This window comes from Burkholderia sp. AU38729 (genome assembly GCF_020419725.1).
GTDB lineage: Bacteria > Pseudomonadota > Gammaproteobacteria > Burkholderiales > Burkholderiaceae > Burkholderia.
The window spans coordinates 345277-401651 of record NZ_JAIZQO010000001.1 but is presented as its reverse complement, the minus strand read 5'-3'; the positions used below and the strand labels follow the sequence as shown (position 1 = coordinate 401651).

The window sequence follows — 56375 nt, the reverse complement described above, 5'->3', positions numbered from 1 at the left end:
GTGCTCGTCGCGTCGTCGATCCGCATCTTCCGCGAGTACGAGCGCGGCGTGGTGTTCATGCTCGGCCGCTTCTGGAAGGTGAAGGGGCCGGGGCTCGTGCTGATCATCCCGATCGTCCAGCAGGTCGTGCGGATCGACCTGCGCACCGTCGTGTTCGACGTGCCCGCACAGGACGTGATCACGCGCGACAACGTGTCGGTGAAGGTCAATGCGGTCGTGTATTTCCGCGTGGTCGATCCGGAGAAGGCCGTGATCCAGGTGGCGCGCTTCTTCGAGGCGACGAGCCAGCTCGCGCAGACGACGCTGCGCGCGGTGCTCGGCAAGCACGAACTCGACGCGCTGCTCGCCGAGCGCGAGCAATTGAACGCCGACATCCAGAAGACGCTCGACGCGCAGACCGATGCGTGGGGGATCAAGGTGTCGACGGTCGAGATCAAGCACGTCGACCTGAACGAGACGATGATCCGCGCGATCGCGCGGCAGGCCGAGGCCGAGCGCGAGCGGCGCGCGAAGGTGATTCATGCGGAAGGCGAACTGCAGGCGTCGGAGAAACTGCTGCAGGCCGCGCAACGGCTCGCGCTGCAGCCGCAGGCGATGCAGCTGCGCTACCTGCAGACGCTGACGACGATCGCGGCGGACAAGAACTCGACGATCGTGTTTCCGCTGCCGGTCGATCTGCTGGGGGCGTTGCTGGAGCGGTTGGGGGGGAAGCGGGAGGGGTGAGGCAGACATTCGGATACCCCAGGACCCGCCGAGCGAGGGACGACAGGCTCGATAGCGACCGGCGCAACCTCATCGGCCAAATGGTATGGAAGATGGCAGCTCACGCTCCGTTGGCGTATACAACGAGATCCGCATGCATGGCAGTACGGATCGACGATGGGCAAGACTCGGACAAGGAAGACAGTATCGGCAACGCCAACCAGGGCCTATGCCAAGGTGGCCCTCAGTGCCGAGGAGACACTGCATCGACTGTGGCAGCGCGGCCTGCGCATCGACGATCGTCCCGCGAATTTGCGAATGCTTCGGTCGATCGGCCATTTCCGGCTGCTGGTCTACATGCGCCGGTTTCAGAACCCCGCCACCAAGCGGTTCTGGCCTCGAACCCGTTTCTCCGACGTCGTTGAACTCTACGCCTTCGATCGACGTCTGCGCTCGGTCACGATGGACGCGATCGAGCGCATCGAGGTTGCGTTGCGCGCTGCACTGAGCAATCCCCTCGCAATCGACTACGGCAGCCACTGGTATGTCGAGCGGGACCGTTTCGCCGACCTGCGCCACTACGCGCGCATTCTGGATCAGATCGCCCGGGAATGCGAAACGCGGAAAGGCTCGGCACTGACTCACTACTATCGAACCTACGCCAGCCCCGACCTGCCGCCGATCTGGCTGGTCTGTGAGCGGTTGAGCCTGGGCGCGTTGTCCCGGATCTTCAGCGCGCTCTCGACTCACGACCGGAAGGTCGCCGGGCGCCACGTGTGGCCGGACATCCCGGATACGGTGCTCACCAGCTGGCTGCAATCGCTCACCGACTTGCGCAATGCGTGCGCTCACCACGCTCGGCTTTGGGGAATGAAGCTGACGGTATCGCCCCCCGCCAAGCCAGCCGGGCGAAGTCTTGTCCGATATGCCCCGGAAATGCCCCGCCCCGAGACGTTCTACGCCCGCGCGACGATGATGAAGGCCCTGCTCGACCCGCTCGGTCATGGCGGCGAATGGCGCGAAACCTTGCGAGCAACGTTGACGGGGTGTGAGCACGTGGACCCGGCGACACATCTCGGCTTCACGACCGATTGGCATGCGACGCCGGCGTGGCAGTGAGTTCAGGGCGGATGCAACGCGCTGCACCGTTTTCGGCGCGAGGCCTTTTGACATCCCGTCGATACTTCGCTAGCATCCTCGATGAAAACGCTGGGGACGCCTCTCGACGATGCGCAACACTTCAGACGGCAAAAGGACGCGCAAGCGTCCTTTTTTATTTCCAGGCCTACTTCCTGTTCCGACCCATTTCCGGATTCCACGACGCGCCCACTCGCGGTCGACCGTGCACGCGCGCCGCGCCGATCCCCGCCTCTCGTACGGAAGGCGAACTGCTGTTTCCGCTCCCGGTCGATCTGCTGGGGGCGTTGCTGGAGCGGTTGGGCGCGCCACGCGAGCGCTGAGACGCTCGTTTCCGGCCCGCGCGGCGCGGCAGTCGATTCCGCTGGACGCTGGGCCGCAACCGCCCAGCGTCCAGCGCCCGGCGCGCGTCAAGCCAGCAGCTTGCGCTCGGTCTTGCCGTACTTGATCGACTTCTCGTCCGGGATCATCAGGCCCGTGTGCTCGTCGCGGCCCTGCAGCAGGAAGCGCGCGTCCGACTTGCCGATCTGTTCGGCCGCGAGTTTGCTGTCCGCGCCGATCTCGCCCTTCTTCATCCGGTTGACGATCACGCCGGCCGCGGTGTCCTTGAAGTCGCGCAGCATCCACGCGTCGCCGTCGCTGTCGCCGAACACCAGCAGCGGGCCATAACCCTTCTTCGACGCAAGGACGTTGCGGATGCCCACCGTCTTGCCGGGCCCCCAGTTGAAATGCCAGCCGGCCGGATACGTGCTCGTGTACTTGCCGTCCCGCATGTCGAGACGCAAGCCGATCACGTTCCCGGGCGGCACGCCGTAGCCATAGTTCGGATTGCCGGCGAACACACGCACGACATCATCGAGCGATGCCGTGCTGACGTACACGTCGATGCCGTTGGCGCGCAGCGTATGCATCACCGCGCGGATTTCCTCGTGAATGCGAATGCCGTGGAAATGCGTGTCGGCCACCACGCCGGCCTTGCCCGGCAGCGTCTTCGGGCTTTCGTAACGGACCTTGCGCAACGCATCGCCGATGCCGTAGTTGTTCGACGCTTCCGCCATCGCCTGCAGCTCGGCGGTCGTCATATTCTTGTAGAAATAGATGATCCACTTGTAGCCGATCTCAAGCGGATGCGTGTCGCAGATCGCGTCGTACATGAAGTACAGCTTCGCGCGGAAATCCTTGAACTGATCGGTCTCGCGAATCTCGTCGAGGCTCTTGTCGCCCCCGAATCCCTGGTAGTTCGCGTAAAGCCAGCGATAGTCGGATTCGACGTCGGCCGCGAGGTCTTCCATCGTCACCGGCTTGCCGTCCACCGTCGCGTAGTCCTTCATGAAGGCGCCCTTCGGCACGTCCTTCCACATCACGTCGACGAATTCGGCTGGCGTCAGTTTGTACTGCAGATGGTTGATCTGGTACATCAGCAGCGCCTCTTCGCAGTCGTTCATGATGCACGTGTTGTCCCAGTCGAACACCGCGTACGGGCGGCGCTTGTCGTCGTAGTGCGCGCTCGCGACGCCATGCTGGTCGAGCACCGCCTGCAGGCGCGCGGCGTTGAACGGCGACCAGCGGCCCGGGTCCAGCGCATCCGGCACGGCTGCGCTCTTCGCGCCGGCCGTGCCGGCCTTGAGCATCAGCGATGTCGCGGCGGTCGCCGCGGCAAGGGTATTCATGAACTGGCGGCGTTGCATGGTCTCTCTCCCTGGAAATGTCGAATCGGTTTCAGTCGCTATCCCGCGCGGCTCACCGCGCACCGGCCGCTGATCGGCGCGGCGAAGCCGGGACGGCTCCGAACCGGGGGCGAATGATGTGACGAAATTATTTCGGCAATTTGACAGCGTCACGTCGCGACACGACGGGGAGTTGATCCGGCGCGACATGTCGCGCCGTCGCAAGGCGGCCGCGCACGCGGCCATCCGGGCCGGCGCCGGAAGACGGCGCGTGACAATCCCGGTCAGTGTCCCGACCCGGACGGCTGCGCAGGGGGCCGTCCGGCCCAACTTCCGGAAATCTAGAGTTTCCACTCCACTTCGGCCCTTCATTAGGACAAATCCTCACCCTCGGGGGCTGGCGCGCGTCCCGGAACCGTCTATGATCTTTACATCGCTCAATGACACATTAAATGCTGACTGAATAACCCGCGCCGGTGATGCCGGCGGGCGCATTCCGGATCAGCACCCCCAACGGAGACGCATCATGGCCGACCATCCCCCGCTGCCGGAAGTCCACCTCGACGAGCTGCCGCAATTCCGCGCGGTCCAGCAGCTGGCGTACCGCTGCGTCGAAACCGTCGGCGCGATGCTCTACCCCGGCATCACCGAAAAGGAAGCCGCGCGCCTGCTGACCGAATGGCTGCAGGACAACGGCGTGCACGACTGGCTGCACAAGCCGTTCGCGTGGTTCGGCGACCGCACCGCGTTCGAGGGCTTCTCGGGCCTCAAGCACCTGGGCGGCTTCAATCTCGCGTTCTTCCCGAGCAACCGGCAGCTCGAAACCGACATGCCGGTGATCCTCGACGTCGCGCCGGTGCTCGACGGCATCGTGGCCGACGTTGGCTACGCGCACTGCCTCGGCCACAACCCGATCCTCGAACAGCTGCAGGACGATTTGATCGATCACCGCGACATGATCGTGCGGCTCGTGAAGGCGCGCCGGCCGATGGCCGAGGTCGCGCAGGAAGTCGACGCGCTGTGCCGCCGCCAGGGTGTCGAGCCGCGCCACAAGGCCTATCCGTTCAAGGTGCTCGCGCACCGCGTCGCGAAGATCCACAAGCTGTCGAAGCCGCGCTTCGTCGCGCGCTTCGGGCTGAACGCGACGCGCAACCTGCTGCTTGACCAGGGCCGCGCGGCGAAGCAGCAAGGCTGGTCGCCGCTGTGGTCGATCGACCGCCGCTCCGAGCATGCGCCGGTGCCGGGCCTGTGGGCCGTCGAGCCGCATCTCGGCTTCGCCGGCGTCGGCGCGAAATTCGAAGAGCTGCTCGTCATCACCGAAGACGACGCGTACTGGCTCGACGAAGACCTGCCGCACGTGCGCCGCTGGCAGCGCCGCCAGGCCGAGCGGATGCAGGCCGTCGCGACCGTGCCGGCCGCCGCCTGACCCGAACGCGCCCATCCTCCCGACTCCCTGAACGACGGACTCACGATGCAGCCTCTTTCCGACGAAGCACCGCTGGCCCTGTTCGAATCGGTTCACAGCGAAACGGCGGTCGCCTCCGGCGACCTGACGCTCGCGGTCAAGACCTGGGGCGACCCGGCCCGCTCGCCGGTCGTGCTCGTGCACGGCTACCCCGACGACAGCAGCGTCTGGCAGCACGTCGCGCCGCTGCTCGCGCGCACGTCGTACGTGATCGCGTACGACGTGCGCGGCGCGGGCCTGTCCGGCGTGCCGAAGCGCACGGCCGACTACCACCTCGCGAAGCTGACCGACGACTTCGTCGCGGTGATCGACGCGCTCTGCCCCGGCCGCGCCGTGCACCTGGTCGCGCACGACTGGGGCTCGATCCAGGGCTGGGAATTCGTCACCGATCCGCGCCTCGCCGGCCGCATCGCGTCGTACACGTCGTGCTCGGGGCCGTGCCTCGACCACGTCGGCTTCTGGCTGCGCGAACGCGTGCTGCACCCGACACCCGCGTCGCTCGGCAAGCTCGGCGGCCAGCTCGCGCGGTCGTGGTACGTGTACCTGTTCCACCTGCCGTTCATCCCCGAACTCGGCTGGCGGCTGTGGCTCGGCCGCGCATGGCCGCGCCTGCTGCGCCGGCTCGAGAAGACGCCCGTCATGCCGCGCCCGACGCAAGCCGACGACGGCGCGCGCGGTGTGCGCCTGTATCGCGCGAACTTCATCCGCTGCCTGTTCGCGCCGCGCGAACGCCACGCGCATGCGCCGGTGCAGACGATCGTGCCGCTCGGCGACAAATACGTAAGCCCGGCGCTGTCCGAGAACCTGTCGCGCTGGGTGCCGCAGTACTACCGCCGTGAAGTCGCGGCCGGCCACTGGCTGCCGCTCGCCGATCCGGCGCGCTTCGCGGCGCTCGCCGGGCAACTGATCGACGCGGTCGAATCGGGCAATGAACCGCCCGCGCTCGCGAACGCGCGCCGCCGCGCCACGAGCGGCCGCTTCAGCGGCAAGGTCGCGGTGGTGACCGGCGCGGGCAGCGGCATCGGCCGCTGTGCGGCGCTCGCGTTCGCCCGCGAAGGCGCGACGATCGTCGCGTGCGACATCGATCTCGCGAGCGCCGAACGCACCGCGCTGCTGATCGGGCTCATCGGTGCGCAAGCGCACGCGAAGCGGGTCGACGTCGGGTCCGCCGATGAAATGGAAGCGCTGGCGACGTGGGTCGGCAGCGAACTCGGCGGCGCGGACGTCGTGATCAACAACGCGGGCATCGGCATGGCCGGCGGCATCCTCGACACGAGCACGCGGCACTGGGAACGCATCCTGCACGTGAACCTGTGGGGCGTGATCCACGGCTCGCGGCTGTTCGCGCAGCAGATGGCCGCGCGCGGCACCGGCGGGCACATCGTCAACACCGCGTCGGCCGCCGCGTTCGGGCCGTCGCGCGACCTGCCCGCGTATGCGACGACGAAGGCTGCCGTGCTGATGCTCAGCGAATGCATGCGCGCGGAACTCGCGGAACAAGGCATCGGCGTGACGGCCGTGTGCCCCGGCTTCGCGGAGACCGGAATCATGGCGTCGACGCAATACGCGGGCGCCAACGCACAGGACGAAGCGCGGCTGCGCAAGCGCGCGACGAAGCTGTACCAGATGCGCGGCCTGAAGCCCGAAACCGTCGCGCAGGCGATGGTCGACGGCGTGCTGCGCAACCGCCCCGTCGTCGCGGTCGGCGGCGAGGCGCACGCGATGCGCTTCGTCGGCCGCTTCATGCCGTGGCTCGGCCGGATGATCGCCCGCGTCAGCATGGCATCGCATTGACGGCGCATCGCGCCGCACAGGGAGACACAGATGACCGATACCGCCGACTATCACAAGATCAAGGCCCGGCACGTGAAGTTCGACTTCAGCGACACGCCGGTTACCTGGGTGCCGAACGACCCGGGCAGCACGCACATCATCAACACGCTGAACCTGCTGTTCCCGGAAGGCGAACTGTGGTTCTGCCGCGTGTACAACAAGGCGTTGCCGCTGATCACCGATGCGCGCCTGCGCGACGAGGCCGAAGGTTTCCTGCGGCAGGAAGCCGTCCATTCGCGTTCGCACGGCGGCGTGCTCAAGCACTACTACGACCGGCACGGGATCGACACGAAGCCGTTCACGCAGAAGCTCAATCGCCTCTTCACGCGCGTGCTCGGCGAACAGCCGCTCGGGCTGAAGATCGGCCACACGCGTTTCTGGCTGCGCCAGCAGCTCGCGGTGATCGCGTCGCTCGAGCATTTCTTCGGCTATCTCGGCAACTGGGTGCTCAACGCGCACGGGCTCGACGAAGGCCGTGCCGACCCGACGATGGTCGACCTGCTGCGCTGGCACGGCGCCGAGGAAGTCGAGCACCGCACGGTCGCGTTCGACATCTACCGGCACCTGGGCGGCACCTATCCGGAGCGCTGCGTGCACATGGCGTTCGTGATCCTGCTGCTGCTCTACTACATCACGACGGGCGCGAAGTTCATGTACCGGCGCGACCCGGCCGCCGGCCGCTACCCGGGTTTCGTGCTCGCGTGGTGGCAAGGCTCGCGGCGCGGGCACCTGCCGTCGTTCTGGAAGGTGATCGGCGCGGCGCTGCGCTATTTCAAGCCGGGCTATACGCCGCACCACGAAGGCTCGACCGAACAGGCGCTCGCCTATCTCGCCCGCTCGCCGGCCGCGCAGGCGGCCGCGCACGGCGGCAACTGGGGCACGACGAAGGGTGCCTGAACGGGTTTCCTGCCGGCTCGGCGGGCGGCGCCCGCCGAAATGCGTACAATCGCGGCTTCATTTCCCGGAGGTGCCGCGATGGCCATGAAGAAAACCGATCTCGAAAAGAACAAGGCGCTCAAGCTGACGCACGCGCTGAAGCAATCCAGCTCCGCGCGTTTCGGCAAGGGCGCCGAAGAAGCCACCAAGCTCGACCGCCGCGCGCAGCGCAAGCTCGACCAGGAACAGGGCCTCGTGCCGTTCGCCTGCAAGCTCAATGCCGACCTCGTCGAACAGCTCAAGGCCCGCGCGGCCACGCACCCGGAAGGGATGACGGGCCTGCTGTCCGAGCTGCTCGTGAACGGGCTCGCGCAACGCGACGCGTGACCCGCGCCCGCGTCGAATATTGTCATTGACGCCGCCGCGCGGCGACGCACGCGCTCGCGTGCCTGTGTTCGCGCTCATTGCCATCGCGATCCATCGCCGGGCACAGGCACGAAACGGTGCGTCATCGATGGCGCCGGCGCGTCAGCGCGCCGATGGGTACCGCCGCCCGTCACACCAGGCCTCGCCGGAAACGGCCGAGGCCTTTTTTCGAGGTTGCGCGCCGTCCGTCCGGTCCAGTGAATCGAACGAAGAACACGACGCGCCGCGCAAGCACGTTGCCCGTCAGCCGCACGCGACGCTCGCGCCAGCGGGAACAAGGGACCGAAAGCACCCGCGTATTGAGATTCTCTTCAGGAAGTTGGTCGCATCGATGCGGCGTGGACACACTACGTATCCCGAACGCCTTGTGTCACCCGAGAAGGCGTTCCCACCATCGAAACCGGAGATTATCTGATGAACGCATCCCGAGTGATACTTGCTCTCGCCGCAGCATTCGCCGTCAGCGGCAACGCCGTCGCCTGCGACGATCCTGACCACGACGCGCCCGCTGCCCAGCAACAGACCAGCGACCAGGCGAGCGACCAGGCAAGCGCGGAAGCAGCCGGCCACTGAGCGCCGTGCGCGTGCCCGGGCAAGCCGGCGTGATGCCCGCTCGGCCGGGCATCGCCGACGCGTTCACGGCATGCACTGAACCGGACTCGCACTCGTTTCTCACGTACGTACGCGGTGTGCGGATCTCCCCAATTATTCGCATACCGAATCAACATGACACAACGAATGCTGCTCCGGTTGACCGTGCTTTCGAGCCTGCTCGCGAGCCTCCCCTCCATCGTGAACGCGGCGCCCGCACCGGCAAGTCACGGCGCGCCAGCGGCGTCTTCCGGCGCGATCACGCTGGCCCCCGGCACCCGCATTGCGGCGCGCGACACCGGCGCGGTTCTGGCGTCGATGGCGCGCGCCCACGCGATCCAGACGGTCCGCGGCAACGGCAAGCGGACGCTCTACGTCTTCTCCGACCCGGATTGTTCCTATTGCAAAAGACTGGAGCGCACGCTTGAACGGATCGACAACGTGACCATTCACACTTTCCTCTATCCGCTCGAGGGACTCCATCCGCAGGCCGCCGCGCATGCGCGCGGCATCTGGTGCGCGGATGACAGGAATGCGGCGTGGAAAGCGTGGATGATCGACAACGTGCAACCTGCCGCCGGCACGTGCGCCGCACCGCTCGCGCAGATCCGCGCGCTCGGCCTTGCGTTGGGCCTGCGCGGCACGCCGACGCTGTTCAACGCGAACGGCCGCATGACGTCCGGTGCGGTTTCCGCACCCGCCATAGAAACGTTGCTGAACGACTGAATCGAGGAAATGCACGCACCCGCGACGCGCTATCGCATCGCGGGTGCGCTTTCAATGACGCGGCACGCCAGTGCGTGCCGCGACCGATCGCGCGCCGTGCGCAGCGACGGGATGCAGCAGGTGCATCAGGTGCTGGCGGCGAGACGCGGGCCCGTGCTCCGGGGAGTGGACTCGAGGTCGGGACGTTGCGCTGCCTGCGAGGTCACCCAGGGATCGATGCCCTGCTTCTGCACCTCTTCCAGGAATGACACACGTGTACGCCAGTAATCCGCTTGTAATTTCGCGTCGATGACGCGCTGTTCGGCTGCGAACAGTTCCATGCGCGCCGTCACGAGCATCGACGCAGCGGTTTTTTCCGGCGTGGGGGCGTGTCGCATCGCCCAACGGCTGATCCAGTTCAACATGCTGACCTCCGTGATTACGGACGAACCCGCATCGGGCAATCGCAAGCGGCCGTGCCTGCCCGAACACGCAACGGCCTTGACCGCACTTCACCGCCTGGCCTGCACGGACTGCGACTCCCCCGCGTCGGCAATTACTGGCCGGCGTGTGCATGCGCGGTGTATCTATCCTAGAAAGACTTGCCGGTTTACGCGATGGGGTCTTGCAATCTTTTACACAGAAACCACAGTCGCCCCCGCATCACGAAATGACAGTTGCGGGCGGGACGGCTTCGGCGCACGATAGCCCGATATCTGCACCCGTCTGGACTGACGAATGGCCGCTGCACGCCGCTGCCGGGCATCCGGACCGGCCTCGCACGTGCGTTCGCGCGCACGCGCCGCCTGCCCCGCGTTCGTGCAGCATGCGGGCGCGCCGTTTCAGTCGGATGTCATCGTCCCGCACCCACGCCGCGTGATCGACCGCGCGTGCCGCCTTGCACGCCGTTGCGCACGCATCGGCCGGCGTCGGCGTCGTTCGCGCATCCCGCTCCCGTTTCAGCCATTTCTGCCGGCCCGTTCCGCGCGAACCGGTAAAATGCGCGCCTTCGTCGCGCGGCCGGGCTGCCAGACCGTTCGCGCGCAGGCAGCCGATCGATCTTTCGATCGTGCCCTCCAACTATATCGTCCGAGCTATCCGCGCTATTACAATCCGCCGATAGCCGGGCAATAGTGGCTGGTTACAGTAGGCCGGCCGCGCTGCCTTTACAACAATTCGGCACAACAAGCAACACGACAACCGACCGGAGAAACGCCTTCATGGAATCCATCAAGCGGTATTTCGGCTTCGCTGAAGCCGGCACCGACTTCCGCACCGAAATACTCGCGGGCGTCACCACGTTCCTGACGATGGCCTACATCATCTTCGTCAACCCCGCGATCCTCGGCGACGCCGGCATGCCGAAGGAATCCGTGTTCGTCGCGACCTGCCTCGTCGCGGCGCTGGCGTCGCTCATCATGGGGCTGTACGCGAACTATCCGATCGCATGCGCGCCCGGCATGGGCCTGAACGCGTATTTCGCGTACACGGTGGTCAAGGGGATGGGCTTCACGTGGCAGGCCGCGCTCGGCGCGGTGTTCATCTCCGGCTGCCTGTTCCTGCTCGTCACGCTGTTCCGCGTACGAGAGGCGATCGTCAACGGCATTCCGAAATCGCTGCGGATCTCGATCACCGCGGGTATCGGCCTGTTCCTCGGCATCATCTCGCTGAAGACGTCGGGCGTGATCGTCGGCAACCCGGCCACGCTCGTCACGCTGGGCGACCTGCACAAGCACGACACGATCCTCGCGATCGTCGGCTTCTTCACGATCGTCACGCTCGACCACCTGCGCGTGCGCGGTGCGATCCTGATCGGCATCATCGGCGTCACGGTCCTGTCGTTCTTCTTCGGCGACAACCAGTTCCACGGCGTGTTCTCCGCGCCGCCGTCGATCGACGCGACGCTGTTCAAGCTCGACATCGGCGCCGCGCTGTCGACCGGCATCATCAACGTGATCCTCGTGTTCTTCCTCGTCGAGCTGTTCGACGCGACGGGCACGCTGATGGGCGTCGCGAACCGCGCGGGCCTGCTCGTCGAAGGCAAGATGAACCGCCTGAACAAGGCGCTGCTCGCCGACAGCACGGCGATCGTCGCGGGCTCGGTGCTCGGCACGTCGTCGACCACCGCGTATATCGAAAGCGCGTCGGGCGTGCAGGCCGGCGGCCGCACGGGCGTGACGGCCATCACCGTCGCGGTGCTGTTCCTCGCGTGCCTGTTCATCGCGCCGCTCGCCGGCGTCGTGCCGGCCTACGCGACGGCACCGGCGCTGCTGTACGTGTCGTGCCTGATGCTGCGCGAGATGGTCGAGGTGCCGTGGGACGATGCCACGGAAGCCGTGCCGGCCGCGCTGACCGCACTCCTGATGCCGTTCACGTACTCGATCGCGAACGGCGTGGCATTCGGCTTCATCGCGTACGGCGGCCTCAAGCTGCTGACCGGCCAGGCCCGCTCGGTCAAGCCGATCGTGTGGCTCATCGCAGCCGTGTTCCTGTTCCGCTTCTTCTATCTCGGCAGCGAATGACGGCGGCGCTTCGGCGCGCGGCATGATGCCCGATGAAAAAACGCCACCTTCGGGTGGCGTTTCTGTTTTTGCACGATTCCTATGCGATCCTGACGAACTGGCACGCACGAACGTACCGACTACGAAAATGCCGCCCGGCCCCACCGAACGGCATTGCGTGAAAGGCAACGTCTTCGCATGCGCAGCGTTCAGCGACGCGCGCCGCAAGACGAACGTCGTGTCATCCGCGCCAGTTGGCCTCATAGAAGCGGACGTAGCCGCTGCGCAGCGTCACGCACTGCGCGCGCGTCTCGGACAGCAGGCGTCGCGCAGCCGCCTCGATACGATCGCGGTGCTGGTCGAATGCACCGACCATGTCCTCGAAGCGCGGCGACGCCGCGCCGAAGTGATCTTCCAGCGCCTCGGCGGTGATCTGACATTGGACCCGCTCGCCATTGACCAACGCCGTGAACGCCAGCATCAGGTCGCGCCCCGAATACTCGGGCTTCTCGTTCGTGAAATGGATCTGCATGGGAGCCGCCTCGACCGGTAGAAAACGAATGACCGCGTCCGTCGTCCGCTACCGGCCGGACGAAGTGTACGCGGGCTCGCCGGCGGAGGCGCCGCCCGCGGGGATAGGCGCGGGCAATGCATGCCGGTTGATTTCCACTTTAGACGGTTTCGCGCAGGAGACAAATATTCCGCGTGCGTCGTTACGACGCGCATTTCCTCAGATCAGCGCGGCATCCGGCACCGTTTCGGAAACCGGCGTCAGTGAGGATCGTTCGGCCAGACGTTGAGCGCGATGGCAGCCGTCGTGGCACCCACCGCAATCGCGGCCGCCCCGTATCGCACCGCATCGGTCAGATCGAACAGCAGCCCGTGGATCGCCACGGCGATGCCCCCCAGCATGATGAAGGTGGCAATGGCCGCCAGCACGACTCTCAGTTCCGTCCGAACCATGATGCGTCTCCCGAACGGATGCATGTCGCGTCGCATGCATGTTGCAATGCGGAACACGGCGCGTGCGTGTTCCATTTCCATCATTGCAGGCGGGCATTTAAAAGCAAGGGGATTTTGTTCGCGGTCGCGCTTCGTACGCGGCGCTTGTATGATGATGCGTACCCGGATGGTTGCCGTTCGCACACCGATGGTGCGCCGCACGCGAAGGCGGGAATCCGTAGAGGATTTCGGTGCGGAGGCGTGCGCCGGATCGGCCGATTTCGAGGAGCATGGGCCCGGAGTGAGTGTTGAAATGCTCACCGGGCTCGACCGCGGAGCATGGGACCAGAGCAGGCGCTAAAGCGCCAACTCGGGTCGACCGCGAAGCATGGGGTCCCAGTAAGCGCTGAAGCGCTAACTGGGACCGACAGGAGACAAGTCATGCCGCAACCCTTCGTGCTGCCCGCCACCGCGGGTCGCACCGACCTGCTCGCGCAGGCGCATGCGCGTTCGACCGCGGTCGGCCTGCGCGCGCACGAACGCCCGGATTTCTCGCCGCTGTCGCGCCTCGCACTGCGCGAACTGCTCGACACGAATCACGCACTGTTCTCGCACGCGCGCCCGGTGATGGAGAACCTCCACGCGCAGATCGCCGACACGCAAAGCCTCGTGCTGCTGACCGACGCCGACGGCGTGATCCTGCACAGCATCGGCGACGCGGACTTCATCGAGAAAGCCAACCGCGTCGCACTGTGCACCGGCGTGTCGTGGGCGGAAGGCGCGCGCGGCACCAACGCGATCGGCACCGCGCTCGCATCGGGCCAGGCCGTCGCAGTGCATGGCTCCGAGCACTTCCTGCGCGCCAACCACATCCTCACCTGCTCGTGCGCGCCGATCTTCGACCCGTTCGGCCGCACGCTCGGCACGCTCGACGTCAGCGGCGACCCGCGCGGCTCGAGCCCGCATACGCTGGCACTCGTAAGGATGTCCGCGCAACTGATCGAGAACCACCTGTTCGCGAACCAGTGCGCGGAAGCGTTGCGGCTGCGCTTTCATGCGCACGAGGAATGCGTCGATTCGCTGTTCGCCGGGCTCGTCGCCTTCGGCCCCGACGGCGGGCTGATCGCCGCGAACCGCAGCGCGCAATTCCAGCTCGGCGCGTCGTTCGACGCACTGCAGCATCAGGCCAGCGACGCGCTGTTCGGCATGCGCTTCGGCCAGCTCGCGCAGCAGGCGGCACGCGCACCCGGTGCGATGTTCCGCCTCACGCTGTCGACCGGCGTACGCGTGCTGGCGCGCTGCGAATTCGCGGAAGCACACAAGACCACCGTCGCCGTCACGCCGCCCGCGCCTGCCGCACGGGTGCGCACGCCGGACCCCGACACGATCACGTTCGCAACGCTCGACACCGGCGACGCGCGCATGGCCGCCGTGCTCGAACGCGTCGCGAAGATCCGCGGCCGCGACCTGCCGCTACTGATCCTCGGCCAGACCGGCACCGGCAAGGAATGGCTCGCCCGTGCGCTGCACCAGGCATCGCCGCGCGCGGACGGCCCGTTCGTCGCGGTCAACTGCGCGGCGCTGCCCGATTCGCTGATCGAGGCCGAGCTGTTCGGTTACGAGGACGGCGCATTCACCGGCGCACGCAAGCGCGGCAGCCCCGGCAAGATCGTGCAGGCCGACGGCGGCACGCTGTTTCTCGACGAAATCGGCGACATGCCGCTCGCGCAGCAAGTCAGGCTGATGCGCGTGCTGCAGGAACGCGCGGTGATGCCGCTCGGCGGTGCGCGCGCGGTGCCGGTCGACGTGCGGGTGGTCTGCGCGACGCACCGCGACCTGCGCGCGATGATCGCGGAAGGCACGTTCCGCGAAGACCTGTTCTACCGGATCAACGGGCTCGCGGTCACGCTGCCGGCGCTCGCCGCACGCACCGATCTGCCCGCGCTCGTCGAGCGGATTCTCGCGCGGCTCGCGCGCAGCGAACCGATGCCGCGCCGCATCGCGGCCGACGTGCTCGACGCGTTCACGCGCCACCTCTGGCCCGGCAACCTGCGCCAGATGACCAACGTGCTGCGTACGGCCGGCATGCTCGCCGAAGACGAAGCGGAAATCACGCTCGCCCATTTGCCCGACGATTTCTGGCTCGATTGCGACGACGCACCGGCAGCGCCCGCCACCGCAGCGCCGGCCGCATCGGCCGCCACGCGCGAAGGCACGACGCTGCAAAGCCACCAGGCCGCGGTGATCGACGCCGTGCTCGCGCGACATGGCGGCAACGTATCGGCGGCCGCGCGCGAGCTCGGTCTCGCCCGCAATACCGTGTACCGGCACCTGCGCCGGCATTGACGCCAGCGGCCGGCCGACGCCGGCCGCCGGCACGTTCGGGTATGCTTGGCGCGTTGCCGCCGAACCGCCGCCCGCCCTGCCTTCGCCATGACCGACCCGGAACACCTGCCCCTCGTGCGCATCGAGCCGCTCGGCGCGACCTTCGATGCGCCCGATTCACTGACGCTGCTCGAAGCCGCCGCGTTCGCGCACGTATCGCTGCCGCGTTCGTGCCGCAACGGCACGTGCCGAAGCTGCCTTTGCCGGATCGTCAGCGGCAGCGTACGCTACACGATCGAATGGCCAGGGCTGAGCCGCGAGGAAAAGGCCGAAGGCTATACGCTGCCGTGCGTGGCCGTCGCGACGTCGGACCTCGTGCTCGACGTGCCCGACGCGGTCATGCTCGACTAGCCGCGGCGCGCTCGCGCGGGCCGTCCTGCAAAGGTTGATCCTGAGTGGAGAACGTCATGACCCAGCAAACCGATCGCATCGAAAAACAGGCCCAGCTCGACGCATCGCCCGACCGCGTGTGGGAAGCCGTCAGCAATTCCGGCGAATTCGGCCAGTGGTTCGGCGTCACGTTCGACGGCCCGTTCGCGGCCGGCCAGCCGCTGTTCGGCCGCATCACGCCGACCCGCGTCGACGACGACGTCGCCAAGGCGCAAGAGCCCTACGCGGGCACTGTGTTCGAAATCGTCGTCGACCGCGTCGAGCCGAAACAACTGTTCTCGTTTCGCTGGCATCCGTTCGCGATCGACCCGACCTTCGATTACTCGACCGAGCCGATGACGCTCGTCACGTTCACGCTCGCCGCACAGGCCGGCGGCACGCTGCTCACGGTCACCGAAACGGGCTTCGACCAGTTGATCGAAGCGCGCCGCGCGAAGGCGCGCGAGATGAACGACCAGGGCTGGGCGGCGCAGATGACACTGATCACGAAATACCTGGCGAAGCACGCGTAGCGCGCCGCCACGCCGCAGGTCCGTGCCGACATGCGCATCGACGTGCGTGGCATAATCCGCTCCATCGTCGCCTGTACGTCACCGCGCATCGCATGCTGAGTCGTCGCCTCCGGAAGATCGGCAGTCTGATCGGGATGCTCGCCATCCTGATGACGGCGCTCGCGCCGACGATCTCGCAGGCACTGGCGACGCAGCAGCGCGTCGATACGCTGCTGGCCGGTTACTGCACGGCCGCGCCGGCCACCGGCAAGCGCGCCGCCGATGCGGCGCAGAAGAGCCTGACGGCCCACCTCCAGGCATGCGGCTATTGCAGCCTGCTTGCTCACACACCCGCACTGCCCGCGCCCGAACTGACGTTCGCGGCCAACGTGCACGTCATTCAGCATCGCGAAGCGACCCGCTTCGACAGCCTGCGCCGCGCGCTGCCGCTCACGGCCGCGCAACCGCGCGCCCCTCCGTTCGCGTCCTGATTCGTCGTCAATGCCCGTGATGCCGTCAAGCATCGCGTGGCCCGCGCACGCCGCCGGCGTGTGCGACCTGTCACGTTTCGAAGGACGATCATGTGTCACCGTATTGCGCTCGGCGTCGTGCCGTGCGTGCGGCTGGCGACTTCCGGTTCGTACTGTCGCGCCGACATTCGCTCGCGGGCGAACGTCCGGCCGCGCACGTTCGCGCTGACGCCAGCCGCCCTCGGTGCTGCTGCGAGGGTACGCGTGCATCCGTCCGTCGAATCCGTGTTACGCCATCCGATTCGCCACTCGCACATTCGACCATGAATACCCCCTCTTTCGTTCGCGGCGCGCTTGCCGCCCTTGGCTTCGTCGCCATCCAGGCTGCCCACGCCCACGCGCTCCCGAAAACTCAGGAACCGGCTGCCAACGCCACGCTTTCGACCGCGCCGCACGCGGTCACGATCGGCTTCAGCGAAGCGCTCGAACCCGCATTCAGCTCGATCGCCGTCACCGACAGCCATGGGCAATCGGTCGTCGACGGGAAATCGTCCGTCGATGCAGGCAACCGAAAGCGCATGCAGGTCGCGCTGACCCATCTGACGGCCGGCACGTACACGGTCGCGTGGATCGCGGTGGCCAGCGACGGCCATCGCACGCACGGCCACTACGCGTTCGCGCTGAAATGATGCCCGCGATGCGCATCGGCGTTCCGTGCCAGCCGCGTCGCCCCATTTTTCACTGCATCTACCCATCAGGAGAACCAATCATGAAGCGCTCGATTCCGACCGGCCTGCTGTTCGCACTGCTGGCGCTGCAAACCCCCGCCACGTTCGCCGCGCCGGCCGTGCAGGCAGAACACTGCTGGATCCGCGCGATGCCGGCAACCGTGCCGTCGTCCGGCTACTTCACGCTGAAGAACGACGGCGACGCGCCCATCACGCTGACCGGCCTCGACTCGCCGGCGTACGGGATGGCGATGCTGCATGAAACACAAACGAGCGGCAGCACCGCGAAGATGGTCCACGTCGACGCCGTCGAAGTGCCGGCGCACGGCACGCTGACCTTCAAGCCGAAGAGCTATCACGTGATGCTGGAGGAACCGCGCCAGGCCGTCGCGCCCGGCGCGAAGGTGCCGTTCCGGCTGCATTTCGCGGACGGCTCGACGGTGTCCGTGACCTGCGACGCCAAGGCGCCGACCTACGCCGGCCAGTAACGTCCACCGCCCCCGATCGAAGGAGACGCACATGAAACATCGCCTGCCGCTGGCCGACCTGATCGTCCGCTACCGGACGCCGCTGAACGTCGCCGTGATGATCGTCTGCGGGATATGGGCCGGGTGGATCGCGTGGATGACGCGCCCCGCCGCGATCGATACACCGCCGTCGATCCCGGCGTACTGCATGCGCGACGCAAGCTGACGCACCGCGACGGCATGGTTCCGGCGCGAGCCTGCGCCCATTATTGGCGTGGCATCATCGGTTCATCCCGATCGCCGGAACCGCCTCTCGGAGCGCCGCATGTCCATTCAGACCTGGATGCTGTTTGCAGCAGCCTATCTCGCCACGACGCTGTCGCCGGGGCCCAACGTGCTGCTCGTCATCCGCAACACGGTGCGCTACGGCACGCACGGCACGGCCGAGACGATCGCGGGCAACCTCGTCGCGCAAGGGGTGGTCGTGGTACTCGTCGCGCTCGGCGTCGGCGCGGTGCTGGCCGCGATACCGCCGCTGTTCGTCGCGATGAAGGTGGTCGGCGCCGCGTACCTGATGTTCCTGGGTGTCCGGCAACTGTGCGGCGACCGCAAGGCCGCCGCTTCGACCGGGGCGGAGGAGATAGCCGCGCCCGACCGCGGGAAACTGTTCCGCGAAGCGCTGTTCGTGTCGGGCAGCAATCCGAAGACGATGATCTTCCTGTCGGCGTTCATGCCGCAGTTCATCGTGCACGACCGCCCGCTCGCGCTGCAGTTCGTCGTGATGTACGCGACGATCGCGTGCACGGTGGTGATCGTTCACAGCGTCTATTCGGCCGGCGTGCGCCGCTTCCATCGCGGCTTCGGCATGAGCCGCGCGGTGCGTGCGCTCAAGCGCGCCAGCGGGCTGCTGTTCGTCGGGCTGGGGATCAGGCTGCTGACCGCGCGTCAGGCGTAAGCCGACGCGCGCCCGTCAGCGCGTGTGTGCGGCCAGCTCGGCCGCGATCTCGCCGAACGACGGCCGCGCATCGACGTCTTCATTCAGGCAGGCCACCGCGAGCGCATCGAGCGCGCTCCTGCCGGCCCACGTGCGCGGTTCGCATCGCTCGAGCAACTCGCCAAGCAGATAGCCGAACGCCCGTACCTCGATCCGTTCGAACGCCGTAGCACGGGTGCGATCGTTCACATCGTAGAGCGATGCCGCGCCGAAATCCCCGAGCAGCGCGCCGCCTTCGCCATCGTGCAGGATGTTGTGCGCGTACAGGTCGCCATGCATGATGCCGCGGGCATGCAGATGGCCCGCCACCGACGCGATGCCATGCGCGATCCGCACCGCCTCCACCGGCGTGAATTTCGCGTCGGCCGCATACACGTCGCGCGTGCAGGTCGCGAAGCTCGGCGGCCCGGCGAGGTTCGTGAGCGCGGGATCGACCAGTTCCATCACGAGGCCGTGCGTGCCGTCCGGATGCCCGCTCACCTTGCCGATCACCGGGATCATGCTCGGATGGCGGCCGGCGTGCAGGCACGCGGCCATTTCGCAATCGGGCAGGCCGTCGCTCGTCACCGCGCCCTTGAACAGCTTGACCGCGACCGCCCGTGGCGGATGCCCGTCCGCGCGCCACTGCGCGCGGTAAATGACGCCCGATGCACCCTCGCCCAGCTTCTGCTCGCAGGCCAGCGATGCCCAGTCGACGTTCGCGACCTCGGGCCCAGCCGACACCGCGGCTTCCGGCGCGGCGCCGAACGGGTTGCCTGCGGTGGCGAGCCATGCGAGGCGCGGCAGGCGCAGCAGCCAGTCGGGCAGTGCGTCCAGCCGGTTCGCGGACAGACGAACCAGTTCGAGCGCGCGGCATCCGGCCATTTCCGCCGGCAGCGTGCGCAGCCGGTTGCCCGCGAGCATCAGCTTCTGCAGCCGCGAGCAATCGCCGATATCGGCCGGCAGTTCGTCGATTGCGTTGTCGGTGAGGATCAACCAGCGCAGCGCGCGCGGCAGCGACCCGCTCGGCACCGTTTGAATCCGGTTCGCCTTGAAGCCGATCATGTCGAGCTGCCCGCACGCGCCAAGCACGTCGGGGAACGCGGTAAAGCGGTTGCCGGACGCGAACAGGATACGCAGGCGATGCAGCCGCGGCAGGTCGTCCGGCAGTGCGGACAGCGCATTGCCGGTCAGGTCGAGCACTTCGAGCGTGTCGGCCAGATCGAAGATCTCGCGCGGGAACTCCGTCAACCCGCATGCGAGCTTGAGTTGCCGTGCGCCGGCGAGCTGGCCGGCCTGCAGTTGTTCGAGGGTGTGTGTCACGCGGGGAAAACGGGTGGCGGTTGCGATGATCGTCGGGTCGATCGCCCGAATTCTACCGGGATCGCCTGCGTGCATTCACCGATCTTGTCACACCCCCTTCACAAACGCGCAACGTCGCGCTAGAATTGCGCCCCTTGCAGTGCCGACGTGGTGAAATTGGTAGACACGCTATCTTGAGGGGGTAGTGGCGAAAGCTGTGCGAGTTCGAGTCTCGCCGTCGGCACCAAATGCGGTTTCTCCGCATGCACCGCCATTCCGGAAACCCGCGACAGCACGACGCTTCGCGGGTTTTTTGTTTTTTGATGGTCGGCCGCGGCAGGTCGTCGCCGGCAAAAGTGCCTGGACAATGTCGGGCCGTCGCAGCCATCCCTGTCGATCAGACGGCGCCCGGCCTCAGTCGAAGACTGTTCAGGAACGCCTCCCACACTTGCAGCGCGCCAGCTTCATCCACGGGCGACGTTGCTTCATCCCGCGACAAATCGGGCGTCCTTGCGCCGAGTATCAACTGAATGGCGGTATGGGGTTTCGCCAGCGTAGCCGGATCGCCTGGTGCGAGCAGGTAGAAGCGATACGAAGTGATGTCGCCTTCGTTCAGTTCGAACAGCACTTCTTCGGCGTCCATTCCCGCGACGGTGCGCTTGCCTTTCCGCACGATGCGGTAGCTGCCGTTTGACAGCCGGTTAAGTTGTGACCGCAGTTCGGGCAGTGTCTTCGTCAGCGGTGATTTCTGATCGACGTCCACCGCGTCACGCATCTGGATCACCAGCAGCGCCGGACGACCCGGCATCAGCGCAAACGACTGAGACACTTCCTCTGTAGAAGTCGACGAGCCCGTGGCAATCCCGCCGTCAAAGCAGAATCCTGATTCGGTCGGGACCGACCAGTTATCACGTGCCTTGATCCGGCGATAGATGCCGTTGTAGATCTCTTCTGCCCGATCAATTGCCGCCGACCCGATACTGCCGGTTGTATGAAATAGCGTTTTATTTTCGTAGATATACCCTTCAGTATCGAAAGGTAGTTTGGCAGCCTTTGCAATCCCTTCTTGATAGACAAAAACTGTTGAAGTGCTTGTCGGAGAAAGCGTCTTCTCAAGCCAAGCAGGCCCTGCGCTATCGTTCGGGTTTGCAGGATCAAAGCGGCGCTTGGTGCGATACTCCCTTTCCAACCCGTCAACCTTGGCTTGATAGATAGCACGCGTTACGTTGTATTGCGTCTCCAGTTTCTCGCCTTGAAACTCGTACCGCTCATTCGTGATGACGCTTGCCGCTGGCCGGTCGAACACGAAGCGGCCGACGCACCACGGACGCAGGTTGGACAACACCGGATTGGTGACCGTCAACTCCTCGGCGAACGCGATCGAGCAGGCATAGATGCTCGCCGCCAAAAACAGAAATCGTCCCACTCGTGTCAGCATGTTGGTTCCGGTGCGTCGATTGTGATTTGCACGATACTGTAGAGCAACGCACAGACACGGGCATCGACAACCGTCGATTAATGCGTCATCGCGGTGGCCGCGCGCATCACAACAACGGCAGCGTGAGACGGATGTGCTCGGCGAACGCCGCCGTCAGATGCGATGGCCGCTTGCGATCGAACTTCAGCGCAATGCCCACGGCCGGCAACGGCGGCAGGCGCGGATCGCCGGTGACGATCGCCAGATCCGCCGGCACCGCCGTCTGCGTCATCACCGCGAACGCCTGCCCCGAACGCACGAGCGCGATCAGCCCCGCGAGACTGCTGCTCGCATACGCGACGCGGTAATCGCGGCCCACACGATCCAGCACCTCGCAGGCCGCGACGTGGTCGAGCGTGTCGCGATCGGACAGCGCCAGCGGCAACGGATCGAAATGTGCAGGTTCGAGCCCCGGATAGCCGATCCAGACCAGTTGCTCGCGGCGAATGATGTCGTCGTTCGCGCCGTCGTCCGGCAATGAAATCATCGCCAGATCGACTGCGCGTTTGTCCAGCTGCTCGATGAGCCGCGGCGTCGGCCCGCACACGACCTCGACGATCGCCTGCGGATGCTGGCTCGAAAACTGCCGCAGCAACGGCGGCAGCCAGACCTCCGCGTAATCGTCCGGGCAGCCGAAGCGGATCGTCCCCGACAACCCCGTGCCGCACAGGTCGGCCATCGCCTCGTCGTGCAGCCGCAGGATGCGCTGCGCGTGCACCAGCAGCCGCTCGCCCGGATGGGTCAGCACCACGCCGCGCCCGGTACGCTGGAACAGCGGCTGGTCGACGGCCTCCTCGAGCCGCTTCATCTGCTGGCTGAGCGCGGACTGGGTCCGGCCGACGCGCGCGGCCGCGCGGCTCAGCGCGCGCATCTCGGCGATCACGACGAACGAGCGCAGCAGGTCGATTTCGAGCGAAAGTCCCAAGGTATTAGCTCCTTTTCTACCTTGCATTAGAACTATTCGTTTCCATCAAACCAGACGCGCGCCTAGACTGCAAGCACCCCCCGCCCCTTCCTGGAGACGCCCGATGTCCCTCAACGACGACCCGACCTTCTGGCGCAACGCCAGGCAGCACCTGGTCCGCTACGGCGGCACGTTCGAGCCGATGATCATCGAGCGCGCGACAGGCAGCTTCGTGTACGACGCGGACGGCCGCGCGATCCTCGATTTCACGTCGGGCCAGATGAGCGCGGTGCTCGGCCACAGCCATCCGGAGATCGTGTCCGTGATCGGCGAATACGCGGGCAAGCTCGACCACCTGTTCAGCGGGATGCTGTCGCGGCCGGTCGTCGACCTCGCGACGCGCCTCGCCGACGTCACGCCCGCCGGGCTCGATCGCGCGCTGTTGCTCAGCACCGGCGCGGAATCGAACGAAGCGGCGATCAGGATGGCGAAGCTCGTCACCGGCAAGTACGAGATCGTCGGCTTCGCGCAATCGTGGCACGGGATGACCGGCGCGGCCGCGTCGGCCACGTACAGCGCCGGCCGCAAGGGCGTCGGCCCGGCCGCCGTCGGCTCGTTCGCGATTCCGGCACCGTTCACGTACCGGCCGCGCTTCGAGCGCAATGGCGGCTACGACTATCTGGCCGAACTCGACTACGCGTTCGACCTGATCGATCGCCAGTCGAGCGGCAACCTCGCGGCGTTCATTGCGGAGCCGATCCTCAGCTCGGGCGGGATCATCGAACTGCCGGAAGGCTACATGGCGGCGCTCAAGCGCAAGTGCGAGGAGCGCGGGATGCTGCTGATCCTCGACGAGGCGCAAACGGGCGTCGGCCGCACCGGCACGATGTTCGCGTGCCAGCGCGACGGCGTGACGCCCGACATCCTGACGCTGTCGAAGACGCTCGGCGCCGGGCTGCCGCTCGCGGCGATGGTGACGTCCGCGGCAATCGAGGAACGCGCGCACGAACTCGGTTACCTGTTCTACACGACGCACGTGTCGGACCCGCTGCCGGCGGCCGTCGGCCTGCGCGTGCTGGACGTCGTGCAGCGCGACGGGCTCGTCGAGCGGGCAAACGTGATGGGCGACCGGCTCCGGCGCGGCCTGCTCGACCTGATGGAACGCTTCGACTGCATCGGCGACGTGCGCGGGCGCGGGCTGCTGCTCGGCGTCGAGATCGTCAAGGATCGCCGGACGAAGGAACCGGCGGACGGGCTCGGCGCTAAGATCACGCGCGAATGCATGAAGCTCGGGCTCAGCATGAACATCGTGCAGTTGCCGGACATGGGCGGCGTGTTCCGGATCGCGCCGCCGCTGACCGTCAGCGAAGCGGAAATCGATCTCGGGTTGTCGTTGCTCGAGCAGGCGATCCGGCGCACGCTGTAACGAAACGCCGCGCGCGTGGCATCGCGCCGCCGGCCCGTTGCAGGCCGGTGTCATCCAGCATCACCCAGGCGCCGGTCGCCGGCAATCAACGGCTCGCGCGCGCCGACGAGCCTCGGGCCGCCTCAGCCCGCTTCCGCCGCCCACGCGACGGCATCGGCGCCGGCCGGAATGCGCATTGGGCTCGACGGATCGGTCGCCGCGCGCCACACCGCTTCGGCGACGTCCTGCGCGTGGGTGACCGGCGCGGATTCGTCGACGATGCGCGCAAAGACCGCCGCGGCAAATTCCGCATAAGCCTCGTGCTCGAAGCCGTGCATGTGCGCGCGCGCGTTGTCGGCGAAACGCGTGTCGGGCGCACGCCCCGGCAGCACGAGATGCGCACGCACGCCGAACGGCGCGAGTTCGAGCGCCATCGATTCGGTGTACGCATTGACCGCCGCCTTGCTGGCGCGATAGGCGGCGAGCAGCGGCAACACCTTTAGCGTGACGCTCGACGTGACGTTCACGACCACGCCGGCCCCACGCCGGCGCAACTGCGGCAGCACGGCTTCCGTCACCGCGATCGTGCCGATCGCGTTGGTCTCGAACAGCGCGCGTACGGTGTCGATCGGCATCAGTTCGGCCGGTGCGGCCGCGCCGAAACCTGCATTGTTGACGAGCACGTCGATCGGGCCGGCGGCGTCGATCGCCGCGCGGATGCTGTCGGGATTCGTGACATCGAGCGCCAGCACGCGCAGGTTCGGCGACGGCGGCAGCACGTCCTCGCGCGGCGTACGCATCGTCGCGACGACCTGCCAGTCGCGGGCCAGGAAATAACGGGCGATCTCGAGGCCGAAGCCGGAGGAACAGCCGGTGATCAATACGGTCTTCATGCGAACTCACTCCTGTGACGTGTTGAGCATGTGTTCGTACGATAGATGGCCGGATCCGTATTCGCTACAATCTAAAATCCGATTTTCATTTGCGAGAGTCCGGCGATGATCGATCCGTTGGCCGAGGTCGTGACGCTGCTGCAGCCGAGCACCCGGTATTCCAAGCTGGTTCACGGCGCGAGCCCCTGGCGCATCAGCCGGACGGTCGCCGGCGAGCCGTTCTATTGCGTGGTCCTGGATGGCGGGTGCCGGGTCGCGATCGACGGACATCCGCCGATCGCGCTGCTGCCCGGCGATTTCGTGTTGATTCCGGCTGCCTACGGCGTCTCGATATCCAGCTTCGAACTGCCGCCGCCGGGTGTCGAAACGGCCACCCCGGTCGTGCTCGACAACGGCGAATACCGGATCGGCGACGCGGACCGCCCGGTCGACACGCGCATGATGGCCGGCCATTGCAGCTTCAGTTCGCCCGACGCTGCGCTGCTGGTGTCGCTGCTGCCGCAATACGTGCACGTGCGCGGCGAGCCGCGCCTGACCACGCTCGTGCAACTGGTGCGGGACGAATCGCGTGCGCAGCGGCCCGCGCGCGAACTCGTGCTGTCGCGTCTCGTGGAAGTGCTGCTGATCGAGGCATTGCGATTCTCGGCCGGCACGGATGCGTCGCCCGGCCTCGTGCGCGGGCTCGCCGACAGCCGGCTGGCCGCCGCGCTCCGTCGGATGCACGAACGCCCCGCGCATCCGTGGACGATCGTCGAGCTGGCGAAGGAAGCGGCGCTGTCGCGCTCGACCTTCTTCGAACGCTTCAGCCGCGCGGTCGGCGTCGCGCCGATGGAATACCTGCTCACATGGCGCATGGCGCTCGCGAAAAACCTGCTCCGTCGCGACGAGGGCCGCATCGCGGAGATCGCCGGGCGCGTCGGCTACAGTTCCGCGAGCACCTTCAGCGTCGCGTTCACGCGCCACGTCGGCCGGCCGCCCGCGCAATATGCGCGCGACGAACGCGCAGCGAGCGACGAATGACCCGCGTCCGCCACCGCCCTCCCGCGACCTGCGGTCACGCTCCGTCACGCGACGGCAACGCACGAGGCACTCGATGACGACAACGGCAAAGGACGCCGGCGCACTCGACCACTGGCTCGTCGCGCGGCGCGATGCGGAAACCGGCATCGAAAGCCTGCATGCGCATTTCAACGGCCATGCCTACGATGCGCACGATCACGACGACGTGCTGGTCGGTTTCACCGAACAGGGCGTCCAGCAATTCCAGTGCCACCGGTCGGTGCATACGAGCGTGCCGGGCCGCGCGATCCTGATCGAACCGGGCGCGCTGCACGACGGCCACGCGCCCGAAGCCGGCGGCTTCACCTACGGGATGCTGTACCTGCCGCAAGCGTGGGTCGAGCGCGCCGCGCGCCGGCTCGACCTGCCGGGCCTCGGCGGCGTCGAGGCGTCGTTCGGCCATACGCTCGTCGACGATCGCGGCCTCGTCGACGCGATCCGCCAGGCGTTTCTCGCGATCCACGGCAACGAAGGCAAGCTCGCGCGCGACCAGACGCTCGACCGCCTGCTGATCCGGCTCGGCGGTGAACTGCGCGGCCCGCTCGTGCTGGAAAGCGCCGTCGTGCCACCCGCGATCGCACGCGTGCGCGATCTGCTGCATGAACACATGGACGGCAACATCGGGCTCGACGAACTCGCGCAGGTCGCCGGGATCGACCGGTTCCGGCTGACGCGGCTGTTCCAGCGTGCGTTCGGCACGTCGCCGCACGCGTACCTGGTGCGCTTGCGGCTGCGTGTCGCGCGCCGGCTGCTGGCGGCCGGCCGCACGCCCGCGCAGGCGGCCGCGGACGTCGGCTTCGCCGACCAGAGCCACCTGGGCCGCTGGTTCCGCCGCGCGTACCGGATCACGCCGGCCGCTTACCGGCAACTCTGCACAAACGTTCCAGACTGATCGCGCGCGGCAGCCGATCATGAGCGCCTCTACAAGGAGCACTCATGTTCGATACCAAGGTAGCGCTGATCGTGCGCGACGATCTCGCGGCGTGGCAAAAACTCAATGTCGTCGCGTTTCTCGCGACGGGCGTCGCGGCCGAAGCACCCGAAGCGCTCGGCGAGCCTTACGAGGATGCGGCAGGACGCCGCTACGGCCGCATGCTGGGCCAGCCGATGCTGGTGTTCTCGGCCGACCTGAACGGCCTGCAGGCTGCGCACCGGCAGGCGCTGTCGCGCGAACTCACGATCGTGCCCTACGTGCACGCGATGTTTTCGACCGGGCACGACGCGGCCAACCGCGACGTGTTTCGGGCCGGCGATGCGGAGAATCTCGACTTCGTCGGGCTGGCGCTGCGCGGGCCGAAGAAGGCGGTCGACAAGGCGGTGAAGGGGTTGGCGTTGCATGCGTGATGCCCCGTCGAGGCGCGTATCGCGAATGGCCTCGCGGTCGGCCTCATCGAACACGATCGCGTGTCCGGCAACCTGACGAGCCACGTCGCCGGGATCGTGCTGCCCGATCTCCCGCCGCACCTGATCACCATCCTGACGGACGACAGCAATCGCGCCGCGCTGCGTCTGCGCGACGTTCTGAAAAGCACCTTCAGGATCGGATGAAGACAAGGCCGGGAACCGGCCTTGCATGAGAAAGCAAAGAGGACGCGCCGCCGGCCCGTTGCAGGCCGGCGGCGTTCGGCATCAACCGCCGAGGTAGGCCTGCTTGATGCGGTCGTTCGCGAGCAGGTTCGCGCCCGTATCGGCGAGCACCACGCGCCCCGTTTCGAGCACGTAGCCGCGATCGGCCACACCCAGCGCCTTGTTCGCGTTCTGCTCGACGAGGAACACCGTGACGCCTTCGTCGCGGATCGTGCGGATGATGTCGAAGATCTGCGCGATCACGAGCGGCGCGAGGCCGAGCGTCGGCTCATCGAGCAGCAGCAGACGCGGCTTGCTCATCAGCGCACGGCCGATCGCCAGCATCTGCTGTTCGCCGCCCGACATCGTGCCGGCCCGCTGCGTCGCCCGTTCCTTCAGGCGCGGAAACAGCTTGAACACGTGCTCGATGCCGTCGTCGATCTCGTGGCGGCTCGCGAAGAAGCCGCCCATCTTCAGGTTCTCGAGCACCGTCAGGCTCGGGAACACGCGCCGCCCTTCCGGCGAGATCGCCATCCCCTGCCGCATGATCTGGTGCGTCGACATCGCGGTGATGTCCTTGCCCTCGAACAGCACGCGGCCCGACGACGCGCGCGGCGTGCCGCACACGGTCATCATCAGCGTCGTCTTGCCGGCACCGTTGCTGCCGATCAGCGTGACGATCTCGCCCTTGTTCACCTCGATCGACACGCCCGCGAGCGCCTCGACCGCGCCGTAGTGCGTATGGACCTGTTCCAGCTTCAGCATCACTCTTCCCCCAGATACGCCTTGATCACGCGCGGGTCGTTGCGGACCGCTTCCGGCGTGCCGATCACGATCGGCCGGCCGTGCTCCATCACGAGGATGCGGTCGGACACGCCCATCACGAGGCTCATGTCGTGTTCGATCAGCAGCACCGATACGCCGAACTCGCGGCGCAGCTTGTCGATCAGGTGCTGCAGCTCGATCTTCTCTTGCGGGTTGAGGCCGGCCGCCGGCTCGTCGAGCATCAGCAGGCGCGGCTCGGTGATCATGCAGCGCGCGATCTCCAGACGCCGCTGGTGCCCGTACGACAGCGTGCCCGCCGGCCGGTTGGCGACCGATGTCAGCCCCATCCGGTCGAGCCAGACGGCCGCGCGTTCGAGCGCTTCCTGCTCGGCACGGCGATACGCGGGCGTCGAGAACAGGCCGGGCAGCAGCCCCGCCTTCACCTTGCGGTGCTGCGCGACGAGCAGGTTCTCGACGACGGTCAGCGACTTGAACAGGCGGATGTTCTGGAACGTCCGCACGAGGCCCTTCAACGCGATCTTGTGGCTCGGCAGCCCGCCAATCGCGTGGCCGTCGAGCACGACGTCGCCGCCGGTCGGCTTGTAGAAGCCGCCGACGCAGTTGAACACCGTGGTCTTGCCCGCGCCGTTCGGCCCGATGATCGCGAACACCTCGTCGCGACGCACGTCGAAATCGATCCCGTCCACCGCGAGCAACCCGCCGAAGCGCATCTGCAGCCCGGCGACCTTCAACAGTTCCGTATTCGCGCTCATTGCGGCAGCTCCACGTGGGGACGGCTCGCGGGCAGCAGGCCCTGCGGACGCCACATCATCATCAACACCATCACGAGACCGAAGATCAGCATCCGGTACTCGGCGAAGCCGCGCGCGACTTCCGGCAGCACGGTCAGCAGGATCGCCGCGAGAATCACGCCGAGCTGCGAGCCCATCCCGCCGAGCACGACGATCGCGAGGATCAGCGCCGATTCGATGAAGGTGAACGATTCAGGATTCACGAGGCCCTGGCGCGCCGCGAAGAACGCGCCGCCGATACCGGCGAACGCCGCACCGAGCGTGAACGCCGACAGCTTGATGCGCGTCGGGTTCAGGCCCAGCGAACGGCATGCGATCTCGTCGTCGCGCAGCGCTTCCCACGCACGACCCATCGGCATGCGGATCAGGCGGCTCGTCACGAACAGCGTGAAGCCGACCAGCACGAGCGCGAGCAGGTACAGGAAGATCACCACGTGGTCGCCGCTGTATTCCAGCCCGATCAGTTCATGGAAAGTCTTCGCGCCTTCGACGCTCGCGCTGCGCGCCATCTCGTAGCCGAACACGGTCGGCTTCGGGATGCCCGAGATGCCGTCCGGGCCGCCCGTCAGGCTCGTCAGGTTGTTCGCGAGCAGGCGGATGATTTCGCCGAAGCCGAGCGTGACGATCGCGAGATAGTCGCCGCGCAGCCGCAGCACCGGGAAGCCGAGCAGGAAGCCGAACGTCGCGGCCGCGATCGCGGCGAGCGGCAGGCATTCCCAGAACGACAGCCCGAAGTACTGGTTCAGCATCGCGTACGTATAGCCGCCGACCGCGTAGAACCCGACATAGCCGAGATCCAGCAGCCCCGCGAAACCGACCACGATGTTCAGCCCGAGCCCGAGGATCACGTAGATCAGCGCGAGCGTCGCGACGTCCACCGCGCCGCGCGAGCCGAAGAACGGCCACACGAGCCCGACCGCGAGCAGCACCCAGACGATCACGCGCTGCTGCTGCGCGCCCATCGCGGGCATGGCCGGCAGCTTCACCGACGATTTCGCGCGCACGAGCCACGGCTTGAACAGCTGGAACAGGAACACGCCCGCGACCGCGATCCACACCGGCCGCCAGTGCGGCGTGAGCACCACCTGGTAGCCTTCGAGCTTCAGTTGCAGCCCGAGCACCGGGATCGTGAGGATCGCCGTCAGGAACGCGGCGGCCACGGCATTTTTCAGCGCCTGGCCGATCGAAGCGTCGGCGGCCGGGCGGCGAACGGAAATGACTTGACTCATCTGCGTCTCCCTCAAACCTTTTCGATGTCCGACTTGCCGAGCAGGCCGGTCGGGCGGAAGAGCAGGATCAGCACGAGCAGGCCGAACGCAACGACGTCCTTGTACTCGGCCGGCATGTAGCCTGCGGCGAAGGTTTCGGCGAGGCCGAGCAGCACGCCGCCGAGCATCGCGCCCGGGATGCTGCCGATCCCGCCGAGCACCGCGGCGGTGAACGCCTTGATGCCCGCGACGAAGCCGATATACGGGTTCAGCTTGCCGATCGTCAGCCCGATCAGCACGCCGCCGACGGCCGCCAGCATCGCGCCGAGCACGAACGTGAACGAGATCACGCGGTTCGTGTCGATGCCGAGCAGGTTCGCCATCTTCATGTCCTCGGCGCATGCGCGGCACGCGCGGCCCATCCGCGAATGCGAGATGAACAACGTGAGCGCGATCATCAGCACGAGCGTCACGCAGACGATCATCAGTCGCGAATACGGAATGGTCACGTCGAAATCGCCGCCGAGATGGATGTCGAACGCGCCGGAGATCAGCACGGGCACGGACACGTCGCGCGCGCCCTGGCCGATCTGCACGTAGTTCTGCAGGAAGATCGACATGCCGATCGCGGAGATCAGCGGCACGAGGCGCGGGCCGCCGCGCAGCGGCCGATACGCGACGCGCTCGACCGCGAAACCGTACAGGCCGGTGACGATCACCGACACGATCAGCGCGGCGCCGAGCACGAGCGGCAGCGGATAGCCGGCGGAAATGCCGATGGCAGTCAGGGTCACGAGGCCCACGTACGCGCCGATCATGTAGATCTCGCCGTGGGCGAAGTTGATCATGCCGATGATGCCGTAGACCATCGAATAGCCGATGGCGATCAGCGCATAGATCGCACCCAGCGTCAGGCCGTTGACCAGCTGCTGGGCGAATTGAGGAAAGAAGTCAGTCATGTGCGGGAAGCTCCCGTTGGCGTCGTGTCGCCTGCCGTCGCCGGATCACGGCGTGGCCGCGCGCAACGCACGGTGTCGTCTCGGGCCGCCCCATGGCCGCGCAATGGGCAGATGCGCGGCCAATACGCACCCGCCCCGTCCGGGTCTCGGACAGGGCGGCGTGCGCGGGCGGGTACTCCGTCTTACTTGGCGGCGGTCTTCGTCGCGTCCTTGTGCCACGTGTACACGACGAACTTGAACGCCTTCAGGTCGCCCTGTGCGTCATACGCGACCTTGCCGATCGGCGTGTCGAACGTCGTCTTGTGCATGTACGCGGCGACCTTGGTCGGATCGGTCGTCTTCGCTCCGGCGATCGAGTCGGCGATGATCTTCACCGCGGCGTACGACGGCATCTGGAACGGGCCGTTCGGGTCGCGCTTCTTGTCCGCGAACGCCTTCACGAGCGCCGCGTTGGCCGGATCGGCCGAGAAGTCGGCCGGCAGCGTGACGAGCATGCCTTCCGAGGCCGGGCCGGCGATCGCCGTCACGTCCTTGTTGCCCACGCCTTCAGGCCCCATGAACGTGGCCTTCACGCCCTGCTCGCGCGCCTGGCGCATCAGCAGGCCCATTTCCGGGTGGTAGCCGCCGAAGTAGACGAAGTCGACGCCTTGCGACTTCAGCTTCGTGATGATCGCCGAGTAGTCCGAATCGCCGGCGTTGATGCCTTCGAACAGGACGACCGGGATCTTCGCGGCTTCGAGGTCCTTCTTCACCGACGATGCGATGCCCTGGCCGTACGACTGCTTGTCGTGCAGGACCGCGACCTTCTTCGGCTTCACGTTGTTGATGATGTAGTGCGCGGCGGCCGGGCCTTGCTGGTCGTCACGGCCGATCGTGCGGAAGATGAAGTGGCGCTTCTTGCCTTCGGTCAGCTGCGGCGCGGTGGCCGACGGCGTGACCATCACGATGCCTTCGTTCTCGTAGATGTCGGAGGCCGGGATCGTTGAACCCGAGCACACGTGGCCGATCACGTACTTGATCTTCTGGCTGACGATCTTGTTGGCGACGGCGACGGCCTGCTTCGGTTCGCATGCGTCGTCCATCATCACGACTTCAAGCTTGTTGCCGCCCGCACCGCCTGCAGCGTTGACCTGCTCGATCGCGGTCAGCGCGCCGGCCTTCACCATGTCGCCGTATTGGGCGACCGAACCGCTCATCGGACCAGCGATGGCGATCTTCACGGTTTCCGCTTGCGCAGCGGCGGCGCCGGCGGCGAACAGCACGGCGGCGGAAATGGACGTAAGACGGGACAGCGTCATCTGGGAGCTCCTCGATGTTGTTTAGTCATACGGGCAAAGGCGGCATGACTTGCGCAATCGAACAGCACCCGGGGCGAGGACATGGGACACGCCCGAGACACATAGAAGACGGAACTCCAGCGGAATGTTGCGTAGCGGGGCCCGGCTCTTGCAGTCCCCGATGGGGACGTCTGGTTCGGAAAGACATCGTGATGCGTCTTGCATTGCGCAAGCGTTTCGCCTGCCCCGCTTGCCAAATCGCTTGTTCGGAGGGATGGTCCGACAGCCATTGGCAAGGCAGTCGAAATTATATGGGCGTTTTTAAATCGTCTGTCAAAAATGCCGGTCGACCGAGGGAAAACACGGAGGGTTTTGGGGGAGGTGGTGGCGATGGGGCGCAACCGCGTGAGGGGTGGGAACGTTTGCCTGGGGTGCAATTGGGTTGCTATTGGGTGGCTCGGATTGGGGTGGTGCCTTGCTGCGCTTGGCTTTCGCCAATCTCGGATTTCTTGCGGGGCGTTTTCGGGCTGCTAAGGGTCTGATCATTGGCAATCAATCGACTGATGATTGATTGGGTTGGCACCAACTTGGGGTGGTCGGTCGAAGCGGTCAATCCTACTGTTTACAAATAAAACTAAACATTTGGAAGCTCGTTGTTATTTTTATGAAATAATGCGAATTCGCTTCTGCAATCCAGCCAGCTTTCCTGTGAGTCGCATACGCCGCGCCTCGCAGCCGCTTCAGGGCCGCTCCGACGCCCGTCCGTCGCCCAGCCGCCAGCCAGTGATCTGCCGTTTTTCTTCTCATCGCATATCACCTGCTTCGGAACGCTGATGAATCACCCTTTCTGCCTCTCTTCCGCCGCCGCGCTTGCTTGTGCGTTTTCTGTTTCTGCTGTCGATGCTTCCGGGCGCGACTCGCTGACCGATCGGTCGGTGGGTGCCAATGTGTTTCGGTCGGAGCGTAGGGCTGCGGCTCGGGATGACGGGCATGCGGCACGGATGGGCCACGATCGCCTGGAATACGCTGCGCCGGCGGAGCGCAGTCCGTTCGATACGCCGGATACGCGGCCGTTGCGGGTGACGGGCGATGCGCTTGTAGCGCCGACGCCTGCGGTTGAGCACGAGCCCGATTTTGTATTGCCGTCGAACCGAGTCGCGCTCGGCGCGGGTGGCAGCGATAGTTTTGGTCGCGCGGTGCCTGGATATGAACAGCGCGCGGAGAACTGGAATGAATACCTGCACGCTAACGGATCGCGGCCTGCAGGTAGTGGCGGTTCGTATGCGCCGCGGCGGCCGTACGACGCGCCGCGCGGTCCGCATGGGGCGCCGAATCCGTTCGACCCTTCGGTGCCGCAACCGGAGACGCGGACGTTTTATGACAACGGCGCGGGGACGAAGTGCACAGCTACCGGCGGTGCGGGGACGTCGCGGTCGTCTTGTAATATCGATTGGTGAGGCGCGGGGGACGTCTGTGGTTACCCTGGACGCCGGTATGGCCACAGACCTATGCCGCGCCTCCATCGCGAAATGGACGTAACAGTCATCGTCGCCGTTACGACGGCATGCGCATTAGACATTCGCGCAAACGCTTGATCAACTCCGGGTTTCCAGTGCAATCTATGGGGCGAATGTTGTCGAGCGCCGGGACATTCGAATTTATCCACTTCTGTGCAGATTTTGGACCGGCAACCCAGTAGATCGTATACGCAAGATCAAGTTGCCCATTTAGATCCTTCGCAAGATCCTGGACCTCCGGCAAACCCTCATATTTCGCGAATAGGTCGGAGAACCCCTTCCAGCTATCGTCGCCCGCGTAGTACTGTTCAAGCCGACTCAATTCAAAACCCTCCTAAATACATTTGATTGACGCCATCCGGATTGAACTCCACCGCCGCTCGCAAGCAGCATCACTCACTTTCGAACTTTAAAAAGCCCTATCCCACGCCCCGTTTTCCGCCTTCTCCGGCTCAACGAATGCCCAAATCGCATGACATCGAGTACAGCGGTAATACATTGCAGATCCTGCCGACCCTGGCCCCTCAGAATCAAAACGAGGCGGAGCAATATCCGCGAGGACTCCGCTGGTAACAGCAGTATCGCGACGTTGCGAATATTGTTGATATTCCAGGCGTGATTCGAACTGTTTGGGCGAGCCAACTGCCAGACAGTACTCGCACGCTGGAAGTAACTGCGCGATCACTCCATTGCTCCGGGCTTCACTTCCTCGTCTGAGCTTGAGTAATTGATCTCGTGGAATTTGCGCCTCAACACGAGCACTTTCGTTGCCCAGCCACACACGCAGTTGCTGCAAATCGATATCTCGATCGCGATAGCGGCGAAACATCTCCTGAATATCCTGATCCACTGACCTTTCCCTCTGAGGTATTCCTGAGGCTAGCCCACAAACTTACGGCTAATATCGTCGACTGGGCAAGGTCAGTAGTACCGGCTCAGGCTGCAGCTCAGCCCCGTCCGGTCCGGTCGCTACCCACTGGCCAGCAATGGTTTTTCACATACAAAAGGCGGCGTTATCCATCGACTCGACAGCCCCTTCAAACGCGCAAATATGAATCAGCCGAATCGCTTACGATTGCAGCCGGTCCGTAAACAAGCTCAAGGCAGCTTTCGAGCCGGCTTATTCGCTTGAGTTTTTTGCCAGGCGAGCAATATTCCCGCCTCTCCACAAGCGTTGTTGATTTCGAGCAAGTCCGACTCCTTGACCGACCAGAGCCACATTTTGTTTGAGATATTTTTCAACGATCCTCGACGTGGATCAGCTCCAATCCACTCTCTCAAGGAAATATCGTTGACACGAATCCCCAGGTGCTGCTCGTTGAGAACATTCAGGGGGTAAACCATCCGGAGCTTTACACCTTCATAGCTCGCCGATCCCGGCACCCTGCCAGGGAGATCCTTCGTGAAAAGAGACGTATTTTCGAAAGGAAATATTCTTGTTAGATTTACACCACTTGAATATTTATAAGCTGCCGTCATATTTACTGCATCGTATGCGATGGCATATTTAAAACTCACACGCGCCACAGCCTCCTCCAGAAAAACCTCCACTTCTTTATTTACTTTATAAACGGAATCACTGATTTGAACATCAACAAACGAAAATCCCTCGAATTCAGGGACATTGTGACCAAATGAAATAGACAAGCCGCCACCGGCTCCTCCATCGTTACTTATCTGAAACGCGGCAGCCTCGCCGGCCAAAACTTTCACCTTCAATTCAGCAAGAGATATCTCATGATCCTCAACAAATCTCTCACCATTTCGAACGACGAATTCCAGAAACATCGCCTTGGCCGCCTCTTCGCCGAATTGACGAAACAGGTTTTCAGCCATTGACAGAGCAGAGGCGGCCTGAGTCGGATCGGTTCCGTAAATTACGATTCCAGTGTTCATCTCTTCTCAGATTCCTGATATCAAATTATCCAAGTCCGCTTTTATCGCTTGCGCATCATACGGATGCTCAAACACCAGAATATCACCTCTCGCATTCGGAGGAAGATTCTGCATCGCATCATAATTTCGCGACGTTAGCGTACGCAACTTTGCCCCCATATCAGTACGGGATGCCATTTCGATAGCGTGCACCTTACCATTGACATCTACCGCCATAATGTCGGGACGCCGTGCCGAAACGGCATTATCTGTTGCAAAATTATACGATCGATTCAGATATATTTCCTTGAATTTCCCACTCATCGCCAGTTTGTTAGCAATTACCTCTGAAAACTGGTCATGTCCCGGCGTTCCGTCCTTTTGCCCTTTACCGTATATCTTCGTTCCATTAACTTCCCGCTCGGGGCATTGCTGCAATCCGAACGGATCGACCCACTCATTCGGTTCATGAACATAACCCTGAGTCCGGAATCCACCTGCAAGTCCCAGCGGATCAACGCTCAGGTACTGTCCTGAGTCGGGGTCGTAATAGCGATGCAGGTTGTAGTGGAGGCCCGATTCCTCGTCCCACCATTGTCCCGGAAACCTCAATGTCGCATCGATCGGTACGACTTCGCCATCGTTGGCAGCGCCTCGCACCGGCAGCATTTTTCCCCAGAGCGAATGAGCGGCTCTAAAGACCGTCTTGCCACGTACGTCGAATACCGCCTTCGCACAGCCGACCTGATCCGTCAGGATAGGGTAGAGACCATCATTTGTCTCCTGTGCTAGCGGCGAGAAGCTTCCTGGCTCAATGTGCCACGTCACCACTTGTCCTGTCGTACCATCCCGCTGCTCGATCCAGCGCTCGGCCAGCATCGAACCGTCCCACAAAAACTTCACCGTTTCGCGCGCGCCGATCTGCTGCTTCTCGATCCGGCGATTGAAGGCATCGTAGCGATAGACCCAGACGCCACATTTGGGCGTCACGACCTTTATAAGACGATTGAGGCCATCCCAGGTGTATTGCCACGTCTGAGGCCGGAACCCGGGCTGATCAACCGTCTTCTCGATCGTACGGCCACGCGCGTCGTACCGATAGCGGGCATAGCCAATTCGTTCGGGCAGACCGCCCTTGCCATAATGGTGGACATCTACAGGATCCTGCCGGCCATGCGCGGCGATGTTCATCGCCGCGTCGTAACGGAAGTGCTCGGCCGGATGTAGCAGACTTTCGGCCGAGACGATCTGGCCGCGAACATCACGTCGGTATGTAAGCGTATCGGCGTCCGTATCAACACGTTCCAGTTGTCCCGCCGCGTCGTAGTGATAGACGTGCCGCGTGAGTTGCTCAAGCGCGAGTGCGGGGTCGGTTTGCAAGGAATTGAACGCTACGACAGGGCCTGCGATCTGCCGACGGATGCGGCTGAGCGAATCGTATTGCTGTTGCGTAACGAACTGCCCCGCTTGCCGGCCAATTTCGCGCCCCTGGCCGTCGCGTTGAATCGTAAGTCCACCCACTTGAGTCAACGCACCCAACGCATCGTACGCGTAAGCTGTTTCCCGTCGCGGCGTCATCCGAAGACGCCGCTGCCCATCCGCGTCGTAGACGTGCCTTAGCAGTTCGCCATGCTGATCCTCGCCGATCAGACGTCCGTTCTTGTCGTAGGCGAAGCGCGTCAGACGAGAGTGCTCACCTGCCGCCTCAGCCGATTCCAACCGTCCGCCCTTGTCGTACCGGTAAGCAAGCTTCACATCCCCGGCATCGACCTCGATGAGCCGGTCGTATGCATCGTATGCGTAATGCCACCGCCCACCATCGGGCAACGTCTTCACAAGCAGACGACCGGTTGCATCGCGCTCGTAATCTGTCGTGCGACCGCCCCAGTCGATCTCGGATACAAGACGTCCGGCCGCATCGTAACGGTACGTGTAGGTCTCACCCAATGCGTTAATGACCTTCGTCAAGCGCGTCGCATGGTCGTACTCAAATTGCGTTGTATGACCAGCCGCGTCAATCGATGCCGTGAGCAGATCAAATGGGCCGTAGGTGCGCTGAGTCGTACGCCCGATCGGATCGACCCATTCGACCGGCAGGCCCTCACTGTTATATCGCACTCGCACTTCCGAGCCATCCGGATGTGTGATCGTACTCAGCATACCTCGCGGATTGGCAGGGCCGTCGGCATACTCATAACGGGTCACATGCCCGTCGGGCGACGTTTCCTCCAGCACTCGACCCAGCACGTCAATCTTGCGCCTGAAACGCGCACCGGTCGGCAATTCGATAACGGTGAGTCGCAAACGGTCGTCGTAGTCGAAGCGGGTCTCGCGATCGCCAGCGATTATGCGGAGCAGTTCGCCATTTTGGCCATAACGATAAGTCGTCTTGATGCCATCTGGTTCAGTGCGCGCGATCAACCGCCGCAGATGATCGTATTCGAGCTGGATCTGGCCGCCGTTTGGCAAACCCGCCGCAATAAGGAGCTGTGCGTCATCGTATTCGAAGCCAATCGTGCGTCCAGAACTTTCGGTTACCGAAATCAGCTGGCCGAAATCGTCATAGTGATAATCCGTCCTGCGCCCCAGCGGATCGATCCGTGCCATCAAACGACCGAGTTCCCATTCCGAGCGCACGCAATGGCCAAGCGGATCGGTTTCGGCCGTTACAAGACCGTCATCGTTATAGTCGTAGATCCATTCGCCATCGACATCACTCACGCGTGTGCGACCGGTTTCGTAAATGAACCGCCCCGTGTGATAGCCCTGCCGTGTACCGGTCTCGACAACACGGCCCGCCGTGTCGTACCGATATCGGACATCGGTCTGATCGGTATCTCGCCATTGGGTCATCCATCCGTGTTCGTCGTACGCGTAATGGAACTGCCCAAACTGGAAGCTCGCCACATGGGTGAGCATGCCGTTCTGGTAGTCGTAGTCCACGAGTGTTCGGGAATCCCCGTCCGCATCGTGAAGAACGATCCTTTGCAGGCGACGGTCGTACCCGTGATAGGTCACCTCGAGCCGATAGCCATCGCTATGAGCCATGCCGCTCAAACGGCCAGTAGAGTCGTAAGAAAGAACGATCGCGTTACCGTCGAGGTCCTCGATCCGCTCGAGGCGAGAAGAACTGCCGTAGACGAGAGGCGAGAAAATACGCAGTTGCCGCGTATCGCGATCGAAGATACGCGGCTCGAGCCGGCTGCCGACCAGCCGATAACGTGGCTCGCGCAGATTGATGCCGTTGAGCGCCATATCCGGCGCGTCAAAGCCGATCACAAGACCTGCACCGTCGTGAAATCGCACGAAGCGACCGTCGGCGAACGTCAATTGCTGCGACCAGTTATCCGACCAGCGGTGACCGAGCAATCCATGGTCGTCCGATCGAGTCCGATAGCGTCGTTTGAACTCAAGGGGCAAGATTCCGGGAATGGCAAGATCGGTACGAATCTCCAGCATTTCTCCGGATACCGGATCAACCGGATCCTTGCACTTCGGTCGATTCTCGTCCTTGACGCCGCTCTGTTCGGCGGATCGGGTGGGCTCGGGCCTGAATCTATCGCGCAACCCCTTGCCGGCGAATTTTCCGACACCGCCGCCGACTATCCCCCCGAGCAAACCCGCCAGGAATTCCTGAGTCGCGGACAACTCCGGGTTCTTCGGGCCGTAGTGTCCGGTCGTCTTGTCGATCCAGATGCTGTTACGCCCCGAATTGACTTTGCCGCTACAGTGCGTTTCGTGGCCGATCCGCACCAGCGGCAGGCCGTTGACGAACACGGTTTTGCTGCCGTCAACGAGTGGCTGCGGCACGCCGGAATGATGCTCGCAACTCACCAGGTCCGTGACGCGCGCCACCTTTTTACCTTCAAAATACACGTTGCCCGAGCCGGTAACGATCTCGCCACAGTTGCTGCCCATGCTTTGGCTGGCCGACGCAAGCGCACCGCCCAGCGTCAGGCCGCCCGCCATGCACGCGCCGACGATCAATGCCCCGGCGAGTCCGCCTGTCGCCACGGTCGCCGCCACCGCCACACCAATCGCGACCCCTACGGCAATGCCGGCGAGGATCCCCATAAATCCTGACGAGTGCGCGATCCGATCGCCGATACACGCGGGATGCGGATCGCCACGGCCGATCGTGAGGCCCAGTGCGTCACCGACCTGCGTGAATTCCTTCGAGAGCCATCCCGTCACACCGACTTTGTCGAGCGCCCACGCTCCACCGACAGCAATCGCCAGCGGCAGCATCACCGTACCGGCCGCGACCGCCCCCGCACCTAAAGCCGCTCCGCCGGTTGCGCCACCCGCCAACGCCGTACCCGCCGCACTCAACCCGGCTGCCGTCCCCTCAAGCGTGGTCAGGCCCGCGTCGGCACCGAGCATCCCGTAGTTGAGGTTCTCGTAAAACGGTTGCTCGGCCGCTTTGGCGGCGTCACCGTCCTCCAGCTTGGCGATCCGGTCGAGACGCTCCTGTGCGCTGCCGCTCGGCTCGTTGAAATTTGGCGTGTCCGACATTGCGGCCTCAGATCGGATCGCGCAGCTGAAGGCTCTGAATCACTGCCCGGATTTGTTCGCGCTGGGTGTCGCTCAACGTACCGGGAGCAGTGAAGGTCAGCATCAGGACGACCGGTCCGTACTCCACCATCGTCAGCCGCTGGTGAATCAGCGCCTGATTGTTCGTCCACGTAAACTCGTGCACGTGCGCGGCGCGCCCGGACACCGTAGCGTCTTCATTTGCGACCTCGGAATAATCCGGCACCTGCTTCGCCACCTTCCGGATTTCGCTTGTCACATACTCGGCAAACTTCATTCCCCATGGCAGCCGCTCGCGCGTGATCACGAAACTCACGCCCTCCGTGCCGGCCGCCGCCGACACGAATACGTTCATCGTCTTGTCCTGCCACTCCACGGGCAGCGCCAACGTGCCTTCCTGCATCTGGTACATGCTTTGTGATCCTGATTATTGTTAGCCGTTCTTCGGATTGATGTCGGTTCGGGACGCCTGGATATTGATGTTGCTGTCATCGAGGTGAATCACCGAATCGCCCTTGTAGATGTCGATCGAGCCAGCCGTCATGTGGATCCGCGTGCCGCCCTCGCCACCGATCTTGATCCAGAGTTCCTTGGCTTCGATTGTATGCACACCCTGCGGAGTCTTATGCAGCGTATTGCCCTGCACGACAACGTCTGACAGGTTGCCAACCGCGACGGCCGTCGTATGGTTGCCCTTCCCCACCTCGACAGTCCGGTCGCCTTTGAGAACCTGTGTCCACTGCGCGTCCTCGACGACGGTATGCATGTCCTTCTGCGCGTGCATGTAGAGCATCTGCGCACCGTTCACGTCGCTCATCAAGAGTTCGTTCGACCCCTGCCCCTTGTGCGTCTGGCTCTTGATCCCCATCGTCTGGCCGGCCGCCCCGTGATACGGGTTGCCCTGCTCGCCATTGAACACGCGACCGACGATCACGGGGTTATCCGGATCGCCCTGGTTGAACGCGACCAGCACTTCCTGCTTGATCCGCGGAATCGCGGCCGCGCCCCAGCCGTCGCCTGCCCACGGCTGCGATACACGCACCCACATCGAATCGGAGCCGTCCTTCTTGCCGCGCCGGTCCCACGGGAAATGCACCTTCACGGCGCTCCCGTTGGTGTAGATTTCCTCGCCCTTCGGCCCGACGACGATCGCCGACTGCGTGCCGTGAATCACCGGCTTCGGCGTGCCGCGCGGCGCGCGGTACGGCACCTTCTTCGGCAGCAGCGCGAAGCTGTTGCGGTACGGCAGCTTCGCGCTGTGCTGCGTGTAGTCGTTCACTGCCTCGTGACGCACGTGCAGGATCACGTATTCCTGGTTGTTCTCGAGCACCGGGTGATTCGCCACGGTGACGGCGCCCGCCGTGGTCATGCGCCACGCGTAGCCACCGCCGGTATAGCGATGAGCCTGCGCCTCCTCGGCCTCCATCGCGAAACGCGCGTAGCGGTTGCCGTCGTCGCCGTGGTCGTACAGCGACTGATGCTCGAACCGCTCGGTCGCGTCGAGCCGCGCGTGCTTGAGGTTCTGCGGCCCGGCTTCCACCAGCATCAGCGGCGACGACGGGTTCTGATGGTTGAAGTCGCGGAACGTGACCTTGCCCACGCCAAAGCGCCGGCCTTCGTGCAGTTGGTCGATGCCGCTGTCCTCGCTCGCCTCGGTGGCCGCGAACGGCACCGTCGCGAGCCCGTCGATCGGGCGGAACAGCAGGTTCGAATCGCCGATCACCAGGATGTGCTTGTCCTTCTCGTAGCGGTGCGTCCAGACCAGCCCCTCCTGCTCCATCAGCCGCGCGCAGAAGTTGTAGTAGCTCTCCTGGTACATCACGACGTACTCGAGCGGCTTCTGGCTCGTCCGGATATCGAACACGAAGTCGGAGAAGCCGTGCTCCTGGAAAATCTCGGTGAGGATGTCCTGCGCGGTCTTGTTCTGGAAGATCCGGCAGTCGGTGGAGCGCGTCAGGAACCAGAACCACGGCACCGCCGTCAGGTGATATTGCGTGACGTTGCCGGGGTTGCCGGCGCGGTCGAACGACGCGACGTAGCCGTCGAAGTAACGATCGTTGTCGGCGGCGCCCGATGCGACGACGCGTTCGAGCGTCGACAGGCGCGCCTGCTGGTCGAACCGGATCTTGACCTGCTGGCCGATCAGATCCTCGGGGCGCAGGTCGTGGCGATGCGACAGCAGGTCGAGGTGGATCTCCGGCAACCGGTTCACGTGCTCGTCGACGACGGCGGCGCTGACCAGCAGCACGTCCGGGCCGAGCGGCGTATCGAGCGTCACGTAGCGGTTGAGCTGGGTCAGGCGCGCGGGGTTGGCGGCGCCGTTGATCGCCTCGGCGACCGCGCCGGGCGTCTTGTCCATCAGCGAGAAGCCGGTCTGCGCGAGCTGCATCGCGCGCTGGACGGTGTCGACGTGCCCGGCCAGGCCCGCGAGCGGCCCAAGGCTGCCGGCGACGCTCGACGCAACCGGGCCGGCGAGACCGCCGAGCGCGCTCAACGAGCCGAGCGCACTACCGCCCATTCCAGTGGGAATACCCCCGTTCGGAGCGAAACTCATGCTTGTTCCTTCTTGTGTTCTCAGGTTCCTGGTGCCGGCTGACCGGCCCGAAGCCCCGATAATGTAGGACAAAATCCGGACGCGTGAAAGACACCTGCAAACGTTTCCGTTCGGGCCCCCGATAGCCCGGAAACAGGCCGGCGGCCGGGCCGCCCGGACGCGGCGCCCATGCCGAATCACCGCGCCAGCACGCGCGGAACGGGACACAATCTGCATGAAACGTGTGACAGATCCGTACGGGGCGAAGCATCGCCCCAGTCACGATGAAATAGTGCGAGCGCTCGGGAAGGAAATGGGCGCTGGCAGGCGCTGCCGTGCCGCTACACGCTGCCGGTCGTCGCATCCGATCGCATGCCTTCCGTAGCCTTCAAATGCCTTTCTCGCCGTGCGCGGAAACCGCCCCGGTCACCGCGGCGACACCACGATCGCCGCCCGCCGGTTCTGCGCCCTTCCTCCCGGCGTCTTGTTGTCCCCGACCGGATCGCTCTTCCCTTTCCCGACGACCGCGATGCGCTTCGCATCGAGCCCCACGTCGATCAGTTCAAGCGCGACGACCTCGGCCCGCCGCCTGGACAACTCGAAGTCATACTCGTCCACGCCTTCCTGGTCCGAATATCCATAGACCCGTACCCCGTTGATCCCGGCCGAGCGGAGCGTGCGACCGATCCGTTCGACGATCCGCCGCACATCGGGCTTGAGGTTGTAGCGATCGAAATCGAACAGGATCGGCCCGGTCGAGCCGAACTCGAAACCCTGCTGGGTTTCCTGGAAGCCGGCCGACTTGAGCGCCGTGACCTGCGTCTGCGTCAATCCACGATGAAGCGGCGGTGGCGTCTTGCAGCCTCCCAGCAGCATGCACCAGAGCAGCGCGCTGCCGACGCACATGCGCCCAAGCCCAACCGGAAACGTGTTGTTCATCATTGACCCCTTCGATTGCACCCGCGTCGCGAGCGCGCTTTCCACCCACTGCCGCGGCCTCGCCCGCAGCGTGAAACGATGAACCTCAAGCCGCCCCCGCGACTCCTTCCGCCAGTTGCCACGAGCCTGGCCGGGCGCGCTTGGCGCGGTACATCGCAGCATCCGCCGCCCGCAGCAAGCCGCTCGCATCCGACGCGTGATCGGGATACAGCGCAACACCGGCACTCATCATGGTGGCCACCACGCGGCCGTCGGACAGCTCGATCGACGGCGCCATGCCGGACAGGATTTCGTCAGCAATACGACATACGCTACCCGCTTCGCGCACGGCCGGCAGCATGACCGCGAATTCGTCGCCGCCCAGGCGCGCGACCAGATCGGCCTCGCGCACCTGCGTGCGCAGGCGTGACGCGATGCCGATCAGCACCGCGTCGCCGGCTTCGTGGCCGAGGCAGTCGTTGATTTCCTTGAAGCGGTCGCAATCGAGATACAGGATCGCGACCCGCTGCCCCGTCACCCCGGCTTCGCCGAGGGCGAGTGCGAGACGCGACTCGAACTGCACGCGGTTGGGCAGCCCCGTGAGCGCATCGTGCGTCGCCTTGTGTTCGAGCGACGCGTTCTCGTCGCGCAGCGTGTTCTGCCAGTCTTCGAATTCGTCGAGCAGCGCATTGAAGTCGTCGCCGAGCTGGTTGAGTTCGGCAATCGATGCGGGCTCGACGCGCTGCGCGAACGCACGTTCGCGCCGCACCGCGTGGGCGACGCCCGCCAGCGCGCGCAACGGCGAAACGATGCTGCGCAGCAGGCGCTGCGAGCTGATATACGCACCGATCACGCTGACGGCCAGGCACCCGAGAATGCCGCCCACGCCGCCGAGCAGGAATCCGAAGAACTGATGGCCACGGCCGCGCACGACGACGTGACCGACGACGATGCCGTCGTGCACCACCGGCGCGGTCACGGGCCCCGGCAACGCGAGGTCGGCGACGACGCGCTCGAGCCGCGCGATCCCGCTGCCGGCAGGCAACTGCCACGTTGCGAACGGTTGGCCCTGGCTATCCGTGACCACCACCTGCGCGACATCCTCGTCGCCGGCGATCATCCCGATCGCCTCGGCCGCCGCGACGCGGTCGCCGAACACGAGCGCGGCCTCCACCGTATAACCGAGCGAGCGCGCCAGCAGGTTCAGGTTGTTGCCGGCATACGCACGCAATGCAATCACGGCCACCACGATCAACGACACGGCCGCCATCGTGACGGCGACGAACGCGAGGCGCAGGTGCGCGCGACGCAGCACGCTTTGCAGCGTCGGGCGCGGCACGCGCGACAGCGAGACCGGTGGGGTGGGTCGTGTCATGGCGCCCCCGGCCGCCGTGCGAGATTGAGCACGTTCGGATGCACGCGCACGCCGCTGCGTGCGACCGCGTCGAGATTGATGTCGAACGACACGCGTTCGCCGTCGACGTTGAGACAGAACATGCCGCCCGCCGTGCAGGACGGATCGTGTTCCGAAATCGTCAGCACCGGATGGCCGGCTACCGCCGCCCTCACGCGCGCCCGCTCATCCGCGCCCAGGTTGCCGAGATAGACGATGTCGCAGGCCATGCCGAGCGCGGGATCGTCGAAACGCACACGCTGCACGTCGAGCAGCGTCGAGCCGGCCTGCAGCGTGTCGGTCAGGCCGCGCGCATAGTCGGGCCGGCCCGTGACGCACAGATGCAGGCGCACGGGTGTCGTCGGCCAGCGGGTGAAACTGACGATGCCCAGCACGACCTGACGCACGGCCGTGTCGTGTGTCGCATCAGCCGGATTGGCGGGATCCGTGGGGCTTGCAGCCGCCACGATGCGCACCGTGTCGGCCGGATCGGGCGCCTCGGCGGAAGCCCCGGCAAGCACGGCCTGTGCGGCCCCCAGAACGCAAACGATTGCGACCAGCGCGTGGCGCAGCGGAGCGGTTCGACCCGAGCAGCCGGGCACCGTTCGCGCGGCGATTGCCGCCGCGTCCGCTGGCGTCGCTGCAGTCGCGAGACTGGCAGCCGACGCGCACACTTTCGCATCCATGATGGCAACATCCGCTGGCGTCGCTCCGGCGCTGCCTCCCGCCTCCCTCCATGCGCGTGCAGGCACCGAATTACGCGCATGATGGCTTCATCTTAGGTAAAAATTCGCATCACCAACCAGTGGGAAACACCCGCGAGAAGCGGGGGAACGTATGCGGAATCGGCGCTTGCGCGCGACGATGCGGGCGAACGCGTTCGCCGACGTCGATCGGGTGCGACGCCGGTGGATTAATCAGCGGATTGGCGGCCGATGCGGGGCAAACTTCATACGTTCGGTCACGCTACGCCACCACCGACAAATCGAAAGGCGTCTCCCGCAACCGCTTCCCCGTCAGCCGGAATACCGCGTTCGCGATCGCCGGCGTCACCGCCGGGCTCGACAGCTCGCCGACCCCGCCCGGCTTCGCCGGATCGCCCTGCACGATGTGAATGTCGGTATCGGGCATGTCGCTCATCCGCATCACGCGATACGTATCGAAGTTCGACTGCTGCACGCGGCCGTGCCGGAAATCGATGCGATCGGACGTCGCATGGCCGAGCCCCCACATCAGGCCGCCGTACAGTTGCTCGTCGACGCCGGCCGGCGACACCGCGATCCCGCAATCGGCGACGCACGTCAGCTTCTCCACGCGCACCGCGCCGTCCTTGCGCACGACCCGCGCGACCACCGCGACATAGCTGTCGTACGCCTGGTTCGTCGCGATGCCGAGTGCGACACCGTCCGGCAGCGGCTGGCCCCACCCCGCTCGTTGCGCCGCTTCACGCAGCACGGCCGCATGACGCGGCCGGTCGCGCATATGCGCGAGCCGGAACTCGACCGGGTCGCGCTGCGCCGCGTGCGCGGCCTCGTCCATCATCGATTCGACCGCGAACACGTTCGGGATGTAGCTCACCGCGCGGAACCAGCCGGTCGGCACGCCCGTCTCCATCCGGATCCAGCCGATGTCGCGATGCGGCACCGCATACGCGAACTCCCATTTCGTGATCGCCTCGGTCGTGCTGAAATCCATCCGGTCGGTGCGCTCGAGATAGCCGGGCTCCCACTGCTGCGGCGATGCGGGCATCACGGCGCGCAGCCACAGCGACGCGAGATTGCCCTGCGCATCGAGCACCGCGCGCGCACGATGGTAGCTTGCCGCGTGATAGAACAGCGCACGCATCTCGTCCTCGCGGCTGTTCATCAGCTTCACGGGCTTGCCGGTCTTCACCGCGAGCCACGTCGCCTCGAACAGCCAGTACTTCGATTCGCGCGCGCCGAAGCTGCCGCCCGACACGAGCTCATGCAGCGTCACCCGATGCGAAGGAATGCCGCCGATCACCTCCGCCGCTTCCATTGCGGTCGACGGCACCTGCAGCCCGCCCCAGTATTCGATGCCGCCATTGCGGGCCCACACGGTGAGGTTGATCGGCTCCAGCGGATTCGCGGCCTTGTGCGGCATCGCATACGACGCCTCGATCGTGCGCGCGCCGGCCGCATGGGCCTTCGCCGGGTCGCCGTCGGCGATCGTCGGCACGACGCGCGCGGCCGGATCGTCGAGCCACGCGGCCTGGCGTGCGGCGAGCGTACTGCTGTCGAAGGTTTCGAAGAAGCTGTCCTCCCATTCGATCGTCAGCGCGGCCTGCCCTTGATGCGCGGACCAGTAGTCGTCCGCGAGCACCGCGACGCCGGCCTGGTTGCCGCCGAGCACGTCGGGGCGCGGCGGAATCTGCAGCACGTCGCGCACGCCGGGAATCGCGAGCGCGGCCTTTGCATCGACGCTGCGCACGCGGCCGTCGATCACCGGCGCACGCGTGACGACCGCGACCAGCATCCCCGGCAGCGACACGTCGATGCCGTACGGAAACGAGCCGTCGGCCTTCTGCGCGGCGCCGCGCTTCTTGCGCAGCTTGCCGATATAGCGGAACTGCGCGGGATCTTTCAGCGCGACCTGCTTCGGCGCCGGCAACTGCGCGGCCGCCTGCGCGAGCGCGCCGTACGTCGCACGGCGGCCGCTCGACGCATGCAGCACCGCGCCGTCTGCCGTCGTACATGCAGAAGTTGGCACGCCCCATTGATGCGCCGCCGCTTCGACGAGCATCGCACGCGCGGTCGCGCCCGCTCGACGCAGCCGGTCGTACTCCATCGCGACACTCGTGCTGCCGCCGGTCGAGAACACTTTCCACAGCGGATGCAGGTAGTCGGCGAAGAACGGATCTTCCGGCGTGATCACGTCGACCCGGAACGGATCGACGTCGAGCTCCTCGGCCACCACCGCCGCGAGCGCGGTGCGCGTGCCGGTGCCCGAATCGTGCTTGTGTACGACGAGCTTGATCGTGTCGTCGGGCAGCACGCGCACCCACGCGTTCGGTTCGAATTCGCCGGCGGCCGGATGCGGATCGCCGCTCGCGTGCTTGCCCGCGGCGGCCGCGTCGGGCATCCGGAAGCCGATCGCGATGCCTGCGGCCAGCAGCGCCGAACTCTGCTTGAGAAAACGCCGGCGCGGCGTGCCGTCGCCATGCGGTGCATCCGGTGCGTGATCGTCGCGCATGTCACGCCTCCTTCGCGGGTTCGGCCGCGGCCGTCAGCGACGGATCGCCGGACGCCGCACGCTTGATCGCGCGGTGAATGCGCGCATACGTGCCGCAGCGGCAGAGGTTGCCCGACATCGCCTGCACGATCGTGTCGTCGTCCACCGGCTGGCCGCCCTTCAACAGCGCGGCCGCCTGCATCAGCTGCCCCGGCTGGCAATAGCCGCATTGCGGCACGTCCTCGGCGACCCACGCGAGTTGCAGCGGATGCCGCCCGTCCGGCGACAACCCCTCGATCGTCGTCACGTGCCGCCCGTGCGCGGCGACGGCCGGAATCAGGCATGCGCGCGCGGCCTGCCCGTCGAGATGCACGGTGCACGCGCCGCACAGGCCCTTGCCGCAGCCGAACTTCGTGCCGGTGAGCTTGAGCCGGTCGCGCAGCACCCACAGCAACGGCATATCCCCCGGTACATTCTCGAGCGAATGGCGTGTATCGTTCACGACGATGTCGATCATGCGCGGTCTCCTGATTCGCATTCCTAGGTCGGCCCGCGCCCATCGCGCGGTTCCGGAGCATTATCGAAACGCGATGCACGGCTACGCCAGCGATCATTTCGTCGAATCCCTGTCAGTCGGACTAACAGATGCTCAAGCGATACCCTTCGATCCAGTCGATGCAGGCGTTTCTGCACGCCGCGCGGGTCGGCAGCTTTTCCAGCGCGGCACGCCAGCTGGCGCTCACGCACAGTGCGATCAGCCAGCAGATTCGCTCGCTCGAGGAATTCATCGGCCAGCCGCTGTTCGCCCGCGCCGGCGGCCGCGTGATGCTGACCGATGCCGGCACGCTGTTCGCGAACCAGTTGTCCGACGGGCTCGAGCAGATCGATCGCGCACTGTCGTCGGTGAAGGGGCGCACGACCGGGCCGTCACTCCGGCTCGACGTCGATCCGGAACTGATGCAGGGCTGGCTGCCCGCGCGGCTGCCGGCACTGATGCGCGCGCTCGACGGCACGTCGCTGACGGTGCTGTCGGCGCCGCGCCATGATCGCGATGCATTCGACCACGTCGATGTCGCGCTGCGCTATGGCTACGGCGAATGGGAAGGCGTGGACAGCGTGCTGGTCTGCCCCGACCGGCTGACCGCGATGGCCGCGCCCGCGCTGCTCGAACGTGACGGGCTGACCGCGCCGCTCACGCCCGAACAGGTGTTGGAACTGCCGCTGCTCGGCTATACGAAGCGGTCGTGGATTCCGTGGCTCGAAGCGGCGGGCCTCGAACCCGTCGAACCGGACACGATCGCCGTGTTCGACAACGCGGCGGGGCTCGTCGCGACGCTCGTGTCCGGGCTCGGCGCCGGGCTGGTGCGCGGGCTGCTCGCCGCCGATGCGCGCCGCGACGGCCGGCTCGTCGAACTCTGCACGATCGCGATTCCGACGCACTACAACCTGCATGCGATCTGGCCGCGCGAACGCCATGCGCGCGTGAAGCCGCTGATCGACGCGATCGGCGCGCTCGTCGCGCAGTCGCTCGCGCGCTGATACGCGCCGCTACGCGCTGAACTCCGCCGCAACCTCGCGCACGGTGTCGAGAAACGCGCCGAGCACCGCGGACGTATCGTCCGCGCGGTAGCGCGCGTGCAGCGACACCTCGAGCGCCGGCGGCAGCAGCGGCACGAACGCGACGCCGCCCGTCGAGATCTGCCGCGACGACGCGGGCAGCAGCGCGACGCCCAGCCCTTCACGCACCAGCGACAGCAGCGTGTGCACCTCGACGACCTCGTGCGCGATCCGCGGCGTGAAGCGCGCGTCGACACAGCTCTGCTGCAGGAAGCGCGCCAGTTGCGAATGCCGCAAGCCGAATGACACGAACTGCTCGCCGGCCAGCTCGCCGAGCGCGATCGCGTCGCGCGACGCGAGCGGATGGCCGGACGGCAGCACGGCCACGGCCGTTTCGCGCACCACGATCTCGCTGCGGATCGACGGGTCGTCCTGGAACAGCCGGAAGAAGCACACGTCGAGCCGCTTCTCCTTCAGCGCGTCGATCTGCGCGGCCGGCGTCATCTCGTGCAGCGACCAGTGCACGTGCGGATGGCGTTCGGCGAACACGCGCAACGCACGCGGAATCGGCACGACCATCGCCGAGCTGATGATGCCGACCGCAAGCCGCCCCACTTCACCGCGCCCCGCGCAACGCGTGAGATCGATCGCGCGATCGAACTGCGCGACGATCAGCGGCACCTGCTCCTTCAGTGTTTTCCCTGCCTCGGTCAATTCGACGCGATGCTGCGAGCGCACGAACAGCGCGGTGCCGAGCTGCTCCTCGAGCAGCCGGATCTGCTGGCTCAACGGCGGCTGCGAGATATGGAGCCGCGCGGCCGCGCGCCCGAAATGCAGTTCGTCGGCCAGCACCGCGAAGTAACGCAACACACGCATGTCCATATCGCAAACGTATCAAGAGCGTCAGTAAAAAATATTGTACAGAGCACATTCGGCTGGTGACACTCGATCCCAAGCAGCAGTGCACGTCGCAGTGTGTCACTCGATGCCGGCGAGGGGAAGGCGCAAAAAAATAATGCGCCTTGCAAAGGGCCGCATGAATCCGACCGACAGGTCGCTTCATCGACGTGCCTGCCCGCGATACGGCAACCGGCCTTTCCGGTTCCTCTCAAGGAGATCGAGTAGATGATCATCGACACCAGCTGTTACCCGACGAATCTCGTCGACCTCGCATGGCGTCACGACGGCCCGCCGTTCACCGGCGAGCGCCTGATCGAGACGATGAACGGCCCGTTCCTCATCAACGGCAAACCGCGCCGCGTCGACAAGGCGTTCATCCAGCCGCCGCAAGGCAACACCATCTATACCTATACCGACGGCGAGAAGTCGGGCACCGAATCGATCGACGCGTACATGGCGTATACGGTCGAGATGGTGCGCAAGCACCCCGACCGCTTCATCGGCTGCTTCGTCTACAACCCGCGCTGCGGCGTGGAGAACGGCGTGAACGCGATCGATCATTACGTGCGCAAGCTCGGCTTCAAGATGGTGCAGTTCCAGGCCAACATGCATGCGTACCGGCCCGATCGCGCACTCGACTGGCTGCGCCCCGCGCTGAAGAAATGCGCGGAACTCGGCGTGCTCGTGAAGCTGCACACCGGCGACGGCCCGTACAGCATCCCGACCGAGTGGGTGCCGATGATCAAGGAATTCCCGACGGTCAATTTCATCATGGCGCACTTCGGGGTGCAGACCGGCGGCGTCTACTGCTTCGAGCCGTTCCAGCTCGCGATGGACCTGCCGAACGTGTATTGCGAATCGGGCTGGTGCCTGCAGTCGCGGATCGTCGAATTCGCGAAGGTGCTGCCGAAGCACAAGATCCTGTTCGGCTCCGACACGCCGCCGAACGAACCGGGCATGTGGCTGCGGCTGCTCGAAGTGCTGTGCTTCGATCCGCCGCAAGGGATGAATCTCGACGAGGACACGCTCGAGGATTACCTCGGCAACAACACCGCGCGAATGATCGGCCTCGAACCGACCCCCGCGCCGCGCACCGTCGACGAAGCGAAAGCCCTGCTCGCCGCCTGACGCCCGCGCCCCTCTCTCCCGATTCCGGAGCATTGCATGATCATCGATACGCACCTGCACCCGACCAACCTCGTCGACGAGGCGTGGCGCCACACCGGCGAACCGTTCACCGGCGAACGCCTGCTGAAGATGATGGACGGCCCGTACATCATCAACGGCAAGCCGCGCCGCATCGACATGGGCTTCATCCAGCCGCCGCCCGGCAACACTGGCTATCGCGACGGCAACCGCCGCGGCCGTGACGGCATTCGCGACTACATGGCGTATATCGCCGAGCTCACGCAGAAGTACCCCGACCGCTTCATCGGCAACTTCACGTACAACCCGCGCTGGGGCCCGGAAAACGGCGCGGCGGAGCTCGAATTCCACATCAAGGAGTACGGCTTCAAGATGGTGAAGCTGCACGCGAACATGCACGGCTACCGGCCCGATCGCGCGCTCGACTGGCTGCGCCCCGCGATGAAGGTCTGCGCGAAGTACAACATCGTCGTGCTGATCCACACCGGCGACGGGCCATACACGATCCCGACGCAGTTCTATCCGATCATCCGCGAGTTTCCGATGGTGAACTTCATCATCGGTCACTTCGGGATCCAGACGGGTGGCAACTACTCGTTCGAAGCGTTCTGGATGGCGATGGATACGCCGAACGTGTACTGCGAATCGGGCTGGTGCTACCAGTCGCGGATCGTCGAGTTCGCCCGCGAGCTGCCGCGCAACAAGATCGTGTTCGGCACCGATTCGCCGCCGAACGAACCCGGCATGTGGCTGCGCGAGCTGGAAATGCTGTGCGGGCCCGCGCCGCAGGGGATGGATCTCGACGAGGACGGCCTCGAGGACTACATGGGCAACAACATCGCCCGCCTCGTCGGCATCGAGCCGACCAAGCCGCCGAAGGATCTCGACGAAGCGCAGAAGCGCCTCACGTCGACCTACCTGTAACGCGCCGGCAGCCGGATCGCGTGTCGCATCGAACACGCGCGCGATCCGGCCTTTCCCCTTCCGCATCCGACGGAGTGCATCATGGCGTCCAGCCTTTTTGCCGAGCAGCAGGATTTTCATCACTTCGCGAACGCCTATCGCGAACGCTTTCCGGACGACGTGCTGACGCTCGCGCAGCCGCTGTCCGCCGACCAGGACGTCACGGCCGTCGTCGCGTCGCTCGCCGCGCGCGGGCGGCACGAGATGCTCGTCTGCGAGCGCGTCGACGGTCTGTCGACACCGCTCGTCACCAACGTATTCGCGTCCCGCACGCGCATCGGCCGGCTGTTCGGCGTCGATGCGAACGGCCTGTTCGATGCGTGGCAGCAGCATGCGAACGCACCCGTCGCGCCGGTCGTCGTGCCGCACGGCCCCGTACTCGATCAGGTAACCGAAGGCGACGCGGTCGATCTCGCGCAGCTGCCGATGATCCGCCACTTCGAAACCGATCGCGGGCCCTACGTGACCAATGCGGTGATCGTCGCCGAAGATCCGGTGACGGGCGTCGCGAACCTCAGCTACCACCGCTCGATGCCGCATGCGCGCAACGCGCTGGCGACGAGCCTGCATTCGCGCGGTCATCTGTGGCGGATGCTGCAGACCGCGAAGGCGCGCGGCGACACGCTCAAGGTCGCGATGGTGATCGGCGCGCATCCGCTGTTCATGCTCGCGGCCGCCGCGCGCGTGCCGTTCGGCGCGGATGAGCGCGCGATTGCCGGCGGACTGTTCGGCGCGCCGCTGCAGCTCGTGCGCACGCCGCGCCACGGCATCGGCGTACCGGCCGCCGCCGAGTTCGTGCTCGAAGGCACGATCGATCCCGACGCGCATGCGGAAGAAGGCCCGTTCGGCGAATTCACCGGCTACTCGTCGGACCGCTCGACCAACAACGTGCTGCGCATCGACGCGATGATGCGGCGCAAGGATGCATGGCTCGTCGACGTGGTCGGCGGCCCGTACGCGGAGCACCTGACGCTCGCGCGGCTGCCGCGCGAAGCCGAGATGAGCGAAAAGCTGAAGGCGCGCTTTCCTTCCGTCACCGCGATCCACTATCCGAATTCCGGTACGCACTTCCACTGCTATGTCGCGCTGAAGCAGTCGCGCGACGGCGACGCACGCCAGGTCATGCTCGCGCTGCTCGGCTGGGACCCGTACCTGAAGAACGTCGTCGCGGTCGACAGCGACGTCGACATCACCGACGACACGCAGGTGCTGTGGGCCATCGCGACGCACTTCCAGCCGCACCGCGACCTGTTCGTCGTCGACGGCCTGCCCGGCAGCCCGCTCGATCCGTCGTCGTCGGCCGACGGCACGACGTCGCGGATGGGGATCGACGCGACGCGCGGCTCGCGTTTCGACGGCGTGCGCGCACGCGTCGGCGACGCCGCGATGCAGCGCGCCGCGCACGTGATCGCGCAACTCGGCGGAGCGTCGCGATGAGCGCGCGGCGGCTCGTGGTCGGCATCAGCGGCGCATCCGGCTTCGTGTACGGAATGCGGCTGCTCGCGCTGCTGCGCGACCTCGACATCGAGACGCACGTGGTCGTGTCGCGCGCCGCCGCGCTGACGATGGCGCACGAGACCGACTTCCGGCTGTCCGACATCACCGCGCTCGCGAGCGTGCTGTACCGCAGCGACGACATCGCGGCGCCGATTTCGAGCGGATCGTTCCGCACGCTCGGGATGATCGTCGCGCCATGCTCGATGAAGACGCTCGCCGAGATCGCGAGCGGCCTTTCCTCCGGCCTGATCTCGCGCGCGGCCGACGTCGTGCTGAAGGAGCGCCGCCGGCTCGTGCTGCTCGCACGCGAGACGCCGTACACGCTCACGCACCTGCGCAACATGGCCACCGTCACGGAGATGGGCGCGATCGTCGCGCCGCCGGTGCCGGCGTTCTACGCGCGCCCCGCTTCGCTCGACCAGATGATCGACCACACGCTCGGCCGCGTGCTCGACCTGTTCGACCTCGATTCCCGCACCGTCCATCGCTGGAAAGACAACGCATCACAGCCGAACCCGCAGCCCAACCGACTCAACGGAGACGCATCATGACCCACATCCACACCACCCACAGCGACGTCGAGAAGATTCCGGTCACCGTGCTCACGGGCTTTCTCGGCGCGGGCAAGACCACGCTGCTGAACTACATCCTGCGCGAGAAGCACGGCCGCAAGATCGCGGTGATCGAGAACGAGTTCGGCGAGATCGGCATCGACGGCGGCCTCGTGCTCGAATCGACCGAGGAAATCTACGAGATGACGAACGGCTGCGTGTGCTGCGTCGGCGCGGTGCGCGAGGATCTCGTGCGGATCGTGCGGATGCTCGTCGCGCGCCCCGACCGGCTCGATCACATCATCGTCGAGACGAGCGGCCTCGCCGATCCGTATCCGGTCGCGCAGACCTTCTTCCTCGACGATCCGATCGCGAAGGAAGTCGCGCTCGACGCGGTCGTCACGATGGTCGACGCGAAGCATATCCGCGCGCATCTCGACGATCTGGTGCTCGACGGCCGCGACAACCAGGCGGTCGACCAGATCGTCTGCGCGGACCGGATCGTGATCAACAAGGTCGACCTCGTCGACGCACCGGACGTCGATGCGCTGACCGCGCGGCTGCGCGAGCTGAACACGACGGCGGAGATCGTCACGTCGAGCTACGCGCAGGTCGATCTCGACCGCATCCTCGGCATCGGCGCGAACGAATTCGCGCAGATCCTCGTCGAGAGCGACGGGCTGCAGGCCGATGCGCCGCATGCGGACGAACACGCGCACGAGCATGAGCACGACGACCACGCGCACGCAGCCCACGCACACGACGACGATCACGACCACCACGAACACGACGCCAGCGTGTCGTCGGTCGGCATCGAAGTCGACGCGGACGTCGATCTCGACGCGCTCGAAACGTGGCTCGGCGAGCTGCGCCGCGCCGATACCGCGAACCTGTTCCGGATGAAGGGCATCCTGGCCGTGCAGGGCCGCGCGCAGCGCTACGTGCTGCAGGGCGTGCACGGCGTGATCGAGCTGCGCGCCGCGCAGGCGTGGGGGTGCGAGCCGCGCTCGTCACGCATCGTTTTCATCGGCCGCGATCTCGATCGCGCCGCGCTGACCGACCGTTTCCATGCCTGCCTCGCCGCGGCGGTCGCGGCCTGACGGGCACGCCAGGCGGGCGCATCGCGCGCCCGCCCGCAAACGAACCTCAGGAGACTCGCCCATGAACGCTGCTTCACATCCCGTCGATCGGGTCCTGCCGCGCCGCCAGATGCTGACGCTCGGCCTGCAACACATGCTCGTCGCGTATATCGGCGCGATCGCGGTGCCGCTGATCGTCGCATCCGCGTTGAAGATGTCGCCCGCCGACACGACCGTGCTGATCAGCACCGCGCTGTTCTGTTCCGGCATCTCGACGATCCTGCAAACGGTCGGCGTCTGGAAACTCGGCGTACGCCTGCCGATCCTGCAGGGCGTCGCATTCAG

General features: G+C 65.5%; 54 protein-coding genes, 1 tRNA gene and 1 pseudogene (2 of these 56 only partly in view). 31 read left to right on the top strand and 25 right to left on the bottom strand.

Annotated elements, in window-relative coordinates; genetic code table 11:
- Together LGM56_RS01735 and LGM56_RS01730 are read left to right on the top strand one after the other, a co-directional pair.
- Positions 1–723: the 3' portion of a slipin family protein gene (locus LGM56_RS01735; protein WP_039366413.1), read on the top strand. Its footprint begins 51 nt before the window's first position; only the last 723 of its 774 coding nucleotides appear in the window; its start codon lies off the left edge, out of view; the stop codon is at positions 721–723.
- Between the two features lie 156 nt (positions 724–879).
- Positions 880–1821, top strand: coding sequence for an Abi family protein (locus LGM56_RS01730; RefSeq protein ID WP_226202392.1), 942 nt, complete (start codon positions 880–882; stop codon positions 1819–1821).
- Positions 1822–2249: 428 nt separating this feature from the next.
- Here LGM56_RS01730 and LGM56_RS01725 read toward each other — a convergent pair whose 3' ends face one another.
- The gene (locus LGM56_RS01725; RefSeq protein ID WP_089441870.1) at positions 2250–3527 is read right to left on the bottom strand and encodes a haloacid dehalogenase-like hydrolase; all 1278 of its coding nucleotides are present in this window, start codon (positions 3525–3527) and stop codon (positions 2250–2252) included.
- A 505-nt stretch (positions 3528–4032) separates the two neighbouring features.
- Here LGM56_RS01725 and LGM56_RS01720 point away from each other — a divergent pair.
- The 6 genes from LGM56_RS01720 (at position 4033) to LGM56_RS01695 (ending at position 9423) form a co-directional block, all read left to right on the top strand.
- On the top strand, positions 4033–4932 hold the full coding sequence (locus LGM56_RS01720; protein WP_226202390.1) for a M24 family metallopeptidase: 900 nt from the start codon (positions 4033–4035) through the stop codon (positions 4930–4932).
- Between the two features lie 45 nt (positions 4933–4977).
- Positions 4978–6765, top strand: coding sequence for an SDR family oxidoreductase (locus LGM56_RS01715; RefSeq protein ID WP_226202388.1), 1788 nt, complete (start codon positions 4978–4980; stop codon positions 6763–6765).
- 30 nt (positions 6766–6795) lie between these two features.
- Positions 6796–7701 (top strand): metal-dependent hydrolase, encoded by a 906-nt coding sequence (locus tag LGM56_RS01710; protein ID WP_175240183.1) that lies wholly within the window; start codon positions 6796–6798, stop codon positions 7699–7701.
- A 78-nt stretch (positions 7702–7779) separates the two neighbouring features.
- Positions 7780–8067 carry a hypothetical protein gene (locus tag LGM56_RS01705; RefSeq protein ID WP_089426937.1) on the top strand — a complete coding sequence of 96 codons (288 nt, stop codon included), beginning with the start codon at positions 7780–7782 and terminating at the stop codon, positions 8065–8067.
- A 453-nt stretch (positions 8068–8520) separates the two neighbouring features.
- The gene (locus tag LGM56_RS01700; protein WP_179250180.1) at positions 8521–8679 is read left to right on the top strand and encodes a hypothetical protein; all 159 of its coding nucleotides are present in this window, start codon (positions 8521–8523) and stop codon (positions 8677–8679) included.
- Between the two features lie 153 nt (positions 8680–8832).
- Entirely contained in the window at positions 8833–9423 is a 591-nt protein-coding gene (locus LGM56_RS01695) for a DsbC family protein (protein WP_226202386.1), read from the top strand.
- Between the two features lie 125 nt (positions 9424–9548).
- On the opposite strand, the gene LGM56_RS01690 is transcribed toward LGM56_RS01695, so the two are convergent.
- Together LGM56_RS01690 and LGM56_RS01685 are read right to left on the bottom strand one after the other, a co-directional pair.
- On the bottom strand, positions 9549–9827 hold the full coding sequence (locus LGM56_RS01690) for a hypothetical protein (RefSeq protein ID WP_011354312.1): 279 nt from the start codon (positions 9825–9827) through the stop codon (positions 9549–9551).
- 238 nt (positions 9828–10065) lie between these two features.
- Complete coding sequence (locus LGM56_RS01685; protein ID WP_226202384.1) at positions 10066–10482, bottom strand: hypothetical protein; 417 nt, start codon at positions 10480–10482, stop codon at positions 10066–10068.
- 140 nt (positions 10483–10622) lie between these two features.
- Here LGM56_RS01685 and LGM56_RS01680 point away from each other — a divergent pair, with 140 nt between their 5' ends.
- Entirely contained in the window at positions 10623–11924 is a 1302-nt protein-coding gene (locus LGM56_RS01680; RefSeq protein WP_089462214.1) for an NCS2 family permease, read from the top strand.
- Positions 11925–12144: 220 nt separating this feature from the next.
- On the opposite strand, the gene LGM56_RS01675 is transcribed toward LGM56_RS01680, so the two are convergent.
- Together LGM56_RS01675 and LGM56_RS01670 are read right to left on the bottom strand one after the other, a co-directional pair.
- Complete coding sequence (locus tag LGM56_RS01675) at positions 12145–12435, bottom strand: DUF1488 domain-containing protein (RefSeq protein WP_039366385.1); 291 nt, start codon at positions 12433–12435, stop codon at positions 12145–12147.
- 239 nt (positions 12436–12674) lie between these two features.
- Entirely contained in the window at positions 12675–12950 is a 276-nt protein-coding gene (locus LGM56_RS01670; RefSeq protein WP_264163869.1) for a DUF2964 domain-containing protein, read from the bottom strand.
- A gap of 336 nt (positions 12951–13286) precedes the next feature.
- Here LGM56_RS01670 and LGM56_RS01665 point away from each other — a divergent pair, with 336 nt between their 5' ends.
- From LGM56_RS01665 to LGM56_RS01630, 8 genes are all read left to right on the top strand, one after another.
- Positions 13287–15191 carry a sigma-54-dependent Fis family transcriptional regulator gene (locus tag LGM56_RS01665; RefSeq protein ID WP_226202380.1) on the top strand — a complete coding sequence of 635 codons (1905 nt, stop codon included), beginning with the start codon at positions 13287–13289 and terminating at the stop codon, positions 15189–15191.
- An 87-nt stretch (positions 15192–15278) separates the two neighbouring features.
- Entirely contained in the window at positions 15279–15581 is a 303-nt protein-coding gene (locus LGM56_RS01660; protein WP_089496417.1) for a 2Fe-2S iron-sulfur cluster-binding protein, read from the top strand.
- A 56-nt stretch (positions 15582–15637) separates the two neighbouring features.
- Positions 15638–16132 carry an SRPBCC family protein gene (locus LGM56_RS01655; protein ID WP_089496416.1) on the top strand — a complete coding sequence of 165 codons (495 nt, stop codon included), beginning with the start codon at positions 15638–15640 and terminating at the stop codon, positions 16130–16132.
- Positions 16133–16224: 92 nt separating this feature from the next.
- Positions 16225–16602, top strand: coding sequence for a DUF2946 domain-containing protein (locus LGM56_RS01650; protein WP_226202378.1), 378 nt, complete (start codon positions 16225–16227; stop codon positions 16600–16602).
- Positions 16603–16904: 302 nt separating this feature from the next.
- Complete coding sequence (copC, locus tag LGM56_RS01645; RefSeq protein ID WP_226202376.1) at positions 16905–17270, top strand: copper homeostasis periplasmic binding protein CopC; 366 nt, start codon at positions 16905–16907, stop codon at positions 17268–17270.
- Positions 17271–17350: 80 nt separating this feature from the next.
- The gene (locus tag LGM56_RS01640; RefSeq protein ID WP_226202374.1) at positions 17351–17797 is read left to right on the top strand and encodes a copper chaperone PCu(A)C; all 447 of its coding nucleotides are present in this window, start codon (positions 17351–17353) and stop codon (positions 17795–17797) included.
- Positions 17798–17828: 31 nt separating this feature from the next.
- Positions 17829–18002, top strand: a complete 174-nt coding sequence (locus tag LGM56_RS01635; protein ID WP_166895179.1) for a hypothetical protein — start codon at positions 17829–17831, stop codon at positions 18000–18002.
- Positions 18003–18101: 99 nt separating this feature from the next.
- Entirely contained in the window at positions 18102–18731 is a 630-nt protein-coding gene (locus LGM56_RS01630; protein WP_226202371.1) for a LysE family translocator, read from the top strand.
- Between the two features lie 15 nt (positions 18732–18746).
- On the opposite strand, the gene LGM56_RS01625 is transcribed toward LGM56_RS01630, so the two are convergent.
- On the bottom strand, positions 18747–20072 hold the full coding sequence (locus LGM56_RS01625; RefSeq protein ID WP_226202369.1) for a leucine-rich repeat-containing protein kinase family protein: 1326 nt from the start codon (positions 20070–20072) through the stop codon (positions 18747–18749).
- Positions 20073–20213: 141 nt separating this feature from the next.
- On the opposite strand from LGM56_RS01625, the gene LGM56_RS01620 reads away from it, so the two are divergent.
- Positions 20214–20298, top strand: a tRNA-Leu gene (locus tag LGM56_RS01620).
- Between the two features lie 150 nt (positions 20299–20448).
- Here the strand turns inward: LGM56_RS01620 and LGM56_RS01615 are convergent.
- Together LGM56_RS01615 and LGM56_RS01610 are read right to left on the bottom strand one after the other, a co-directional pair.
- Positions 20449–21489 carry a T6SS immunity protein Tli4 family protein gene (locus LGM56_RS01615; protein ID WP_226202367.1) on the bottom strand — a complete coding sequence of 347 codons (1041 nt, stop codon included), beginning with the start codon at positions 21487–21489 and terminating at the stop codon, positions 20449–20451.
- Positions 21490–21595: 106 nt separating this feature from the next.
- The gene (locus LGM56_RS01610; protein ID WP_226202365.1) at positions 21596–22480 is read right to left on the bottom strand and encodes a LysR family transcriptional regulator; all 885 of its coding nucleotides are present in this window, start codon (positions 22478–22480) and stop codon (positions 21596–21598) included.
- A gap of 76 nt (positions 22481–22556) precedes the next feature.
- On the opposite strand from LGM56_RS01610, the gene LGM56_RS01605 reads away from it, so the two are divergent.
- The gene (locus LGM56_RS01605) at positions 22557–23858 is read left to right on the top strand and encodes an aspartate aminotransferase family protein (protein WP_226202363.1); all 1302 of its coding nucleotides are present in this window, start codon (positions 22557–22559) and stop codon (positions 23856–23858) included.
- A gap of 122 nt (positions 23859–23980) precedes the next feature.
- On the opposite strand, the gene LGM56_RS01600 is transcribed toward LGM56_RS01605, so the two are convergent.
- Positions 23981–24730, bottom strand: a complete 750-nt coding sequence (locus LGM56_RS01600) for an SDR family oxidoreductase (RefSeq protein WP_226202361.1) — start codon at positions 24728–24730, stop codon at positions 23981–23983.
- A 105-nt stretch (positions 24731–24835) separates the two neighbouring features.
- On the opposite strand from LGM56_RS01600, the gene LGM56_RS01595 reads away from it, so the two are divergent.
- From LGM56_RS01595 to LGM56_RS01580, 4 genes and pseudogenes are all read left to right on the top strand, one after another.
- Complete coding sequence (locus LGM56_RS01595) at positions 24836–25750, top strand: AraC family transcriptional regulator (RefSeq protein ID WP_089496405.1); 915 nt, start codon at positions 24836–24838, stop codon at positions 25748–25750.
- 73 nt (positions 25751–25823) lie between these two features.
- A complete protein-coding gene (locus tag LGM56_RS01590) occupies positions 25824–26681 on the top strand; it encodes an AraC family transcriptional regulator (protein ID WP_226202359.1) in 858 nt (285 codons plus the stop codon).
- 44 nt (positions 26682–26725) lie between these two features.
- Positions 26726–27133 (top strand): DUF2000 family protein, encoded by a 408-nt coding sequence (locus LGM56_RS01585; RefSeq protein WP_089475386.1) that lies wholly within the window; start codon positions 26726–26728, stop codon positions 27131–27133.
- Between the two features lie 6 nt (positions 27134–27139).
- Positions 27140–27337 (top strand): annotated as a pseudogene (locus tag LGM56_RS01580) (LysR family transcriptional regulator); the annotation flags it as partial.
- Positions 27338–27418: 81 nt separating this feature from the next.
- Here LGM56_RS01580 and LGM56_RS01575 read toward each other — a convergent pair.
- From LGM56_RS01575 to LGM56_RS01555, 5 genes are all read right to left on the bottom strand, one after another.
- Positions 27419–28120 (bottom strand): ABC transporter ATP-binding protein, encoded by a 702-nt coding sequence (locus LGM56_RS01575; protein ID WP_039366289.1) that lies wholly within the window; start codon positions 28118–28120, stop codon positions 27419–27421.
- Positions 28120–28893, bottom strand: coding sequence for a high-affinity branched-chain amino acid ABC transporter ATP-binding protein LivG (gene livG, locus LGM56_RS01570; protein ID WP_089496403.1), 774 nt, complete (start codon positions 28891–28893; stop codon positions 28120–28122). Before livG ends, LGM56_RS01575 begins: the two co-directional genes overlap by 1 nt.
- Positions 28890–30161 carry a high-affinity branched-chain amino acid ABC transporter permease LivM gene (locus LGM56_RS01565; RefSeq protein ID WP_089448184.1) on the bottom strand — a complete coding sequence of 424 codons (1272 nt, stop codon included), beginning with the start codon at positions 30159–30161 and terminating at the stop codon, positions 28890–28892. Before LGM56_RS01565 ends, livG begins: the two co-directional genes overlap by 4 nt.
- 11 nt (positions 30162–30172) lie before the next feature.
- On the bottom strand, positions 30173–31099 hold the full coding sequence (gene livH, locus LGM56_RS01560) for a high-affinity branched-chain amino acid ABC transporter permease LivH (RefSeq protein ID WP_041493199.1): 927 nt from the start codon (positions 31097–31099) through the stop codon (positions 30173–30175).
- A gap of 182 nt (positions 31100–31281) precedes the next feature.
- Positions 31282–32397 (bottom strand): branched-chain amino acid ABC transporter substrate-binding protein, encoded by a 1116-nt coding sequence (locus tag LGM56_RS01555; RefSeq protein ID WP_089426904.1) that lies wholly within the window; start codon positions 32395–32397, stop codon positions 31282–31284.
- Between the two features lie 812 nt (positions 32398–33209).
- On the opposite strand from LGM56_RS01555, the gene LGM56_RS01550 reads away from it, so the two are divergent.
- On the top strand, positions 33210–33833 hold the full coding sequence (locus LGM56_RS01550) for a hypothetical protein (protein WP_226202355.1): 624 nt from the start codon (positions 33210–33212) through the stop codon (positions 33831–33833).
- Positions 33834–34302: 469 nt separating this feature from the next.
- On the opposite strand, the gene LGM56_RS01545 is transcribed toward LGM56_RS01550, so the two are convergent.
- From LGM56_RS01545 to LGM56_RS01500, 10 genes are all read right to left on the bottom strand, one after another.
- Positions 34303–34743, bottom strand: a complete 441-nt coding sequence (locus LGM56_RS01545; RefSeq protein WP_226202353.1) for a hypothetical protein — start codon at positions 34741–34743, stop codon at positions 34303–34305.
- A 248-nt stretch (positions 34744–34991) separates the two neighbouring features.
- Positions 34992–35789: a hypothetical protein gene (locus LGM56_RS01540; protein WP_144023084.1), complete on the bottom strand. Its 798-nt coding sequence runs from the start codon at positions 35787–35789 to the stop codon at positions 34992–34994.
- A gap of 6 nt (positions 35790–35795) precedes the next feature.
- The gene (locus LGM56_RS01535; protein WP_226202351.1) at positions 35796–40283 is read right to left on the bottom strand and encodes a DUF6531 domain-containing protein; all 4488 of its coding nucleotides are present in this window, start codon (positions 40281–40283) and stop codon (positions 35796–35798) included.
- 7 nt (positions 40284–40290) lie between these two features.
- Entirely contained in the window at positions 40291–40713 is a 423-nt protein-coding gene (locus tag LGM56_RS01530) for a DcrB-related protein (RefSeq protein WP_089458709.1), read from the bottom strand.
- A gap of 21 nt (positions 40714–40734) precedes the next feature.
- Entirely contained in the window at positions 40735–42855 is a 2121-nt protein-coding gene (locus LGM56_RS01525; protein WP_226202350.1) for a type VI secretion system Vgr family protein, read from the bottom strand.
- Positions 42856–43260: 405 nt separating this feature from the next.
- Positions 43261–43773, bottom strand: a complete 513-nt coding sequence (locus tag LGM56_RS01520) for an OmpA family protein (RefSeq protein WP_089498090.1) — start codon at positions 43771–43773, stop codon at positions 43261–43263.
- Positions 43774–43858: 85 nt separating this feature from the next.
- The gene (locus tag LGM56_RS01515; protein WP_226202349.1) at positions 43859–45127 is read right to left on the bottom strand and encodes a diguanylate cyclase domain-containing protein; all 1269 of its coding nucleotides are present in this window, start codon (positions 45125–45127) and stop codon (positions 43859–43861) included.
- Positions 45124–45831 (bottom strand): YfiR family protein, encoded by a 708-nt coding sequence (locus tag LGM56_RS01510; RefSeq protein ID WP_089496398.1) that lies wholly within the window; start codon positions 45829–45831, stop codon positions 45124–45126. Before LGM56_RS01510 ends, LGM56_RS01515 begins: the two co-directional genes overlap by 4 nt.
- A 280-nt stretch (positions 45832–46111) precedes the next feature.
- Entirely contained in the window at positions 46112–48358 is a 2247-nt protein-coding gene (locus LGM56_RS01505; protein ID WP_226202348.1) for a xanthine dehydrogenase family protein molybdopterin-binding subunit, read from the bottom strand.
- 1 nt (position 48359) lies between these two features.
- Positions 48360–48854, bottom strand: coding sequence for a (2Fe-2S)-binding protein (locus LGM56_RS01500; RefSeq protein ID WP_089496396.1), 495 nt, complete (start codon positions 48852–48854; stop codon positions 48360–48362).
- Between the two features lie 128 nt (positions 48855–48982).
- Between LGM56_RS01500 and LGM56_RS01495 the strand changes: the two genes are divergently transcribed.
- The gene (locus tag LGM56_RS01495) at positions 48983–49876 is read left to right on the top strand and encodes a LysR substrate-binding domain-containing protein (RefSeq protein ID WP_226202347.1); all 894 of its coding nucleotides are present in this window, start codon (positions 48983–48985) and stop codon (positions 49874–49876) included.
- A gap of 9 nt (positions 49877–49885) precedes the next feature.
- Here the strand turns inward: LGM56_RS01495 and LGM56_RS01490 are convergent, their stop codons facing one another.
- Positions 49886–50776, bottom strand: a complete 891-nt coding sequence (locus LGM56_RS01490) for a LysR substrate-binding domain-containing protein (RefSeq protein WP_226202346.1) — start codon at positions 50774–50776, stop codon at positions 49886–49888.
- 243 nt (positions 50777–51019) lie between these two features.
- On the opposite strand from LGM56_RS01490, the gene LGM56_RS01485 reads away from it, so the two are divergent.
- From LGM56_RS01485 to LGM56_RS01460, 6 genes are all read left to right on the top strand, one after another.
- Positions 51020–51922 carry an amidohydrolase family protein gene (locus tag LGM56_RS01485; RefSeq protein ID WP_011354246.1) on the top strand — a complete coding sequence of 301 codons (903 nt, stop codon included), beginning with the start codon at positions 51020–51022 and terminating at the stop codon, positions 51920–51922.
- A 36-nt stretch (positions 51923–51958) separates the two neighbouring features.
- Complete coding sequence (locus LGM56_RS01480) at positions 51959–52864, top strand: amidohydrolase family protein (protein WP_011354245.1); 906 nt, start codon at positions 51959–51961, stop codon at positions 52862–52864.
- A gap of 81 nt (positions 52865–52945) precedes the next feature.
- Positions 52946–54340 (top strand): UbiD family decarboxylase, encoded by a 1395-nt coding sequence (locus LGM56_RS01475; RefSeq protein WP_226202345.1) that lies wholly within the window; start codon positions 52946–52948, stop codon positions 54338–54340.
- Positions 54337–54951, top strand: coding sequence for a UbiX family flavin prenyltransferase (locus LGM56_RS01470; RefSeq protein WP_089475404.1), 615 nt, complete (start codon positions 54337–54339; stop codon positions 54949–54951). Before LGM56_RS01475 ends, LGM56_RS01470 begins: the two co-directional genes overlap by 4 nt.
- The gene (locus LGM56_RS01465; RefSeq protein WP_226202344.1) at positions 54948–56051 is read left to right on the top strand and encodes a CobW family GTP-binding protein; all 1104 of its coding nucleotides are present in this window, start codon (positions 54948–54950) and stop codon (positions 56049–56051) included. The genes LGM56_RS01470 and LGM56_RS01465 overlap by 4 nt, the downstream gene beginning before the upstream one ends.
- Positions 56052–56112: 61 nt before the next feature.
- Positions 56113–56375: the 5' end (the start) of a nucleobase:cation symporter-2 family protein gene (locus LGM56_RS01460; RefSeq protein ID WP_089496393.1), read on the top strand. 1111 nt of this gene lie beyond the right edge of the window; the window shows 263 of its 1374 coding nt (coding positions 1–263); the start codon lies at positions 56113–56115; its stop codon lies beyond the right edge, outside the window.

Coding starts and splice junctions, on each gene's coding strand:
- LGM56_RS01700 (WP_179250180.1), top strand. CDS start 8,521: ATGAACGCATCCCGAGTGATACTTGCTCTCGCCGCAGCATTCGCCGTC.
- LGM56_RS01655 (WP_089496416.1), top strand. CDS start 15,638: ATGACCCAGCAAACCGATCGCATCGAAAAACAGGCCCAGCTCGACGCA.
- LGM56_RS01590 (WP_226202359.1), top strand. CDS start 25,824: ATGACGACAACGGCAAAGGACGCCGGCGCACTCGACCACTGGCTCGTC.
- LGM56_RS01595 (WP_089496405.1), top strand. CDS start 24,836: ATGATCGATCCGTTGGCCGAGGTCGTGACGCTGCTGCAGCCGAGCACC.
- LGM56_RS01615 (WP_226202367.1), bottom strand. CDS start 21,489: ATGCTGACACGAGTGGGACGATTTCTGTTTTTGGCGGCGAGCATCTAT.
- LGM56_RS01490 (WP_226202346.1), bottom strand. CDS start 50,776: ATGGACATGCGTGTGTTGCGTTACTTCGCGGTGCTGGCCGACGAACTG.
- LGM56_RS01705 (WP_089426937.1), top strand. CDS start 7,780: ATGGCCATGAAGAAAACCGATCTCGAAAAGAACAAGGCGCTCAAGCTG.
- LGM56_RS01730 (WP_226202392.1), top strand. CDS start 880: ATGGGCAAGACTCGGACAAGGAAGACAGTATCGGCAACGCCAACCAGG.
- LGM56_RS01555 (WP_089426904.1), bottom strand. CDS start 32,397: ATGACGCTGTCCCGTCTTACGTCCATTTCCGCCGCCGTGCTGTTCGCC.
- LGM56_RS01575 (WP_039366289.1), bottom strand. CDS start 28,120: ATGCTGAAGCTGGAACAGGTCCATACGCACTACGGCGCGGTCGAGGCG.
- LGM56_RS01720 (WP_226202390.1), top strand. CDS start 4,033: ATGGCCGACCATCCCCCGCTGCCGGAAGTCCACCTCGACGAGCTGCCG.
- LGM56_RS01665 (WP_226202380.1), top strand. CDS start 13,287: ATGCCGCAACCCTTCGTGCTGCCCGCCACCGCGGGTCGCACCGACCTG.
- LGM56_RS01715 (WP_226202388.1), top strand. CDS start 4,978: ATGCAGCCTCTTTCCGACGAAGCACCGCTGGCCCTGTTCGAATCGGTT.
- LGM56_RS01485 (WP_011354246.1), top strand. CDS start 51,020: ATGATCATCGACACCAGCTGTTACCCGACGAATCTCGTCGACCTCGCA.
- LGM56_RS01630 (WP_226202371.1), top strand. CDS start 18,102: ATGTCCATTCAGACCTGGATGCTGTTTGCAGCAGCCTATCTCGCCACG.
- LGM56_RS01565 (WP_089448184.1), bottom strand. CDS start 30,161: ATGAGTCAAGTCATTTCCGTTCGCCGCCCGGCCGCCGACGCTTCGATC.
- LGM56_RS01520 (WP_089498090.1), bottom strand. CDS start 43,773: ATGAACAACACGTTTCCGGTTGGGCTTGGGCGCATGTGCGTCGGCAGC.
- LGM56_RS01535 (WP_226202351.1), bottom strand. CDS start 40,283: ATGTCGGACACGCCAAATTTCAACGAGCCGAGCGGCAGCGCACAGGAG.
- LGM56_RS01505 (WP_226202348.1), bottom strand. CDS start 48,358: ATGCGCGACGATCACGCACCGGATGCACCGCATGGCGACGGCACGCCG.
- LGM56_RS01650 (WP_226202378.1), top strand. CDS start 16,225: ATGCTGAGTCGTCGCCTCCGGAAGATCGGCAGTCTGATCGGGATGCTC.
- LGM56_RS01640 (WP_226202374.1), top strand. CDS start 17,351: ATGAAGCGCTCGATTCCGACCGGCCTGCTGTTCGCACTGCTGGCGCTG.
- LGM56_RS01695 (WP_226202386.1), top strand. CDS start 8,833: ATGACACAACGAATGCTGCTCCGGTTGACCGTGCTTTCGAGCCTGCTC.
- LGM56_RS01525 (WP_226202350.1), bottom strand. CDS start 42,855: ATGAGTTTCGCTCCGAACGGGGGTATTCCCACTGGAATGGGCGGTAGT.
- LGM56_RS01600 (WP_226202361.1), bottom strand. CDS start 24,730: ATGAAGACCGTATTGATCACCGGCTGTTCCTCCGGCTTCGGCCTCGAG.
- LGM56_RS01480 (WP_011354245.1), top strand. CDS start 51,959: ATGATCATCGATACGCACCTGCACCCGACCAACCTCGTCGACGAGGCG.
- LGM56_RS01465 (WP_226202344.1), top strand. CDS start 54,948: ATGACCCACATCCACACCACCCACAGCGACGTCGAGAAGATTCCGGTC.
- LGM56_RS01495 (WP_226202347.1), top strand. CDS start 48,983: ATGCTCAAGCGATACCCTTCGATCCAGTCGATGCAGGCGTTTCTGCAC.
- LGM56_RS01610 (WP_226202365.1), bottom strand. CDS start 22,480: ATGCAAGGTAGAAAAGGAGCTAATACCTTGGGACTTTCGCTCGAAATC.
- LGM56_RS01510 (WP_089496398.1), bottom strand. CDS start 45,831: ATGGATGCGAAAGTGTGCGCGTCGGCTGCCAGTCTCGCGACTGCAGCG.
- LGM56_RS01470 (WP_089475404.1), top strand. CDS start 54,337: ATGAGCGCGCGGCGGCTCGTGGTCGGCATCAGCGGCGCATCCGGCTTC.
- LGM56_RS01710 (WP_175240183.1), top strand. CDS start 6,796: ATGACCGATACCGCCGACTATCACAAGATCAAGGCCCGGCACGTGAAG.
- LGM56_RS01550 (WP_226202355.1), top strand. CDS start 33,210: ATGAATCACCCTTTCTGCCTCTCTTCCGCCGCCGCGCTTGCTTGTGCG.
- LGM56_RS01660 (WP_089496417.1), top strand. CDS start 15,279: ATGACCGACCCGGAACACCTGCCCCTCGTGCGCATCGAGCCGCTCGGC.
- LGM56_RS01675 (WP_039366385.1), bottom strand. CDS start 12,435: ATGCAGATCCATTTCACGAACGAGAAGCCCGAGTATTCGGGGCGCGAC.
- LGM56_RS01585 (WP_089475386.1), top strand. CDS start 26,726: ATGTTCGATACCAAGGTAGCGCTGATCGTGCGCGACGATCTCGCGGCG.
- LGM56_RS01670 (WP_264163869.1), bottom strand. CDS start 12,950: ATGATGGAAATGGAACACGCACGCGCCGTGTTCCGCATTGCAACATGC.
- livG (WP_089496403.1), bottom strand. CDS start 28,893: ATGAGCGCGAATACGGAACTGTTGAAGGTCGCCGGGCTGCAGATGCGC.
- LGM56_RS01605 (WP_226202363.1), top strand. CDS start 22,557: ATGTCCCTCAACGACGACCCGACCTTCTGGCGCAACGCCAGGCAGCAC.
- LGM56_RS01515 (WP_226202349.1), bottom strand. CDS start 45,127: ATGACACGACCCACCCCACCGGTCTCGCTGTCGCGCGTGCCGCGCCCG.
- LGM56_RS01635 (WP_166895179.1), top strand. CDS start 17,829: ATGAAACATCGCCTGCCGCTGGCCGACCTGATCGTCCGCTACCGGACG.
- LGM56_RS01680 (WP_089462214.1), top strand. CDS start 10,623: ATGGAATCCATCAAGCGGTATTTCGGCTTCGCTGAAGCCGGCACCGAC.
- LGM56_RS01475 (WP_226202345.1), top strand. CDS start 52,946: ATGGCGTCCAGCCTTTTTGCCGAGCAGCAGGATTTTCATCACTTCGCG.
- LGM56_RS01725 (WP_089441870.1), bottom strand. CDS start 3,527: ATGCAACGCCGCCAGTTCATGAATACCCTTGCCGCGGCGACCGCCGCG.
- LGM56_RS01530 (WP_089458709.1), bottom strand. CDS start 40,713: ATGTACCAGATGCAGGAAGGCACGTTGGCGCTGCCCGTGGAGTGGCAG.
- LGM56_RS01500 (WP_089496396.1), bottom strand. CDS start 48,854: ATGATCGACATCGTCGTGAACGATACACGCCATTCGCTCGAGAATGTA.
- copC (WP_226202376.1), top strand. CDS start 16,905: ATGAATACCCCCTCTTTCGTTCGCGGCGCGCTTGCCGCCCTTGGCTTC.
- LGM56_RS01540 (WP_144023084.1), bottom strand. CDS start 35,789: ATGAACACTGGAATCGTAATTTACGGAACCGATCCGACTCAGGCCGCC.
- LGM56_RS01690 (WP_011354312.1), bottom strand. CDS start 9,827: ATGTTGAACTGGATCAGCCGTTGGGCGATGCGACACGCCCCCACGCCG.
- livH (WP_041493199.1), bottom strand. CDS start 31,099: ATGACTGACTTCTTTCCTCAATTCGCCCAGCAGCTGGTCAACGGCCTG.